This window comes from Bradyrhizobium sp. 154 (assembly GCF_023073875.1).
Lineage (GTDB): Bacteria > Pseudomonadota > Alphaproteobacteria > Rhizobiales > Xanthobacteraceae > Bradyrhizobium.
In genome coordinates this window covers 1-55,646 of record NZ_JADPKG010000045.1, presented here as the reverse complement: position 1 = coordinate 55,646, position 55,646 = coordinate 1, and the positions used below count along the sequence as shown (strand labels likewise).

Below are 55,646 nucleotides of genomic sequence, written 5' to 3'. Positions count from 1 at the left end.
ACGCGATCAGCGCGCTCTAGCAGGTCTTGGGTTTCAAAGGCGAAAGGATCGTCGTCCATAGCATGCTCCCGATCAATGCAGGCGGGAGCACGCGATCTCTCAGCCACCGGCGCCTACGGGCAAAGCCTTGGCCGGTGATGCAGGCACAATACTCCAGATTGCTTCCACTTCATAGTGAGATAGATCGCAGCGAATCCAACGGTAGCACACGGCCCAAGCTGGCCCTCGGCAGAGAAACGACTCTGGAACTGGCTCAGCGGCTCGCCGGCCTCATCCGAAATTTCAGCCGCGCCGATAGAGCTGCAGATAGCTCGGCGAGAACAGGGCAGCGTTCTTGAGCGCGCCGAGATCGTTGATGGTCAGCGTGCGCTCGCGCAGCACGATGAGGCCGGAGGCGCGCAGCTCCTGGAGCGTGCGATTGAGATGGACCACCGAGAGCCCGGTGGCGTCCGCAAGGTCCGTCTGCGTGATCGGCATGACACAAGAATTGCCGTCGACCATGCCGACGGGACGAAGCCGCTCGATGATCTCGCAGAACAGATGCGCGACGCGCTCCAGGGCGACGCGACGGCCGAGATTGATGGCCCATTCGCGCTGAATCGCGGCGTTGACGAGGGTCTCGCACAGGAACGCTTCGGCGAGCGAGCGGTGGTTGGCCACCAGGCTCTCGAAGTGTGCACGCTTGATCTCGGCGTATACGACGGGCGTCATCGTCGCGATGGAATGGTCGATGGCCGGCATCAGGAATGCGTGCGCGTCGCAGCTCTCGCCCGGAAAAATGAAGTTGACGATCTGGCGCCGGCCATCCTCAAGGGTTTTGTAGCGGCAGAGCCAGCCCGACAGCACGAGACGGACGCTATCGACGGCATCGCCCTCGGAGATCAGGTCCTCGCCCGATCTGGTGCGCTGCAATGCCTCAAGCAACGCGTATTCGAGTGATTGCCGCGCCTCAGCCGACATCGGCCTGAGCACGTTCAATCGGCGAATGACCGGTTCAGCGAGGCTGCGGTCGGATGTTGAAAGCGGCATCAGTCAGCCACCGCCGGCGTATGGAAAGTGCGTCTGCTCAGGGGGACCGTGATCGTGCATTGCAGGCCGGCAGGATCGAATGCCATCGTGGTCTGCCCCTTGAAGTCAAACGCAAGTGTGCGCTCCAGGAGCTCGGTGCCGAAACCTTTGCGCGGCGGCGGTGCGACCACCGGCCCGCCCCGTTCCCGCCATTGGAACATCATCACTGCCGGCTCGGTGCTCTCCTCGATTCGCCATGAGATCTCGATGCGCCCGGTCGGCTGGCTCAGGGCGCCGTATTTCAGCGCGTTGGTCGCGAGTTCGTGAAGAGCCAGCGCAAAGGTTTCCGCGGCTTTGGACTGCAAACGCACCTTCGGACCGGTCAAACGCACCTGCTCGCCTTCCCGGGCATTATAGGCCAGCAGCTCCTCGACGGCGAGGTATTCGAGATCGACACCGCTTTCGGGATCGCGGGTCACCATTGCCTGGGTGCGGGCGAATGCGCTCAGCCGGCCATCGAGATGGGAAGCAAACTCCTCGACGCTCTGGCTTGTGTCGGCCGTGCGACGAGCGATCGAGCGCACGACGCCCAGCGTGTTGCGGACGCGGTGCTGGAGCTCGGCCAGCAGCAGGCGTTGCCGCTCCTCGGCGCGGGTGATGGCGGTGACGTCGATGAAGGTGATGACGACACCGGCGATGAAATTGTCGATGCTGCGGTAGGGCAGGACGCGCGCAATGTAGCGCGTACCGTTGTCGGGCGCGCTCAGCTCGCGCTCCGCGCTGGCCAGCGTGCGCAGCACGCGGCGGACGTCGTCATAGAGCTCCTCGATCGGGACGCGCGCCTTAATATGACTGATGGGACGACCTGTGTCGGTTTCGACCAGATGCAAAACCTGCGTAATCGCGGGCGTGAAGGTCATCACCCGCAAATCATTGTCGAGAAATACGGTTGCGATCTGCGTGCTTTCGAGGAAATTCTTGAGGTCGCTGGTGGCGCGGGTCAATTCCTGAACGCGATGAGCCAGCTCGCCGTTGACGGTGGTCAGCTCCTCGTTGACCGACTGCAATTCCTCACGCGAGGTTTCGAGCTCCTCATTGGCCGATTGCAGCTCTTCGTTGAGCGACTGGTACTCCTCGTTGGAGGACTTCAGCTCCTCGTTCGTACTTTCGAGCTCCTCGATGGTGGCCTGGAGGCGCTCGCGCGTGGCACGCAGCTCGTTTTCGAGCCGCTCGACATGCTCGGTCCTGACCAGCGCATTTGGATTGGCCTGGCCGGCCTCGATCGTGCGGAGTGGACCATCCTTGAACAGCACGACGAAGCTGCGATGGCCACCGGCGCCGTCCTGGATGGGCTCGACCGTGACGTCAACGAGGATACGATGGCCATGCACCCCGAGTTGCACCTGCTCGGCATGGGCCGGCTCGTTAGTCTCTGCCGCGCGGCCCAGCGCTGTGCGTACTTCCAGGCGCAGATCGCGGTGTACGAGCTGGAGCAGGTCGAGCGTGGCGGCGCCCGCCGTCGGCTCGATGTAGCGGCCGGTGCGCCCGGAGAAGTGCAGGACCTGAAAATTGTCGTCAGTGATAACGTAAGCGGGCGCATAGCGCTCCGCGATGCGCTGTGCGCGGCGCTCGAGGCCGACGTCGGGGCCGAACGAACGCACCGGCGGCAGCTCGACGGGGACCCTTCCCGCCACGGTCGTGATCGGAAACTCCGGCGGCAGCCGCGTTCCTGTCTCGAGCCGCTTGAAGATGCGGGCGCGGCGGTCCACCGGCGCGAACAATTTTGGATGCCGCGTCACGTTCTCGGAATTGCCAAGAAACAGGAAGCGATCGGGGAGCAGCGCGAAGTGGAACAGCGGGATCACCCGGCTCTGCAACTCGGCATTGAGATAGATGAGCAGGTTGCGGCAGGAGACCAGGTCGAGCTTGGAGAACGGCGCATCCTTGATGACGTTGTGCTGGGAGAAGATGCACATCTCGCGCAGTTCCTTCACCACGCAATAGGTGTCGCCCTCCCGGACGAACCAGCGCGCCAGGCGCTCGCTGCTCATATCGGCCTCGATATTGGTGCGATAGCGGCCGACGCGCGCCGTTGCGAGCGCCCGGCCATCGATGTCGGTCGCGAAGATCTGCACCTGCGGCGGGGAATCCATCCGCGCCATCTGCTCGCGGAGAAGGATGGCGATGGAATAAGCTTCTTCGCCAGTTGCGCAACCGAGCACCCAGACGCGCACCTGCTGCCCCGCGCCCTTGCCTTCGAATATCTTCGGGACGATTTGGGTCTCCAGGACCTCAAATTCGCGCTTGTCCCGGAAGAATTCGGTGACGCCGATCAGAAGGTCGTTGAAGAGGTGCTGGACTTCGTCCTTATCGTTGCGCAGGAAATCGACATAGGCGGCGATTTCGTCGATCTGGACCACCTGCATGCGCCGCTGCACGCGGCGCAAGAAGGTGTTCTGCTTGTAGCCGTGGAAATCGTTTCCGGTCTTGTTGCGCAGAATGTCGGCGATGCGTGATAGCGAGGCCGCGGCCGCGGCCAGCACCTCATCAAACCCCTGCTTCTCGTCCAACCGTCGCAGATGGCGGGCATAAACCCGGATGTGCTCCGGAATGTCTTGCGGCGGCAGCACGTAGTCCGCGATGGCCGCTGGCGTGTTGGCGTCCTCGAGATGATCCAGCTCCTCGCTCGCGACTTTTTCGGCGATGGCAAGACCGCCATGATCCTTCAGCGTCGCTGCGCCGAGCGTGCCGTTGCCGCCGGTGCCGGCCAGTATGACACCGATCGATTGCTCGGCGCGTTCTTCCGCCAGCGACACCAGGAAGCTGTCGATCGTGGCCCGCTCACCGGGCGCCTGCTCGGCCTCGCGGATCGCAAAACGGCCGCCATGGATCGTGGTGATCATCGCCGGTGGACAAAGATAGATCGTACCGCCCTCGATGGTTTGGCCGTCGCCGATGCCGGAGACCACGGCAGCGCTCGCATTTTGCAGGATTTCGCGCAGCCGCGGCTCGTCCAACGCCTCATGATGCTGAAGCGCCAGTACGACAGCCTGATCAGGCTCAACGGTGAGCTTGGCAAAGAAGCGCTCGATACTGTCCAGGGCAGTCGGCGAGGCACCCACCCCCACGATCAGCGGGGACCTGATCTGGCGCTCTCTTTCGACCGGCTGGTCGCCGACTTCGTGCATGTCCTTGCTAGCTTTCATTGGCTGGCGGGGCGAACCGCTCCCCCCAAGCACATAGCAGAAATGGATGTTATCCCAATAGATGGAAGGCAGAAATGCTTAGAGCCAATAGTGGCCCGAGGGCGGCTCAGCCCGCATGCCGACCTTCCCATTTTGAACCCGCGGAAAAATAGAGGCTGCGCAGCTCGGGCCGGCAGCGCGACCGTCCGGGGTTGAGATCGTGTGGAATTGAGCGTCCAACGTCAGCCTTATCTCGGCAGCGCAGGATCAATCTCGTGCTGGAGATAGGCGACACGCTCCTCGATCAGGACGCGGTGGCGCTCCCACTCGGTCAGCGTCTGTTTGAGAAGGGCGACGAGCCGCTCGGCCTCACCCGCGTCATGGCCACCAGCCATGAGCTCTCGAACCCGATCCTCCTGGTCACGGATACGTTTCGAGCCCTCTTCGATGTCCTCATTGGCCTTGGTTAGATGGCGGCGCTCGGAATCGAGTTGCTCGGAGCATTCGGTAACGGAGATGGCCATGACAGCGCCCTCAACCTTCCCGCTTGCGCAACGGAGCATCCAGCGACCTTAGCACGACGCGCCTGATCATGTCGGCATATTCGCGATATTCGGCTGCCCTCGCCTCATACATCTCGGCAACGGCGGACCGGCCACTGCGACGCCCATCCGCGGCCATGCGCTGCACCAGTTCCGCGCGTTCCTCGATGATGCGCAAAGCAACACGCAGGGCTTCGTCGACCCGCCCTTCCTGCTCCTTGGCAAGGACATCGGCACCGAAAGCATGACCGACCTGACAGCGGAAACGTATCGGGCGCGATTCCTTGACCTCGGACAGCACGCCCCCGCACGCCGGACAGGTCAGCGCGACGGGATCGGCCATCGAGACAAGCTTGTCACTGCCGATCCGGTCGCCGGCTGCGATCTCCACCTCAAGCCTGATCTCGGGCGGGATCGGCAGAATGGCTCCGGCCTGCTCTCTGACGAGTTCGGAGAGAACGTCGCCCATACCGGCGCTGGGAACACAGACATCAACAGTGGTCGCCTCCATCGCGCGTTGCGGCATCTCGTCGGCAATGGCGTCGGAGGGGTCTTGGACTACGGTCATCCCGCCGCAGCGCTTGATGGCATTGAGGCCAGCCGCCCCGTCCGACAACAGGCCGCTCAAGAGCACTCCGATCACGCGCGGCCCGTGATAGAGGGCTGTTGAGCGGAACAAGGGGTCGATCGCCGGCCGGACCATGTTCTCGCGCGGGCCGCGCCCGAGCAACACGTGATCCTCCGCCAGCAGGAGATGGTGGTCAGGTGCAGCCAGATAGATCCGGCTAGGCTCGATCTTCATGCCGCTTTCCGCCTGCCGGACTGGCAGGGCGGCGACGCTGCTGGCGACGGTCGAGAGAATGCCGATCCCTTGCGCCGGGATGTGCAGGACGATGAAGACGGCTGCCGGCAGATCGGGCGGCAAGCGGCCGAGGATCTGCTTCAGGGGCTGGGTCGCTCCCGCCGAGCCCCCGATGACGATGATGTCGCGGTTAGCCATTTGGGTCGCATCGTTTTTTACCAAGGCGGGTCCCCCTTGTATGTTCCAAGGGGCTGGAAGCGGAGGCTTGAGGCACCATGGCAACATCGCCCAACCCGTCGCATCAGCGCGGGCCGCTCGCCGGGCGTCGCATTTTCGTTGTTGAGGACGAGTATTTTCTCGCCGATGACATCGGCAACACGTTTCGCGCGCTGGGCGCGGAGATTGCGGGTCCGGCCGGTCATTTCGAGGATGCCGTCAAAATCCTGCACGACGGCAGCATCCTGCATGGCGCGGTGCTGGACGTGAACATCCGCAGCGAGATGATTTTTCCGATTGCGCGCGAACTGAAGGCGCGCAACATCCCGTTCGTGTTCACCACAGGCTATGACAAGATCACCGTCGGTCCGGAATTCGAGGACGTGCCGCTTCCGGAAAAGCCAATCGATCTCGGCGCGATGGCGCGGAAGCTGGCCGCACTCATCGCCGATCCGCGCGGTTGACGATCAGAACAGATGCGCGACAGCGAGCCAGGGGTGACATAGGGCAGCGCGGCGCGCAAGACAGGAAACCTCGCGCGGTCACTCCATCATCATCCAAACGATGGCCGCCATCATCACGAGAAAGCCCGTGATTGCAGTGGCGATAAAAGCCTGTTCGATGCGGTCCATCGCCATCGCAGCCCCCTTTCCAGCCCGCACACTTTGACCACCTTGGGGGACCCGCGCACTAGGTTATGTGAATCGGGCGCCGCGCTTCATCGGCCATCTACTCCCGCCAGAACTCCTCCAGTTCCTCCGCGGTCACGAGGTCGACCTGGCCGTGAAAGCGGGTGCGGTACATCGTCATGAGCGCATCGTGCCCGACGTCGGACGAACTGCACAGCGCGTCCTCGACGATGACGACCCTGAAGCCGAGGTCGACGGCGCTCAACACCGTCGACAGCACGCAGACGTCGGTCTCTGCGCCCGTGACCACGACCGCACCGACATTCTTTTCGATCAGCAGACTCGCGAGTCCGGGATTGCTGAATGCGGAATAGGCCGGCTTATCGATAATGACGGCCGGAGGAACGAACTCGCTCAGGGCCGGCACGAGTTCGAGACCGGATGGCGGAAGATACCTGCGAGTGGCCTGGCGCCAGCGATGGAAATAGCTCTGCCATTGGCCGGGACGGTCTTCCGGATCCTGCGGCGTGATGAAGCGCGTGAAGATCGTTCTGGTCGGATGGCGGGAAACGATTGAGGCGATCGTCGGCAGCACCCGCTCCATCCAGGGCGTCGCCCAGAGCCCGCTCGGCGCAAAGATGTTCTGCATGTCGATGCAGAGGTGAACGGCATCCCTGATCTCGGCAATCTCCGAGCTACTATCCCTCATCGTTCTCCACCGTCAGGCGCTCGGCCGCACGCCGTCAGCTGGCATTCCCCGCCGAGTTCAGCGACGGCAATGCGAACGCAAAGGCTTTGGTTCCTGGGAACTGCCCTTGGGCTGCCCTTGAGCTGACCTTGGGCCCGCTTGCGCTTCCCGTCCGGTCACATGAAGCCCGGGTTGCGCGGCAGATACTGGGCCCAGTCTCCGAACTCACGCGAGGACATCAGCAACATCGGACACTTGATCCGCATTCCGTGCTCGATCGCGGTGTTGAGAGCCGGCCCGCTTGCGCCGGGCAGGAAGGCCGATATCCGCGACGAGCCACTCTCAAGCGCCAAATGCAGCGCCGTCCTGAACGCGGGAGCGACGGCATTCGCCTGCAGGACCGCGAGCGGTCCGATGTGTCCGCCGGCGTCCACGTAAGCGTAGCCCGCCCAGTCGCTGCCGTCGTAGAGATTGACCCCTCTCGTCGCGCGGTCGCTCATGAGATAGCGATGATGCTTTTCGCGGGACACGCCAAGCACCCGCTCGTCCGCCTGAACCAGGCGACGCAGCGTCGAAGCCGCATCATCGAGCGGCGTGAATTGAAACCGCGCACCGTGCAGACGACCCATCAGATGCTCTCGCGATACGCCGACGCTGTAGATGGGAAATCGCGGCAGCAATCCATGGCGGATATAGAGACCTTGCGAGACCGTGTTGAAGCTGAAGGTAATGAGCACCCGGTTGGAGGCGGCCGATGTCTCGGCGTGCTCCAGGGTCCGCTTGATCAGTTCGTGGCCGATGCTGCGTCCCTGCTGATCGGGAGACACGAAGAGCTGGGCCAGAAACCACATGTCACCGCAGACCCAGCTCCAGGCGAAGCCGAGAATCCGCTCGCCCTCCTCCGCCACCCACAGACCGTCGGGGTCGTCCTGCATGGAATACAACTGAAACCGGGGAGGAGAAGAAGCGGCCATCGGCCCAAAGCCATGCCGTTGCGTGAGATCGTTGATGCTGGACACGACGAGAGCATCGGCGACTTCCAGATCCTGGGCGCGCGCCAGCCGGTAAATCACAGACATCGGGCAACTCCGCTGGTGATCAGGTGACGTTCAAAATCTCGCGGTGCCGGAATCGAGCCCAAGCGCCAGCCGGCCGGCGATGATGTAGTTGTTCGGACTCATCGCGATATGCGTCGCGACGGCGCGCACGTCGCGGACGGCGCGCTCCAGGACGCAGGTCTCGAAGATGGCGGCCGCGCCCACACTGGTGGCCAGCTCATCGGTAATGGACATCGCAGTCTCTGCCGCGTGTGCGTTGGCGATCCGAATGTCCGCCCGCGCCTCCACCAGTCGCTTGCCGCCCGTAGCGGTAGCGGCCATCAGGTCCGTCATGGCATGACTCAGGAAGGCGCGGGCGGCGCGAAGCGTTGCTCTCGCCCGACCCAGCGTTGCCTGGACTGTCTCACGATCGCGCAGCAGGACCCGGCTGCCAACGTTGCTTTTCCGGCAGGCGAGCTCCGCGAACGAGGTCATGGCGCCGGACGCTATGCCGAGCGGCACGCCGCAGATGCTCCACGCGAATACCGATAATGGCGGCATGCGATAGAGCAGTCCGGGCTGGGTCGGTCGCGGCGCGAAAAACGGATGGACGTGAGCGGCCGGCACGAACACATCGCGCGCTTCGAAATCGCAACTTCCGGTGCCGCGCAGTCCGGACACATGCCAGTTGTCGTGGATGGTCACGTCTGCCCGATCGAGATAGCAGCAGAGAAGTGGCGACGCCGGGTCCTCAGGCTTGATGCTAGCCAGCACCATGAAACGGGTCGCATGATCCGCGCCGCTGCCGAACGGCCAGCGTCCCCAGAGGCGGTATCCCCCTGCAACCGCCGTTGCCATGCCGACTACGCCAGTCGCGCTGACGACGAAGGCGCGCGGGTCGGCAAACCACTCGCGTGCAACGGCCTCGCCGAGATAGCCGCCGAGCCGGCTCATGCCGCCGCCGTTGCCGACCAGCCAGCCGACTGAACCATCGAGCGCCGAGGCGGGCTCGACAACGCGCATGAACGCGAAGGGAGACAACTCGGGTCCACCGAGCGCACGCGGCAGCCACAGGCGGAATAGACCGGCGTCAGCGAGTGCCGCGAACACCGCGTCGGGCAAGCGCCGCGCATCGTCGAACTTGCTGCGCTGCGCAGCGATCAGCGGGGCAAGTCCCTGGATGGTCTCGAGCAGGTGGCGAGCCGGCTCCGGGGTGCCGGCAATCACGTCCGGATCAGGGCGAGGCAGCAGGTCGTCCGCCTCGAGCACATCGCAATGGTCGCGCATTGGGCAAACCTCCAAATTGGCAGCGCCGCCGCAGCATGATCCCGCGCTTCCCGGAGGTCCTAAATCAGTTCCGAAAAAGTCGCGAAAAATGTAGTCTCCAGGCGATGACCACCCACGAATTTGGTCCCTACCGGCTCGATGCAGAGGCCGAGATGCTGTTTCGCGAGGCCGAACCGGTCGCGCTCGGTCGGCGCGCCGTGGTGCTGCTGCGGCTCCTGATCGAACGGGCCGGAACACCGGTTTCCAAGGACGCATTGATGCAGGCGGCGTGGCCGGGGCTTGCGATCGAGGAGAGCAATCTGACGGTTCAGATCGCCGCCCTGCGGCGAATATTTGCCGACGGCGACAGGGGCGCGGCTTGGATCGAGACGCTGCCGCGCCGCGGCTACCGTTATGTCGGGCCGCCGGTCGCCATCGACTTTGGAGCCGGCCAGCCTGCCTCATCGGCGCCTGCAGGGTCCGATAGGCTGTCACTTGCAGTGCTTCCGTTCTCGAATCTGAGCGGCGACCCCCGGCAGGATTACTTTTCCGACGGCATCACAGGCGACATCATCGCCGAACTATCGCGGTTCAGGTCGCTGTTCGTCGTCGCCCGCCACTCCAGCTTCGCCTACAAGGAAAAGCCTCCCGAGATCAAGCGCGTCGGCCGCGAGCTTGGCGTCAGGTATGTCGCTGAGGGCAGCGTGCGCAAGATCGGCAGCCGGGTGCGGGCGACCGTTCAACTGCTCGACGCCACGAGCGGCTATAATCTCTGGACCGAGCGCTACGACCGTGAGCTCGATGTCATCTTCGCGCTCCAGGACGAGATCGTCAGGGCCATCGTCGCGGCTCTGCCGGGCCGGCTTGAGGACGCCGGCCGCGAGATCGCCCGACGCAAGCCGACCGCCAGCGTGACCGCCTACGATCTGGTTCTACTGGGGAACGAGCGGTGGCGTCAGCTGACCGTGAAGGGCATGGCCGAAGCCAGGGAGTATTTCCGGAACGCCGTCGCGCTCGACCCGCAATATGCCCGCGCCCACGTCAACATCGCCTGGACCATGGTCTGCGACGCGTTTCTCGAATCGCCGACCATCGCGACTTTGGACGAGGCGCTTCGCGAGATCGAGACCGCGCTCGACATCGACGGCGGCGACGCCTGGACTCATGGCGTCTTCGCACAGCTATTGTTCCTGCTGAATGAAGACGCCAAGGCCGAAATCCATTTCAGTCGAGCTCTCGCACTCAATCCAAACGATGCCGACGTCGTCGCCGTCTTCGCCAACATTCTGGTCTACTGGGGACGCTGGCGCGAGGCGCTCCTATGGATCGGGTCAGCCAAACGGCTGAATCCCTTTCCGCCCAACCTGTACCATTGGTATCACGCGCTCGCCCTCTATTCGGGCCGCGAGTATACGCAGGCGGTCAATGCGTTGATGGAGGCGCGATCGCTCGATAGGTGGTCACACGCTCTCCTCGCGGCCTGCTATGCGCAGATCGGACGGCTCAACGAGGCCCGATCCGAAGCAGAGGCATTCGTCAGCGAGCGGCGTCGAGAACTTAACGCGCGTGGCGAGGCCGCACCCGCGAAGACACTCGACTTGGCCCGGGCCCGAGCCGACCGCTATCGCGATCCCGCCGACCGCGAGCACTTTCTCGATGGTTTGCGCAAAGCGGGCCTCACCAGCTGACAGCACGCGGCGCTCCTGTTGCGACGCTCGCGCCGAGCAAGGCCATGAAGTTCGGCCGCCAAACGAGACCGCGGCGAGCTATCCGCCACGCTTCCTTCATATGCGATAGCCCTGCCGTGAATGGGGCCGCACCGTGCTGTGATCAGCGCCATGCCTTCTCGTTCTTTTGTTCGTAGTCTTTGAAAGCCTTCTCGAGGCCGCCCAAAACCTCGGCGGACGTTTCGAACATCGCCTTCAACTGCGGTTCGTCGACCTTCTCGATGTCCTCGCGCAAATGGCTCCGGATATCGCGGAGAGCCTTCTGCATCTTCTGTGTATGGTGTCGGGGATCACGATCTGCCGCACTTGCCATCGCCACTCTCCTCGCTGCGAATATTGCCGGCCGAAGTGCAGGAGCGTCCGGCAAGATGGGCCTTTAACGGCCCGAGGGAAGCCTGGTTCCAATTACGAAATCCCATAAAACCGGCATGAAATACAGGGAATTGCTCACGGAGTTCAGCTGCACATTCAGCATCTACGAGTGAACCTCCATTCGCTCAAGCGCGGCGATCAGCTGATCCACGTCGAAGGGCTTGGTCAGAATTTCAAGTCGCGCCGCAGGCGCGAAGCGTTGCCGAATCTCGTCATCGGCGTAGCCAGTTGTCAGGACGATGGGCAGGTCTGACCGCAGGGCCCGAAGCTCCTCAACCAGTCCATCTCCGGGTCGGTCGGGAAGCCCGAGATCGACCACGGCGGCCGCCAGCTCGTGGTGCGTGCTTCTCGCCTTCAGGACTGCCTCCTCGAAGCTTGTCGCGGCCTCGGTGACGAAGCCCCTCTCCGAGAGCATGTCCGTGAGCAGCAGGCTCAAGAGGAATTCGTCTTCGACGACAAGGACGCGCCGCGTGGGGGCGTTTCCCTGGTTCAAGAGTTCGCGCACCCTGCCACCAAGCTCCGCCGAGGAGAACGGTTTGCTGAGCAGTCTGGTGCCGGCCTCGAGGCGGCCTTCGCGAATGAGGACGTCACCGGCGTAGCCGGTGGTGATGAGAACCTTCAACCCGGGGCGATGCGCACGAGCACACTCGGCGAGGTCCTTGCCGGTGAGCTGGCCGGGAAGGCCAAGATCCGTGAACAGAAGGTCGACCCTTGCGCCGCGCTCGAGTATCTTCAGCGCCGAATGCGCGTCGCTCGCTTCGATCACCACATATCCGAACTCGCGGAGGCTGTTGCTCGTGAAAGCCCGCACATCCTCGTTGTCTTCAACGACAAGGATGGTTTCGCCCTCTCGGGAGTGGAGGACAAACGGGCTGTCTTGCTTTGAGGCTTGCGGCGGCGGCAGAGCGTCGGATTGCGCCGCCGCCTTCGGAAGCAGGATCTCGATCCTTGTTCCGCCATTTGGCTTGCTTGACAACGTGATGTGGCCCCCACTCTGCCTCACAAAGCCGTAGACCTGACTGAGGCCCAGCCCCGTTCCTCTTCCATCCGGCTTTGTCGTGAAGAAAGGCTCGAACACGCGACTGAGCACGTCAGGAGTCATTCCACAGCCTGAATCGGTCACGGCGATGAGGACGTGAGGGCCTAGCCGCCCTTCATCCTCGCGGGTTTCATCGGCGAGCTTTCGATCGATATTCGTCACTTCAATTGCGATACTTCCGCCCTCCGGCATCGCGTCTCGCGCGTTCACGGCCAAGTTCAGAATCGCCGATTCCAGCTCCGTCGGATCCACTTCGACCGGCCAAAGATCCTCTGCGACCGTCGTTCTGACGACGATCGTCTCTCCGAGCGTCCGTTGCAGCAGATCGGACAAGCTCGAGATCAGCTCCTTGAGATCGACGAGTCGGGCCTCCAGCGGCTTCTGGCGGGCAAAACTCAGCAGCTTCGCCGTCAGCTGCGCGGCCTGCCGGGCACCCCGCGCGGCATTTTCGAGCGCATTGGCAATCCGGCTGTCGGCTCCTGCAGTCACGCGCATGGCGCTTTCCAGATTTCCGAGCACGACCGTTAGCAGATTGTTGAAATCGTGTGCGATGCCGGCGGTCAGCCGACCCACTGCCTCCATCTTGGCGGCATGGCGCAGACGCTCCTCGGTGGCTCTGCGGCTCGAAATGTCGCGAATGCTCGCAAGGCGCGCAGGCCGGCCATCCCAAGTCGTCTCAACCGTGCGGATTTCCGCATCGATGACGCGTGCGCCCGGCTGATGAACCGAGATCTCGGTCATATCGTCCACGACAAAGGGAATGCCGATGGGTGATCCGATCAACGATCCGATCGGGCGGCCAAAGATCGTTTCCGAGGCCGGATTGGCAAACAGCACGACGCCGGATTCATCGACGACAATGATGCCGTCGGCATTCTTTTCGATCAGAAACCGGACCTCGGACTGATCGATCGCCGGCTTTGTGGACGGACCCGCTATGCTCATGATTCACCTGAAGCGGCCATGTGAAATGCGTCGGCGAGCTCATTCCCTGAATACGTTCGGAGCCCGACTGAACGGCTCACCCAAATGCATGCCGGCGCCGTCTATCGTGAAACGCCGGATCTCCTTGGCATGCTCGCTGCCGCGCATCTTCAACACCATCAGCCCGCGATGCATGATCTCCTGCTCCTGGATGTATCGCAGCAGAATTATGGAGTCGGTCATGGTGGAAATGTGCTGCTCGCTTGCGCTTTCGCCGCCCACCAGAGACTTGCTGGTCGCCGTGCACAAACCGGCGATCTCCCGCTTCTTGATGAAGGATGTCAGGCTGATCAGGAACTCGCGGAAGCCGGTCTCGGGGGCAATTCGCTCCAGGGCCGAAAGGCTGTCGACGGCAATTCGGTTGGGCTTGAATTCGTCAACCAGCGCCTGGATCGTCAACAGGTGATCGGGCAGCCCCTGGGCTTCGGGGTACAGGCAAACGATCTTCAATTTTCCTTCCGCCTCCATCCGCGCGAAATCGGCGCCCCAGCCCGTGGCATTTCGGAAGAGCTGGCCCTTGCTCTCCTCGTATCCGAACAGAATGGCTCTTTCCCCGGCCTCGACGCCGCCTGCGAGAAAATTCGTGACCAGCAGCGTCTTTCCGGTGCCTGTGGCTCCGCTCACGAGCGTCACGCTGTCTCGGAAGAAGCCTCCGCCGCACATCTCGTCGATTGCAGAATTTCCGCTGGTGACCCGCACGGTGCTGGACTGTTGCTCGAGCCGGAGAGACGACAGCGGAATGGCGACGACCCCGCGTCCTGTCAACAGCGTGAATGGCGCCTCGCCCTCCGCGTGATGGCTGCCTCGCATCTTGAGCACCTCGATCGTCCGCCGGCGCTTCTCTCGGTAGAGGAGATTACGCAGGATGACGACATTGTCGGCGACGAATTCCTCGAGCCGATGCCGCGTGATCTCTCCATATTCGCTGTTTCGCTCCGCCGTCATCAGCACGGTCAGGCCCGCCTTCTTCAAGGCCGTGCTGATGCGAAACAGCTCGCGCCTCAGTATCTTGGGATCGCTGATGAAATGATCGAAAAGCTGAGTGAGTGAGTCCAGCACCACGCGCTTGGCGTTGACGCTCCTGGCTGCATGCATGATTCGGGACAGCAGCCCCTCCAGGTCGAAGTCGCCGATGACCAGTTCGTCCGTGCTCGGTGGGCTCGCGTCGACGAACGCGAGGCGACCGGCCTTCCGCCACTTTGCCAGTTCCCAGCCGAACCCGCTCATATTGGCCTCGATATCGGCGGGCGGCTCCTCGAACGTGACCAGCACGCCGTTCTCGTTGAACGTCTCGATGCCGTGCGCGAGAAACTGGGTGGCGAACACCGTCTTGCCGCTTCCAGGCGTGCCGCCGACGACCGTCGTTCGGGCGCGCGGGAGCCCACCCATCACCAATTCATCGAACGCATCGACGCCGGTCCTGACCCGCTCCAGTACGCTGGAGATCTCGGTCTCCTGGTCGCCGTCTTGGCCGCTATCCTGGGCGGTCATGCGTGATCTCCTTCGATTCCCATGAATTCAAGGATGCGTTTGGTATCGCTGAGGTCTCCGACGATGCGACGGGAGCGAGGGCCGTCCTCGTACGAAAGGGTCGGCGTGGCAATGATGCCGGCGCGGTCGGCGAGATCAGGACGCGTGAGCACGTCGATGATCTCGACGTCCCAGCCTTTGCTGCTCACCGAGGCGCGAAGGCGCTCAAGATTCTGCTGGGCGCGGCGGGAGCTCGCCGAGTTACCCGCAATGTAGAGTCGTAGCACGAGCGGAGCAGCCACCGGACATAGCCTTACTTTTTTGATCGTCGGGCCAATGCCGAACCAAAGCTGCCACTGCTCGCCCCTCCGGCGGTCTTCGGTCGCTCAACAAGCCTGCGCTCCGAAGGAACAACATGGTTCCCCGGAGCGCAAGAGAGAGAGAAATACTAGGCGACTAGTAGCGGCTAACGTTCCGCTCGATCCGCACGCGGTCGCCGCCGTCTTGCCTCCGCCAAAGCCTCGTTGGTGATCCCGCGCTCACGCGCCCAAAGGATTGCCGCGCTTCGCCGATTGACGCCGATCTTGCGATAGAGCGATGCAACGTGGTTGCGGATCGTGTTCTGGGACAGGTGCAGCTGCTCGCTCATGTGCAGGTCGCTCTTGCCCTGACAGATCAGTCCAAGAATCTCCCGCTCGCGATCGGTGAGCAGTTCGATATCCGCCACAGAAGGATTCGGTTGAGCGATACGGACACCCTTCAGCTTCTCGATAATGGTTCGGGCAAAAGACGTTGTATCTGCCAGGACCGACTCGATCGCCGACATCGTGTCCTGGTTTGCCTCTTCCGTTTCCTGAATGATGCAGATGGCGGTCGGCGCATCCGACAGCGTCAGCGTTCGAACCGAAACGAAGCAATCGATGCTTTGACCTGCCGGCCTCCGAAGGGGCAGCTCAAGGCTCTTGAGACTTCCATCCAGCCGACTTCGGGTCTTCTCATCGACCCAAACGAGGTTTCCCTTCCTATCGACCACGATGGCGCCGTTCTCGAGAGCAGACAAAATCGCGGTCCAAGGTTCGTTTTCGCGCGCATCATCGCTCGCCATTCGGCCCATGGCCTGGCTCCCCTCTGGTTGCGGAATTCGACTTGCTTGGATTTGCCTGGATAACGCCCGCCCCCGGAACTAGTTCCTTCGTACCAAATGACTGGTAATTCTGCGCTAACGTGGCCTGATGCGAGCGGGTTCGCTCGCGGACCCGCGTGAATGGCGCTTTTGGTGGGGCGTCCGGCCTGAATTCGTGGACCGGACAAAGGGGATGAATATTCGACCAGCCGTCCGCAGACGAAGCGACCGCTCCGGACGCTCCGAATATGTGGGTGTGGTGCGCTCGGAGGGACTCGAACCCCCACGGTGTTACCCACTGCCACCTCAAGGCAGCGCGTCTACCAGTTCCGCCACGAGCGCTAGGAGATGCCGGCCTGAGGTCTTAGGCTGGCCGGATCAGCGGCCGCCGATCTAACAAATCCATCAGGGGGATACAAGCCTGCAAAGGCCCCGAATTCCACAAGGCAGGAAAGTTCATGCCCCTTCCCTTGGGATCTGGCTTCAGCCCGTGCCCAGGCCTTTACCTCGTCCCCGGGGCGCTACCGCGTCCCCGGCGTGCGCGGCAGCATCTGCTTGACCTCGACCGCGATCCGGTTGCGATCGACCAGCACGACGCCGGAGGCGACCGGCAAATTATTGGCCAAAACCTTGACCTCGTCGGCCTCGGTTGCGTCCAGTTCGATGATGGCGCCGCGGGAAAGACGTAATACCTGATGGATCGGCATGGTGGTCGTCCCGAGGACGACCATGAGATCCACGGTGACTTTATCGAGAGTGGGCACTGTCAGGACCGCCGCAACTTGGGACTGTGAACCAAAGGACTTTGAACCAAAGAACTTGGCATTTGCTCCGGTCATGATCACCACGTTATGGTTAGCCAATGGTTAATTCGCCTGAAAACCCCCGCCAAAACCCGCGTCACGGGCTCGATTTGGCGTCGTTTTCCGCCGCCGGCGGCGAGCCCGTCACGTGGCTTATTTCGCACGCTCCGGTGCCCTATCCGGACGCGGTAGCCGCCATGGAGGCCCGAGTCGCGGCGATCGCCGCGGGCGAGGCTGCCGAGCTGGTCTGGCTGCTCGAACATCCCCCGCTCTACACCTCCGGCACTTCGGGCAAAGAATCCGACCTGCTCGATCCACGATTCCCGACATTTGCGACCGGACGCGGCGGCCAGCTCACCTATCACGGCCCCGGCCAGCGGGTGGCCTATGTCATGCTTGACCTCAAGCGCCGCCGGCCGGACGTCCGGGCCTATGTGGCGAGCCTGGAGGAGTTGATTCTACGCACGCTGGCGGCCTTCAACGTGCGCGGCGAGCGGCGCGAGGACCGGGTCGGGGTCTGGGTCAGGCGGCCGGACAAGGGGCCAGAGCATGAGGACAAGATCGCGGCGATCGGCGTCCGGCTGAGACGCTGGGTGTCATTCCATGGCATTGCGATCAACGTCGAGCCGGAGCTGTCGCATTTCGCCGGCATCATCCCTTGCGGCGTCGCCGATCCCCGCTATGGCGTCACCTCGCTGGTCGATCTCGGCCAGCTCGTGGCCATGGCCGATGTCGACATCGCGCTGCGCCAGGCGTTCGAGCAATTGTTCGGGCCGACACGCGCGCTGGTGCCGGAAGCGGCGGTCTGACGCTTCCGTGGTCTTCGCGGAATCAGCTATGCTTGTTTCGGTGTCGCCCACACCTCCCCCCCTCCGCCGGGAAAGTAGACTTCATACCGGGCGAATTGATCTTCGACCGACTGTTCGAGCGCCAGGCATAAGGAGGGGTTGCGATCATGCTCGCAATGGGAGGTTCTCGCGATGAAATTATCTGCGCCCATCTATCATCTGAAGCGCAAGGCGAAACGCATGTCCCGCGAGCGAGGCATTCCGCTTCACGAGGCGCTTGACCGCATCGCGACGATTGAGGGGTTTTCGGCCTGGAGCATGCTCGCGGCGAAGGCGGCGGCGGTCACGCCGGCCAGCAGGCTATTCTCGCAATTCCGGCCGGGCGACCTGGTGCTGGTCGGCGCGCGTCCTGGTCACGGCAAAACCCTGATGAGCCTCGAGCTTGCGGTGGAGGCAATGCGGTCGGGCCATCGCGCTGCGTTCTTCTCGCTCGAATATACCGAGAAAGAGGTTCTGGACCGCCTCCGCGCGATCGGCGTGGACCCCGCACAATTCGACAGGCTGTTCGAGATCGATTGCTCCGACGCCATCAGCGCCGACTACGTCGTCAAGCAAATGGCCGCAGCTCCCTGCGGCACGGTCGTGGTGATAGACTATCTGCAATTGCTCGATCAGAGGCGGGACAAGCCGGACCTCTCCGTTCAGGTGCGCGCACTGAAATCGTTCGCACACGACAGGGGATTGGTCGTCGTCTTCATTTCGCAGATCAATCGATCCTACGACCCCTCCGTCAAGCCATGCCCCGATCTCGGCGATGTCAGGCTGCCAAATCCGCTGGACCTGAAGCTGTTCGACAAGATGTGCTTTCTGAACAACTCCGAAGTTCAGCTCCGGCTCGCGAGCTGACCATCCTCCATGTCCGGTCCGTGCCGCGGGTGAGATCGTCACCCGCGACCTCCGGCATCACGCCGCCTTGAGCGGGACCTCGAGCTTGCCGGCGATGTAGCGGCGCTCCTGAGTGAGGCCGCCGAAGCCATAGGCATCGCCCTTGACCTCGTCGACGTGCAGATAGGTCTCGGGATGCAGCGGGCCCAAAAGCTCGGCCATGCGCCTGAACATGGCAGCGAGATAGGCCGCCTTCTCGTCCTTGGTGTTGGTGCCTTCGCTGACGTGGATGTCGATCCAGTAGCTCGCAAGCTTCTGCTCGGCGAGCGACTTGCCGCCGGCGAACCAGTCGCTTGCATCGACCGATTTCACGATGATGGCAGTCACCTTGGGGTCCTTGTGCAGGATCGTTGCGGTGAGCTTGGACACGGCGTTCGCAATGTCGGCCTTCAGCGAGGGCGACTGGCGGGATGTGGTGTAGGACACGGTGATCAGGGGCATGGATGTTCTCCTCCGGAGCCGCGCAGGTCGCGCGGCGTTGATGAGAAGCTAGATCTCCCTTCGCCATTTTGGTATGTTATCGTTGATGATATCAATGATAACGACTTGTGATGACAGCCGTCCTCGACATCGCCACCGTCCAGGCCTTCCTGCTGGTCGCCGAGCTCCAGAGCTTCACCCGCGCCGCGGAGGCGCTCGGCACAACACAGGCGGCCGTCAGCCTGAAGCTGCAGCGGCTGGAGACGCTGCTCGGAAAGCGTCTCGTCGAACGCTCGCCGCGCGCGGTCCGGCTCACCGCCGAGGGCGCCGCGTTCCGCGATCGTGCCAGCGCGCTGATGGAGGCGCATGACCGGGCGCTGTCAGGTGAGGCTTCAGTCGCGCAGACGCTCTCGCTCGGCATCTCCGACCATGCGGCGGGGCCCGAACTCGTCCCACTGCTCGAACGCCTGCACGCGATGTCTACGAATCTCACCCTCGCCGTCACCATCGGCTTCTCGCGCGAGATGCAGGATGCCTATGACGCGGGGCGGCTCGATGCGGTGATCGTGCGCCAGGAGGGCAGCCGTCGCGGCGGCGAAAAATTGGCCGAGGACGAGTTCGGCTGGTTCGCCGCAAGACGCTTCACGCTACGGAAGGGTGAGCCGTTGCCGCTTGCGACGCTCGCCCCACCTTGCGGCGTCCGCGCCGTTGCCGTCCGCGCACTCGACAAGGCCGGCATCGCCTGGCGCGAGCGCTTCGTCGGCGGTGGCGTCACGGCAGCCGTCGCGGCCGCGCTTGCCGGCCTCGCGGTCGCGCCATTGGCGCGGCGGATTGCGCCTCCCGGGCTGGTCGACATCGGGCCGGCACACAAATTGCCGAAACTCGGCAGCTCGAAAGTGATGCTGCATTCCAAGGTTAGCGATCCCGCTAAGCTTACGGCGCTGCGTGCAGTGACGGCGACGTTCCGGAGCGGCACGGCGGCTTGAGGCCGAACGCTCACAAGATGGCCTCGAACGCGCTGCGCAGCGTCTCGTGAGCGGCGGCCGATTTGCATACGCCCCCCGATGTTTGCCTAAAAATGTCCCAGATTGGGGGAACCATCCGGCGCCTCGGGCGTTTGCCCCCGTCGAGGCGGGGTCCGGAATGGTTAAAAAGTCTAGTCAGCAGAGAGACTTGTTCGAGAGCGAACGCAGTTTCCGGCTGTTGGTTGAAGGCGTTGCCGACTACGCCCTTTACATGCTCGACCCCAGCGGGATCATCACGAGCTGGAACATCGGTGGCGAGCGCATAAAGGGCTACTCGCCCGGGGAAATCCTCGGCCAACATTTTTCGCGCTTCTACACCGAGACCGACCGCGCCAACGGCAAACCGGCGCGGGCGCTGGGCATCGCGCGGGAAAAGGGCCGCTACGAGGAGGAAGGCTGGCGTGTCCGCAAGGACGGCACGTTCTTCTGGGCCAGCGTCGTGATCGATCCGATCTATGAGGACGGCGAGCTGGTCGGCTTCGCCAAGATCACGCGCGACATCACCGAACGCCGCAATACGCAGCTCAAGCTCGAGGTGATGCAGAAGCAGCTCGCCGAATCCCAGAAGTTCGATGCGCTCGGCCAGCTCACCGGAGGGGTGGCTCACGATTTCAACAATCTCCTGATGATCATCAGCGGCAGCCTCCACATGTTGAAGAGGGGCACTGACGACGAGGCCAAGGTTCAGCGCGCGATCTCGGCCATCGAGACCGCCACCAAGCGCGGCGCGGCGCTGACCAACCAGCTCCTCACCTTCGCACGGCGACAGAGCGTCAATCCGCAGGCGGTCGATTTCGCCGAGCGTATCGCGGCGATCCGCGAGGTGCTCGATGCCGGCGTCGGCAGCTCCGTGCGTCTGGTCTTCGACATCAGCGGCGAAGTGTGGCCGATCAAGACCGACGTCTCCGAACTCGAGACCGCGCTGCTCAACCTCGTCATCAATGCCCGCGATGCGATGCCCGACGGGGGCACGGTGACGATCGGTGCGCACAACGTCGTACTCCATGAGCCCACGCTCGCCGGCAACTTCGTCGCGATCGACGTCAGCGATACCGGGTTCGGCATTCCCGATGACGTCCTCGACAAGATCTTCGAGCCGTTCTTCACGACCAAGCCGATCGGAAAAGGCACCGGACTCGGCCTCTCCCAGGTGCACGGCTTTGCCCACCAGGCGGGCGGCACGATCAAGGTCGCCAGCGAGCTTGGCAAGGGGACCACGTTCACCATCCTGCTGCCGCGCGCGGACGACGCGCCATCGCGCGAGCCGGCGGGAGCATCATCGTTCCGCGGCAGCGGCACGGTGCTGCTGGTCGAGGACAATCCGGACGTCGCCTCCGTCAGCGTCGGCCTGCTGGAACAGCTCGGCTACAGCGTGCGCAGGGTCGCCGATGCCGAAGCTGCGCTGCTCGAGATCGAGAAGAACGGCGTCGACTTCGTATTCTCGGACATCGTCATGCCCGGCAAGATGGACGGGCTCGGCCTCGCCCAGCACCTGCGCCAGATCCGGCCCGGCCTGCCGATCCTGCTCGCCACCGGCTATAGCGAGGTCGCCGCCGGCGTGCGCGGCGATTTCCCGATCCTGCGCAAGCCCTACGAGATCCACGAGCTCAGCGAGGCGATCGCCAAGCTGCCGCGGTGATTGCTCACCTCTCCCCGCTTGCGGCAGGGCAATCGCATGGCGGCGTTCTGATTGCGCGCCTCGTCCCTTCGAGACGACCCTCTGCGCAGTCTTCTCCAGGATGAGGCTAATCGGCTTCGGTGCTCGTTGAAACTGCTGCCGCGCATTCCATCCTCATCCTTGAGGAGCCCGCCTAAGCTGGCGTCTCGAAGGATGGCCGCAGGGAAACGCTCTCAAGATGCGATAGCTTGCCGCAACCGGGGAGCGGGAGCACACCTACGCCGTCGGTAACACCGAAAACGCCTCCCCTGCCCGGCGCAGGTTCAGCTCCTCGGCACCCGCAGTCTCGCTGGTGACGCTGTCGACGCGCGAGGACGGCGGGCCGTGGCGGCACAGCGCGACCATGTCGGCGACGTGCTTGGGCGTCCCCGCGAACAGCGCTTCGACGCTGCCGTCACGGCGGTTGCGGACCCAGCCTTCGAGACCGCATGCAGCCGCCTGGGATTCGACCCAGGCGCGGTAGCCGACGCCCTGGACGCGGCCGCGGATCACGACCTGGAGGATCGCCCGCGTCATTTTCTCGGTCCAAGATAATCGGCGCTGCGCGCCTTCACATCGGCCTCGCGCATGACGCGGCTGGTCAGTTCCGATGTGGGCAATCCCTTCAGCGCTTTCGGTGCCGTGCCCTCACGCAATGCCTTCTGAGTCTCGTACACTGCCTGCGTTGCAGCCGCGATCGGCGCATGGCCCTGCAGCGCGATGCGCACGCGTTGGCTCTCGAGATAGTCGGTAGCGTTCAATTCCTCCGGCGCGCCGCCGAGCACGAGCGGCAGGTGCGTGGCGGATGCGATGGCCGCGAGTTCCGCGTGCGACCTGATGCCGGTGAAGAACAGCGCGTCCACGCCGGTGGCTTCATAGGCCATGGCGCGCCGGATCGCATCTTCGATGGACGTGATCGAGGCAGCTCCCGTGCGCCCCATGATGACGAGCGAGGGATCGCTGCGGCCGTCGAGCGCCGCCTTCATCTTGCCGACGCCTTCCTCGAGCGGGATCAGTTGCGTCTTCGCCTCGCCGAACGCCGCCGGCAGCAGCGTGTCCTCGATGGTGAGGCCGGCAGCCCCCGCCGTCTCCAGCTCCTGCACCGTACGGCGCACGTTCAGCGCGTTGCCATAGCCGTGATCGGCATCGACGAGGACGGGAAGCGCGGAGGCGCGCGACATCCGCCGCATCTGCTCGGCAAGCTCGCTCAGCGTGATCAGCGTGACGTCGGGATCGCCGAGCACGGCGAGCGAGGCCACCGAACCGCCGAACATGCCGAGCGGAAAACCGAGGTCCTCGGCAATGCGGATCGAGATAGCGTCGTAGACCGAGCCGGGATGGACGCAAGCCGAGCCCGACAGGATCGATCGCAGTTTCTCGCGGCGGGAACGAAAGGCCATGGTTGCCTCACTCTCCATTCCTCATCCTGAGGAGCGTCTGGCGTTGCGCTCCGGCGCGCTTCACGCAAACTCCAAAATCAGCGCGTCCACCGCGAGGGTCGCGCCGGCGCTGGCGTGGATCTTCTTCACAGTGCCGTCCTGCTCGGCGCGCAGCACGTTCTGCATCTTCATGGCTTCGACGACGGCGAGCGTCTCGCCGGCCTTGACCTCCTGCCCCTCGTTCACGGCGATCGAGACCACGAGGCCCGGCATCGGACAGAGCAGCTTCTTGCCGGTGTCGGAAGCCGTTGTCACTGGCATCAGCCGGGCCGAGGCCGCTTCCGCCTCGGTCCAGACATAGACGGGCACCTCCACGCCCTGATGCGCGAGACGAATGCCGTTGGCAATCGGGCGGGCCTGCAGCGCGACGAACTGTCCATCGATGGTGCCCTGCCAGACCGGATCGCCGGGCTTCCACGGCGATTGCAGCAGATGCGCATTGCCGGCCTTGCCGTCCGCATCGACGAAACGCACCGTGATTGCTTCGCCCTCGCGCGCAACCTCCAGCAGGATCTCCTGGCGATCGAGCCAGACTGCGCGGCGGCGCTCGCGCTGCACGATGCGGCCGCCCATCTGGCCCGAGATCTGCCGCTTGCGCTCGCCGAGCACATGATCGATGGCGGCGCCGACCGCAGCGATCCGCCGCGCGACCTCGCCTTCGGGCACGCGCACCGCAAAGCCCTTGGGAAACTCCTCGGCGATGAAGCCGGTGGAGAGCCGTCCCTCGCGCCAGCGCGGATGGTGCATCAGCGCGGACAGGAACGGAATGTTGTGCCTGATACCGTCGACATAGAAGGAATCCAGCGCTGTCGCCTGCGCCTCGATCGCGGCCGCGCGCGAGGGGGCATGGGTCACCAGCTTGGCGATCATCGGATCGTAATGGATCGAGATCTCGCCGCCCTCCTGGACGCCGGTGTCGTTACGCACGGTGATACCATCCTGGCTGGCTTCCGCCGGCGGGCGATATTTCACCAGGCGCCCGATCGAAGGCAGGAAGTTGCGGAACGGATCTTCGGCATAGAGGCGCGATTCAACCGCCCAGCCGGTCAGCGTGACGTCCTTCTGCGCAATGGCGAGCTTCTCGCCGGCGGCAACGCGGACCATCTGCTCGACGAGATCGATTCCGGTCACGAGTTCGGTGACGGGATGCTCGACCTGGAGGCGCGTGTTCATCTCCAGGAAGTAGAAGCTCTTGTCCTGCCCTGCGACGAACTCGACGGTGCCGGCGGAATCGTAGTTCACGGCTTTCGCCAGCGCGACCGCCTGCTCGCCCATCTTGCGGCGGGTTTCCTCGTCCAGCAGCGGCGACGGTGCCTCCTCGATGACCTTCTGGTTGCGGCGCTGGATCGAGCATTCACGCTCGCCGAGATAGATCACGTTGCCGTGCTTGTCGCCCAGCACCTGGATCTCGATATGGCGGGGATCAACGATGAATTTTTCGACGAAGACGCGGTCGTCGCCGAATGAGGCCTTGGCCTCGGCCTTGGCGAGATTGAAGCCCTCGGCGACCTCGGCCTTGGAGTGCGCGATGCGCATGCCCTTGCCGCCGCCGCCAGCGGAGGCCTTGATCATGACGGGATAGCCGATCTCGTCGGCAATGCGGACCGCGTGCTTGTCGTCCTCGATGACGCCGAGATGGCCCGGCACGGTCGAGACCTTGGCCTTGGCAGCCGCCTTCTTGGATTCGATCTTGTCACCCATCGCCGCGATCGCGCCGGGGTTCGGGCCGATGAAGACGATGCCGGCCGCCGCCAGCGCACGCGGAAACGCCTCGCGCTCGGACAGGAAGCCGTAGCCGGGATGCACCGCTTCCGAGCCGGTCTTGCGGCAGGCGTCCACGACCTTTTCGATCACCAAATAGCTCTCGGCCGCAGCGGGTGGGCCGATCAGCACGGCCTCGTCGGCCATCTCGACATGGAGGGCATCGCGGTCGGCCTCGGAATAGACCGCAACGGTCTGAATTCCCATCCGGCGGGCAGTCTTGATGACCCGGCAGGCGATTTCGCCGCGATTGGCGATCAGAATGCGTTTGAACATGCTTTTCTTGAGTCTCGACCTTGGGCGGGGACCCCTTACCTGGCCGCTGGGGCCTATGGGAAACGGGCCGTGTGGCTCCCGTGGTACATCAAAATGGGCCGGAGGCAACGGTCTAAATCCCTCCCCTCTGGCGTACCAGCGCAAGACCGGAATGGGCTTGCGCAACGGAGCCGGCTGGCCCTGGCACCACCTACAGCTTCCCGGCCTTGGCCGCGTCCCGCACGAGGCCGTGAACAAAGCCAAGCTTGGCGACCACCGCTGGCGACAGGATGAAGGGATAGAGGTCGCGCAGGCCCATGGCGCGGTTGACGCTGTTCATGGCGAAGGTGAAGGGCAACCATGCGTTGACCAGCGCTTCCACATCCCGGGCCTCGTAGGGGTCGAAACGGATGCGCGCCGTCAGCTCCCCGTCGCGGTCGACCTTGGGGCGTACCTCCATGCCGAACTCGGCGGCCATCTCCAGCGTGTCGACGATGTGGAGATAGTGCGCCCAGGTCTCGGCAAAGTCCTCCCACGGATGCATCGTCGCATAGGCCGCGACGTAGTTCTGCTGCCAGTTCGGCGGCGCGCCTTCGGCATAATGACGCTGCAGGGCCTGGCCGTAATCGGCCGAATCGTCGCCGAACATCGCGCGGAATTGGTCTAGCTTGTCCCCGTCGCGCACCAGCACGTCCCAGAAATAATGCCCGACCTCGTGGCGGAAATGCCCGAGCAGCGTCCGGTAGGGCTCGCCCATCTCGAGCCTGCGCCGCTCGCGCGCGAGGTCGTCGGCCTCGGTGAGCGCGATCGTGATCAGGCCGTTGTCATGGCCGGTCATGATCTTCTCTCCGCTGTGCGGATCGTCGGCGAGGAAATTGAAGATCAGCCCATGCGCGGGATTGTCCTGCCGGGTCTGGAGCGGCAGCTTCCAGCGGATCAGGGAATAGAACAGCCGGTGCTTCGCCACCTCCAGCTCGCGCCAGCCGGCGAGCTGCGCCGGATCCGACAGATCCGGCACGATGCCGTTGTGACGGCAGGCGCGGCAATAACCCGTGCCGTTACCTGTATCCGTCAGCCAGTTGCAGGAATCGTATTCGGCATTACGGCACAGCATGCGGCTTTCGGCCTTGTCGACCAGCGTCCTCCAGGCCCCGCCGTCGGGCTCGATCGCCGACATCGTCTCCTTCTCCGGCAGGAAGGCGACGCGGTGGCCGCAGCGCTCGCAAGCGCGGTTCTCGAAATACAGGACGTTGCCGCAGGCTTGGCAGACAAAGAGCTTCAAGATTTAGCCTCTTCGGAAAGGAAGGCTTGTGAATGAGTTGTGGCGCCTCGCAGATAGGCGCGCAGAGGGCCCATCGTTCCAACGTCAGGAACAAATAGCCAGCGGAGGCGTTCGTTCATATCCTCCGTCATCCTGCGCCTTACCTGCATATTCCCCTCTAAGCGATGGCCATCACGCTCCGTCTGTGTGAATATCGGTCCGGCACGTGCGCACCTGCATGACAACGGCCGACGCCTTGACCGATCCTTTGCCCGAGACCCTCGCTGCCGAAAGGCTGCGCCAGCACCTCGAAGACGTCGCGCGCGAGCGCGACAACGCCTATCGCGCGCTTCAGGAGCGCGAGGCCGAGCTCGCACGCATCCAGCGCATCGGCAAGGTCGGCGGCGTCGAGGTCGACTTCCGCGAAGGGTTCAAGAACCGCCGTTCGCCCGAATATCTGATGATCCACGGGCTGCCTCCGGAGGCCACGGACGAGACGCACGAGGACTGGGTCAACCGCATCCATCCCGAGGACCGCGACGCGACCGTCAGCCATTTCTTCGAGGCTCTCGCCGGAACGAGCCAAGACTACACTGCCGAATACCGCATCATCCGTCCCAGCGACGGCGAGACCCGCTGGATCCGGGTCGTCGCCAAGATCGAGCGCGACAGGGACGGCCGCGCCATTCGGCTCGTCGGCGCCCATATCGATATCACCGACCAGATGCTCGCGCGCGAGACGCTGCGCGAGAGCGAGGAGCGCTTTCGGCTGATTGCCGACAGCGCGCCGGTGCCGATCTGGGTGACCAAGCTCGACCGCAAGCGGTCCTTCGCCAACCAGGCCTATGTCGATTTCGTCGGCCTGCCCTACGATCAGGCCATCGATTTCGACTGGCGCAAGGTGCTGCATCCGGACGACCTGCCGCACGTGCTTCAGCAATCCGTCCAGGGCGAAGCTTCGCTAAAGCCGTTCGTGCTGGAAGCGCGCTACAAGAATGCCAAGGGCGAATGGCGCTGGCTGCGCTCGGAATCGCAGCCGCGCTGGGATCCGACTGGCAAGCATATCGGCTTCATCGGCGTCGCCCACGACATCACCGCGGCCAAGCAGGCCGAGATCGAGCTCCGGCAGCTCAACGAGACTCTGGAAGAGCGCATCGCCCAGCGTACCGCCGAGCTCGAAGCCAACGAGGCGCGTCTGCGTGCGATCCTGGAGACCAGTAACCAATATCAAGGCCTCGTCAATCTCACGGGCGAATTGCTTTACGCCAACAAGACCGCGCTCGCCGGCATCAAGGCGAATTCCTCGGACGTGATCGGAAAGCCGTTGTGGGAGACGCCCTGGTTCACCGGCACGAGCGGCATGAGTGCTGCCGTGCGAGAGGCCTTCGACAGGGTGCTCAAGGGCGAAGCCGTGCGGCTCGAGATGCGCCTGCACCTTCCCGTCGGCGAGCGCGATTTCGACTTCGGCATGCGTCCGGTGCTCGATCGCCACGGCAACATCACCGGTGCCGTGCCAGAGGCCGTCGACATCACCGAGCGCCGGCGCGGCGAGGAAGCGCTAAGGCAGTCGCAGAAGATGGAGGCGATCGGTCAGCTTACCGGCGGCGTCGCGCACGACTTCAACAATCTCCTCACCATCATCCGTTCGGCGACCGACTTCCTGCGCCGCCGCGAGCTGCCGGAGGAGCGCCGCCGCCGCTATGTCGACGCCATTTCCGAGACGGTCGAGCGCGCCTCCAAGCTGACGGCGCAGCTGCTGGCATTCGCGCGGCGGCAGCCGCTCAAGCCGCAGATCTTCGATGTCGGCAGCCAGGTCGAGAGCATCGCGCAACTGATCCGGCCGCTGGTCGGGGGCCGCATCGACATCGCGGTCGAGATTGACGATACCCGCTGCTTCACCCTGGCCGACATCGCCCAGTTCGAGACCGCGTTGATCAACCTCGCCGTCAACGCCCGCGACGCCATGGATGGCGAAGGCCGCCTCATCATCGCGGTGCGCAAGGTCGAGGGCATTCCGAGCCTGCGCGCACAATCGCCGCGCGGCGGCGACTACATCGCCATCTCGGTCAGCGACACGGGTCGCGGCATCGCGCCGGAACATCTCGACTCGATATTCGAGCCCTTCTTCACCACCAAGGAGGTTGGCAAGGGCACGGGACTCGGGCTCAGCCAAGCCTTCGGCTTCGCAAAACAATCCGGGGGCGACATCGCGGTGACGAGCGCGCAAGGCAAAGGCGCGACCTTCACCATCTATCTGCCGCGGGCGCAGAGCCCTGTAACGGACAAGGAAGCAGCGGCACTGACCTATGAGGCGGCGGCCACCGGGCGCGGCTATCGCGTCCTCGTGGTCGAAGACGACGACGAGGTCGGCCGCTTCTCCACCGAGTTGCTGGAGGATCTCGGCTACGTCGTCCGCCGCGTCGCCAATGCCAATGCGGCGCTGACCATCCTCGACGAGAACGAATTCGCCGTGGACCTCGTCTTCTCCGACGTCATCATGCCCGGCATGAACGGCGTCGAGCTCGCCGGCGTCATCCGCGAGCAGTATCCGGGTCTGCCGGTCGTGCTCACCTCTGGCTACAGCAACGTGCTCGCCGAGAACGCCCATCGCGGCTTCGAGCTGATCCAGAAGCCGTATTCGGTGGAATCGCTCTCGCGCATCCTGCGCAAGGCGATCACGGAGAAGCTGTCGATGGCACGGTGAACCTCTTTCGGCGTCCGGGCGAAAGCCGGGATCCATACCGCGTGATTTCCCTTGTGGCACACGCATCGTCGCTCTTCGCCAAACACCTTTTCGTGCTTGTGGGTCGCGGCCTTCGCCGAGACGACATTTGAGTGTTAGGCTGCAATTGCCCGCACAACGATGATCAGCCGCCACACGTAAAGACCCTGATGAAACCCGCGCTCCTCTCCGCCTGGCAGACCTGGGCGATCCTCTCCGCCTGCTTTGCCGCGCTGACCGCGATCTTTGCCAAGGTCGGCGTCGAGAATATCAATCCGGACCTCGCCACTTGTATCCGCACCATCGTGGTCCTGCTCGCATTATCGGTGCTGCTGCTCTGCACCGGCCAGTTCGCCATGCCCTCAGCGGTCTCGTCGAGAACCTGGTTATTCCTGGTGCTCTCGGGGCTTGCGACCGGCGCGTCCTGGCTGTGCTATTTCCGAGCGCTGAAGCTCGGGCCCGCAACGCTGGTCGCGCCGATCGATAAGCTCAGCGTCGTCTTGATCGCGCTGTTCGCCTTCGCTTTTCTCGGCGAGCGCCCGACGGCTCAGGGCTGGCTTGGCATTGCCATGATCGGCGGCGGCGCGGTGCTGCTCGCGGTCAAGTTTTGAGGAGCCCGGCGTGATCCGCGGAACCAGGCCGGCAACACGAAGGTTGCTGCCGGGGCCACCTTGAGCCTCGGCCGAGAGATCCGATGTCGAGCGCAAACTCCGATCAAGCGAGGCACGCCGGCCGCGCGCTCGATGCGGCCAATTTCTTCCTCGCCGACGTGCGCGACGGGCTCGGGCCCTACCTCGCCGTCTATCTCCTCACCGAGCAGCGCTGGGACGAGGCGCGCATCGGGCTCGTGATGTCGATTGCAACGATCGCCGGCATCGTAGCGCAGACGCCGGCAGGTGCGCTGGTCGATGCAACGCCGAGGAAGCGGCTCGCGATGGTGATAGCCGCCATTATGGTGACCCTTGCCTCGCTATCGCTGCCGTTGTTTCCGAACTTCGGGCCAGTCGCGATCTCGCAGGGGATTGCCCAGGCCGCCGCTGTCATCTTTCCGCCTGCAATCGCCGCCGTCTCGCTCGGCATCTTCGGCCATGCCGCTTTTACCCGGCGGATCGGCCGTAACGAGACCTTCAACCATGCCGGCAACGCTGTCGCTGCGGGTCTGGCAGGCGTCCTCGCCTATTGGTTCGGCCCGACCGTCGTGTTTTACCTGCTCGGCGCCATGGCGATTGCGAGCCTCGCCAGCATTGTCGCGATCCCCGAACGAGCCATTGACCACGATCTTGCTCGCGGCCTGCACCACGCTCACGCGAACAATCTGCCCGACCACCCCTCGGGCCTCGGCGTGCTCCTGACCTGCCGCCCCCTGCTCGTCTTCGCGCTCTGCGTCGTGCTGTTTCACCTCTCGAACGCGGCCATGCTGCCTCTGGTCGGCCAGAAGCTCGCGCTGCAGGACAAGAACATGGGCACCAGTCTGATGTCGGCCTGCATCGTCGCCGCGCAAGTCGTGATGGTACCGTTCGCGATGCTGGTCGGCGCCAAAGCCGACCGCTGGGGCCACAAGCGCTTCTTCCTCGCCGCGCTGCTGATCCTGCCGATCCGCGGCATCCTCTATACGCTCTCGGACAATCCGTTCTGGCTGGTCGGTGTGCAGCTTCTGGACGGTGTTGGTGCCGGCATTTTCGGCGCGATCTTTCCGGTTATCGTCGCCGACCTCATGCGCAACACCGGCCGCTTCAACGTCGCGCAGGGCGCGGTCATCACCGCTCAGAGCATTGGAGCTGCACTATCGACGACACTGGCAGGCCTGGTCGTGGTCCGCGCGGGTTACCATGCAGCGTTCATCTCGCTTGGCGCTGTGGCGGCGATCGGCGCCGTGATCTGCTTCTTCGCGCTACCGCAGACGCGGCAAATCGCAGACGGCGATCTGTGCGCGCGGGGGAAGACAGCTGCGCCGCATCGGCTATCGCTGCCGAATAGATCTGGTTCACCTTGAGGACTGAAACGTGCCGTCTGACGCCATCTGGGCCTGGAGCATCATCGTCGCTGCGACCGCAGGCGTGATCATCCGCCCTTTTCGCCTGCCCGAGGCGATCTGGGCAGCGATCGGTGCCGCCGCTCTCGTGCTCCTCGGCTTCCTGCCGTGGCGGGATGCGCTCACCGGCATCGAGAAGGGTGTCGACGTCTATCTGTTTCTGATCGGCATGATGCTGATCGCCGAGCTGGCACGGCTCGAAGGCCTGTTCGACTATCTGGCCGCCTTTGCCGTCGAGCATGCACGCGGCTCTCCGCAGCGGCTGTTCCTGCTGATCTATCTCGTCGGCACGCTGGTGACGGTGCTGCTCTCGAACGACGCCACCGCGATCGTGCTGACGCCGGCCGTTTACGCCGCCACTCGCGCGGCCGGCGCCAAGCCGCTGCCCTATCTGTTCGTCTGCGCCTTCATTGCCAATGCCGCGAGCTTCGTGCTGCCGATTTCCAATCCGGCCAATCTCGTGGTCTTCGGCAAGCACATGCCGCATCTTGGAGCATGGCTGCGTCAGTTCACGCTGCCGTCACTCGCCTCGATCGGCTTCACCTATGTCGCATTGCGCCTTGCGCTGCACCGCGAGTTGAAGGAGGAAACGATCGAAACGAGTGTCCCTCAACCGAAACTCGGACGCGGCGGCCGATTGACCGCCTATGGCATCGGCGCCATCGGCATCGTGCTGATCTGGGCCTCTGCGCTCGATCTGCAATTGGGCTTGCCGACGTTCGTCTGCGGGACCGCGACGGCGGCCGCCGTGCTGTTGATCAACCGTCAATCGCCTATGCCCGTGCTGCGCGGCGTCTCCTGGAGCGTGCTGCCGCTGGTCGGCGGGCTCTTTGTCATGGTGGAGGCGCTGGTGAAGACCGGCGTGATCGCGCAGCTCAGCGCGCTGCTGCACCAAGCGGTGGCGCAATCCGTCCCGCAGGCCGCCTGGAGCGTCGGCATTGCCACCGCGCTCGCCGACAACATCGCCAACAATCTTCCGGTCGGCCTTGTCGCCGGCTCCGTCGCCGCCAGCGATCATCTGCCCGCGCCCGTTGTCAGCGCCATCCTGATCGGCGTCGACCTCGGCCCCAATCTGTCGGTGACCGGCTCGCTCGCCACCATCCTCTGGCTGGTTGCGCTCCGGCGCGAGAAGATCGAGGTCGGCGCCTGGCCATTCCTCAAGCTCGGCCTGCTGGTGACCCCGCCCGCACTGATCGCGGCGTTGGCGGCGGCAATCTGGTAAGGAAGCCAGACGCAGCTTTCGAAATCAGGTGCGAGCTATTTGCGGTAGATCAATGCGGCCGGCGACGCTGCGGCAGACGATCGGCCTGCTCGGCCGTGAGGTGGGATCGATCCGGTCTTCTGAGCCCGTGACCGTCCGGCCCGATCGCGGCGATGACGCCGCGACCAGGTCGTGCTTCGTCAGTCGTTCTCGTAGCCGTAGACCTCCGGCAGGATGAAGATCGCAGCCAGCAATCCGATCACCGGGAAGATTGCGACGAACAGGGTGGCATTGGCTTGCCCGATCGCCGCGAACAGCGATGGGAACAGGAAGATCGCCAGGAACGACGGCAGCTTCACGAACATATAGGCGAAGCCGCTGGCGGTGCCGCGGTATCGCGGCCGGGCGACCATGGTCGGGATGGTCATGCAGTTCGACGCGTCCCAATAGTGGCCCCAGAGCATGCCGGCCGCGGCGAACGGCAGCAGCATCTTGTTGTCCGTGAAGAGCGCAAACGCAGCGACTAGCAGTGACACCAGCACGATGGAGAAGCCTGCGATCGCAATGCCGCGATGGCCGATCTTCGGCGTCAGCAGCGGCCCGACCCACCCCGACAGAGCGGCGAAGCTGAATAGCCCCATCGTCACCAGATTATTGCCGAGCACGCTCGACACGCCGACCATGACGAATAGCACCGGCAGGTAGAACGCGAAGGTCGAGAACTCGCTCGCCTGCGCGAAACAGGCGATCCAGCCATATAGGGTGGCACGCCAGCGGATCGGATCCTTCTTGAGATCGGCGAGGAACGCGCGGGTCGAGACCTTCGGCACCTCGACGTCCCGGTCCGGCAGCATGTCGAGATTGTCGTTGAACATCTCGCGCGCGACCTGCTTGGCCTCGCGGTAGCGCCCCTTCTGCACCAGCCACACCGCCGTCTCCGGTACGTCGTGGCGCATGATCAGGATGATCAGCGCCGGCACCGCGCCGAGGCCGAGCGTGACGCGCCACAGCATCTCGTGGTTCATGTCGATCAGCAGGAAGATCACGATGACGCCGATGGTCAGGACCTCGCCGACCGCGAACATGAACTGCCACCTGTTGCCCATCACCTCGCGCTCACCCTTGGCCATGGATTCCATGATGTAGGTGTAGCCGGTCGAAATGTCCGAGCCGAGCGGGATGCCGAGCAGGAAGCGGATCACGACGAGCCAGGCAACGTTGGGCACGAACGCCTGCGCCAATGCCAGCACGATGAACATCACCATCGTCACCAGGAACATGACGCGGCGGCCGATCTTGTCGGATAGCCAGCCGCCGAGCAGCGCGCCGATCAGGGCGCCGCCTTGGGTGCCGGCTGCGGCGAGGCCCAGCATCAGCGGATCGGGATTGTACTGCTCCTTGATGAAGATCAGCACGAAGGCGATCGAATACAGATCCCAGGCCTCGACCAGGATCGAGGCCATCATCAGCCAGCCGACCTTGTTGCCTTTGGGACTGTAGTTCGTGATGAGGTAGCGGACCGCGGCCTCGCTCGCGCTCGGTTGTGGCATCGCCATCGTCGACATGTGTGTTCCTTCCTTCAAACTTTCTCACGCGCCGAGCAGCGGCTCGATGCTGCAATCGAGCAGGCGCGGATCGATCCCCGCCTCCATGCCGGTGAATATCGCATCCATGTAATCGATCAGGGCATCGCTCGCTTTCACCGCATCCTCGACGCGGCGATTGGCGACCGCAGCGAGAACGGCGAGATGGCAATCGATCGTGCCCGACAGCTCGGTCTGTCCCGGCATGAAGCGGTGGTGGATGTAGCCGATGCGCCGGTACAGCGTGTGCAGCGGCCGCAGCGTGTGCACCAGGAACGGCTCGCCCGCGGCCTCCAGCACCAGCGCGTCGATCCGACGGTCGATGCTGTTGAATTCGTCGAGGGTCAGGCTGGCGCGGCGCTCGCGCAGCAGGCGCTCGATGTGCAGCGCCTGATTGCGATGCGACAGGCTGGCGCGATCGGCCGCGAGACGGATCACGAAGCGCTCCATGTCGCGGCGTAAGCCCAGCAGCATGCGCTCACGCGCCAGATCGATCGGGGCGATGTGCAGGCCGTGCCGTGGACGAATGATGATGAGCGTGTCGGCTGAGAGACGATTGACGGCGTGGTGCACCGGCGTGCGGCCGAAGCCGGTGATCTGCTGTAATTCCAGCATGGTCATGAACTGGCCCGGCTTGAGCTCGCAGTGGACGAGGAGCTCCTCGATCCTCTGATAGGCCAGCTCGAAGAAGTTGAGGCGGTTGCGCCGGGAGGGCCTGCCCTCGCCGCTATCGTCGTTTCTCACCACCTCGAGCGCGCGCTTGCGCCGTGCCATGTCGTCCTCCGTCAACCTGCGCTCTCGTTGCGAGCTGGCGCCTTGCTTGTGACATCCCTAAAACATATTGTGAAATATTACAAGCAGGCGTAGGACTGCCCATCGGCCCGCCGGCAAATGGTGGCGCAGAAATGACAAACAAGGCGGGCGCTATGGGCCCGACGGGAGGATTATTGCCGTGAAGATCACGTCGATCGAGACCCTGCGCACTGAAGAATTCTCCAACGTCATCTGGGTGCGCGTCCACACCGATGCGGGCATGATCGGGCTCGGTGAGACCTTTTACGGCGCGGGCGCGGTCGAGGCGCAGATTCACGACACCTTTGCCGGCCGGCTGCTCGGCCGCAACCCCCTGCACATCGAAGCCATCCACCGCGACATGCTGAACCTGCCGATGGCGCAGTCATCGACCGGCGTCGAATACCGCGCGGCGTCGGCGATCGACATCGCGCTGTGGGACCTGTTCGGCAAGGTCTGCGGCCAGCCGGTGCACCAGATGCTCGGCGGCCTCTGCCGCGACAAGCAGCGCATCTACAACACCTGCGCCGGCACCCAATATGTCCGCTCGACCAATATCAGCCCGGTCGCGAACTGGAATCTCGGCGCCTCCAAGGGACCTTACGAAGATCTCGACGGCTTCATGCATCGCGCCGACGCGCTCGCCGAAAATCTCCTGGAAAGCGGCATCTCCGCGATGAAGATCTGGCCGTTCGATCCCGCCGCCCAGGAAAACAAAGGTCTCTACATCACCGCCGCTCAGATGAAGCAGGCGATCGAGCCGTTCGAGAAGATCCGCAAAGCTGTCGGCGACAAGATGGAGATCATGGTCGAGCTCCATTCGCTATGGAATCTGCCGACTGCCAAGCAGATCGCGCGCGCGCTCGAGCCCTACAAGCCGACGTGGTACGAGGACCCGATCCGGATGAACTCGCCGCAGGCCCTGGCCGAATATGCGCGCTCGACCGACGTCTGGGTCTGCGCCAGCGAGACGCTGGGCTCGCGCTTCCCCTACAAGGACATGCTCGACCGCGACGCCATGCACGTGGTGATGGCCGATCTGTGCTGGACCGGCGGCCTTACCGAGGGGCGCAAGATCGCAGCGATGGCCGAAACCTATCATCGGCCTTTCGCACCGCATGACTGCATTGGCCCGATCGGCTTCATAGCCGCCATCCACATGTCGTTCAGCCAGCCCAACACGCTGATCCAGGAATCGGTGCGCGCCTTCTACAAGGGCTGGTACAATGAGCTCGTCACCACCATGCCCATGATCAAGGATGGTTTTGTCTATCCGATGGAGGGCCCCGGCCTCGGCGTCGACCTCCTGCCGGCCGTCTTCGACCGCTCCGATCTGATCGTGCGCCGCTCTAACGTCTAAGGATTCTTGAGATGAGCACCGCCCTCTTCGACCTTTCCGGCCGTACCGCGCTCGTGACCGGCTCCTCTCGCGGCCTCGGCCGCGCCATTGCCGAAGGCATGGCCAGGGCCGGCGCCAAGCTGATCATCAACGGCGTCGATCCCAAGCGCGTCGAGCAGGCCGTCGCCGAGTTTCGCAGCGCCGGACATCAGGCCGAAGGCGCCGCGTTCAACGTCACCGACGAGCCCGCGATCGTCGCTGCCTTCAACGACTTCGACAGACAAGGCCTCGCCGTCGACGTCGTCATCAACAATGCCGGTATCCAGCACCGCAAGCCGCTGGTCGAGTTCACTACCGACGAATGGCGCAAGGTGATCGAGACCAATCTCACCAGCGCCTTCGTGATCGGCCGCGAGGCGGCCAAGCGCATGATCCCACGCAAGCGCGGCAAGATCATCAACATCGGCTCGCTCGGCAGCGAGCTCGCGCGCCCGACCATCGCGCCCTACACCGCGGCCAAGGGCGGCATCAAAAATCTCACCCGCTCGATGGCGGTGGAATGGGCCCAGCACGGTATCCAGGCCAATGCAATCGGCCCCGGCTACATGCTGACCGACATGAACGAGGCGCTGGTCAACAACACCGATTTCAACACCTGGCTGATGAGCCGCATCCCGTCGAAACGTTGGGGCAAGCCGGATGAGCTGGTCGGCGCGGCGATCTTCCTGGCCTCCGACGCCTCCACCTACGTCAACGGCCAGATCATCTATGTCGACGGCGGCATGATTGCCGCGATGTGACCCGCGAACCGCTGAAGGAACAAACCATGCGCGCCGTCGTCATTCACGCCCCGAAAGACTTGCGGATCGACCTCTATCCGGATGTGGAGCCCGGACCGGGCGAAGTCCGCGTCAAGATTGCCAATGGCGGCATCTGCGGCTCCGATCTGCACTACTACCATCACGGCGGCTTCGGCGTGGTCCGCATCCAGCAGCCGATGGCGCTGGGGCATGAGATCGCCGGCGTGGTCGCTTCCGTCGGTGACGGCGTCACGCAGGTGAGGCCGGGCACGCGCGTTGCAGTCAATCCGAGCAATCCGTGCGGCCAGTGCCTGCATTGCCGGGAAGGCATGCACAACCAGTGCCTCGACATGCGCTTCCTCGGCAGCGCGATGCGCGTCCCCCATGTGCAAGGCGGCTTTCGCGAATTCATTACGGTCGGCGCCACGCGGGCCGTACCGATCGCCGACAGACTGTCGCTCGCCGAAGCTGCGGTCGCCGAACCGCTCGCCGTGTGTCTGCATGCCGGCAATCAGGCCGGTTCTCTCCTCGGCAAACGCGTGCTGATCACCGGCTGCGGCCCGATCGGCGCGCTGATGATCTTGGTTTCGCGCTTCGGCGGCGCCGCCGAGATCGTGGTGACCGATGTCGCGGACGCCCCGCTCGCGGTCGCGAAGAAGCTCGGCGCCACGCACGCGATCAATGTCGCGACCAATGCCACTGCGCTCGATTCCTGGCGTGCCGGCAAGGGCGTGTTCGATACGCTGTTCGAAGCCTCGGGCAACCAGGCCGCACTCCGTACCGCGCTGGACGTATTGCGGCCCGGTGCCACGCTCGTTCAGCTCGGCCTCGGTGGCGAGATGACGCTGCCGATCAACTCCATCGTCGCCAAGGAATTGCAGCTCCGCGGCACCTTCCGCTTCGATTCCGAGTTCGAGCTCGCGGTGCGGCTGATGGGCGAAGGCCTGATCGACGTCAAGCCGCTGATCACGGCCACCATGCCGTTCGAGAGCGCGGTCGCCGCCTTCGAACTCGCCAGCGACCGCTCACAATCGATGAAGGTGCAGCTTACTTTCTAGGAGCGTCGGTGGCCTGCTGACTCTCGATCAGCCGGTCGCTGACCAGCCGCACGGCGCCGCGCTTCCAGGAATAGTCCGCGCCGAGGCGCAGGCCGCTGTCGCCGCGCGCCACCACGGCGCCGGTCTTGGCATCGCGCACCTGGAAGCCGAGCGTGTATTCGGTGCGGCTGACACGCCGCACCACCCCGATCAGCGACAGGTCCGCGCCGAGCTTCTGCGCAATCGCGGCCTCGCAGCCGCCGCAATCCCGCAAGGCGCCCGTCCTCGCCGTCCCTCCGCCGACATCGACGATCCGATAACGGCCGGAATGGCCGAGCGCCTCGCGCACGGCGGCGCTGACCTCGGCCAGATACGAGGCGTCCGAAGCCGAGACGATCGCGGAAGCGGCCGTCATGTCCTCGAGCTCGAAGTCGAACACGGCAAGCGCGACCGGAGCTGGCGTGGCGAGCGCAGCCATGACCTCGCGGGACACGAAGATCTCGGCGCGCTCCCACGATTCATCATTGTCGCCGCGGAAGGTGTAGAGCTTGTCCATCACGAGCCTTTTGGCGCCGACGTCGATCACGGCGACCTTGGCCCATTGCACCAGCGTGCTGGTCTTCTGGATGCCGCCGACGACCTTGAACGCCGCACCGTCCTCGGCAGACCGCAGCAGCCGATAGCGCCGGTCCGTGCCGATATCCCGCCTCAGCGCGGCCATGAACGCCGATAGCCGCCGCTCGTGGGCGGCGGTCTGGTTGGCCGGCTCGCCCGACGTATCGGTATAGCTGAAGTCGTCCATGGCAACGCCAATCGCAGCCTCGGCATCGGCTCGCGACGAAGAGAGGCCGAAGAGGAAAAAAGCAGAGAGAATCAGCCGGAAGCAGTGCATGAAGGAGCCTCGTGGGATGGAGCGGCCCTGCAAATCTGGACGGGTCGCCTGAGGCCACGCAGCCGTAATTGTCCCGACGAGCGCCGGGAAAATTTCACGACATTGCACTGCGGAAGGACGCGAACGCTTCCCGCGGGTTGCGTTCTGCCGTTTAATGGACGAGCGACAAAACCCGTTCGCACCAGGTGCCCGCCGATGTGGAATCGCCCGAGGTTCGATCTCAAGGTCCGTCTGACGCTCCGCGTGGCCGCAATATCGGCCGCCTGCTTCGCCGCGATCTCCGCCTATTTCCTTGTTACGGCCGAACGCGCAGCGCATGCGCGCATCGACGGTATCGCCGCCATCGTGGCGAAGACACTGGAGCTGCAACAGGGCAAGGTCCAGTGGGTAGCTAGCCCCCGCTCCGACTTCCCGAACCTTGATCCGGTTTCGGCCCATGTGATGACCGCCGGTCTGTGTCTTGGATTCCGGAGCGCTAGCGGCGAGATGCTTCAGCGCTTCTGTAGTGGCGCGCCTGCCCCGGCGAGCCCGCCGCCGCAAGCCTTCGCCGCCTTCTATCGCAGCCTGTTCGACCCCGGCCGCGAGGCGGCACGCCCGGTGATCGTGCGCGGAACGACGCTCGGCGAGACCGTGGTCTCGGTCGACCCCACCGTGCAGACGGCCGAGGCCTGGCATGAGGCTGGCCGCCTGATGATCGCGCTAGCGATCGCGTTGCCGCTGCTCTGCGCGCTGGTCTATGCCGCACTCGCTCGCGCCCTGCGCCCCACCCGCATGATCGGCAGCGGCCTTGAGCGAATCGCGGGTGGCGACCTCACGACCCGGTTGCCGCCGTTCGATCTCGCCGAGCTCTCTGCCATCCGCGACGTCTTCAACCACCTCGCCGAAAGCCTCGACATCGCGCTTGCGGAACGCAACGAGCTGACGCGGAAACTGATCGCGCTACAGGACGAGGAGCGCCGCCATCTCGCGCGCGAGCTGCATGATGAGTTCGGCCAGTCGCTCGCCGCAATCCGCGCGCTTGCCGCGTCCGCCCGCCAGACGGCGGCGCAGGACTGCCCGGGGCTGCTGGGAGAGTGCGACAGCATTGCCCGGACCGCGACCGGCATGATGGAGACGCTGCGCGGCGCGCTGTTCCGGTTGCGGCCCCCCGACGTCGACGAGCTCGGCCTTGTCGCGAGCCTCGAAGGCCTGGTGGCGGGGTGGAACGGCCGCAGCCGCGGCCAGACCCGCGTCGATATCCGGTTCGACGGCGCCTTCGAGAACGTGCCCGCCTCCGTCAGCGCCAATCTCTACCGGATCGTGCAGGAAGCGCTCACCAACGCGGCCAAGCACGCCGGGGCCACGAAGGTCAGCCTTCATCTGACGATGGCCGAAAATGAGATCGCGCTCGCGATCGAGGACGACGGCCGGCCGAACGAGGCGGCCGTCAAATCCGGCATGGGCCTGCTCGGCATGCGCGAGCGCGTCGCCGCGCTTCGCGGCCGGCTGAGCTTCGAGACCGGCCCTAATGGCTCCGCGCTGCGCGTGTTCATTCCGCTCGCGGCCACCGATCGGCAGGCACTGGAGCACGCCGCATGAGCACGACTGAAGCGACCATCTTGCTGGTCGACGACCATTCCGTCGTCCGCGAGGGGTATCGCTCCGTGCTCCAGAAACAGCCGGGTTTGCGCGTCGTCGCCGAGGCGGCCGACGGCGCGGAAGCCTACCGGCTGTACAAATCCGAGGCACCCGACCTCGTCATCATGGACCTCAGCATGCCCGGCATCGGCGGCATCGAGGCCGTCAGGCGGATCCGGCAATGGGACAAGGCGGCAAGGATCCTGGTCTTCACCATGCACGAGAATGCCGGCTTTGCCGTGCAGGCGATCCGCGCCGGTGCCAGGGGTTACGTCACCAAGACCAGTCCACCCGAGACCTTGGTGCGCGCGGTGAAGGACGTGCTCGCCGGCAAGATCGCCATCAGCCCCGACATCGACCATGAGCTTGCTCTCAGCCGCATCGGCGGCGAGAGCTCGGCCGCCGACGTGCTCACGCCGCGCGAATTCGAGGTGCTCCGCCTGCTGCTCGCCGAGAACACGACTGAGCAGATCGCCGCGACGCTGCATGTCAGCCCGAAGACAGTGGCGAACCTGCACTCGCTGATCAAGGACAAGCTCGGCGTCGGCTCCGACATCGAGCTGGTGCGGCTGGCGCTGCGCCAGGGAATCTTGACCGAGGTCGATCTCGGCGAGGCCTGAGCTGCGCCGCCGAGCATCATTCGCGCGCGACCACCGAGTCCAGCCACGCGCAGTTGAGCGGCGGCACACGCGGATCGGCGACGCGCACGCCGCGGGCAGCCGCGTCGAGCCGCATGTCGCGTAGCCGCTTGCGCTGCTCTTCGGGCATATGCAGCCGCTCGTGACCCCATAGGGAGGGCCCATCAGAGGTCTCGTGCGGCTGCCAGGCCTCGGGATCGATGACGCGTCCGCCCCAGCCGTATTCAATGAAGAAGCCGGACGGCGTATTCACGTAGAACGAGGTCATGTGGTCATTGGTGTGCCGGCCCAGCGTGTAGGCGGTGCGTCCCTCGTCCATCTGCGCGAGGTCGTAGCCCTGCCCGACATCATCGAGGCAGCCGAGCTCGACCATGAAGTGATGCATCGCCTTCCGCCCCGATCCGACCATCGCAAAGGAATGGTGACGGCCGTTGACGTGGAAGAAATAAAGCCCGTAAGGCTTCAGCCCGAAATCGGAAACGTGAAAACCGAGCACGTCGCGATAGAACGGCAACAGCACCTCGACATTCTCCACATTGAGCACGACATGCCCCATGCCAAGCGGCCCGGTGCGGAAGCCCGAGATCGGGCGGCCCGGCTCGAACGGCTCGCTCGCAAGCTCCGGCTTGCAGAAAGCCTCCAGCCGGTTGCCGGCGGGATCGGCGAACGCGATCAGCTCGCCGACATGCCGCTCGTCAGCGAGTGCGCGCGAGCCCCTCGTCACCTTGGTGCCATGTCTTTCGAGCCGTCCTGCCAACTTGTCCAGTTCGGCGGTCGAAGGAACTTCCCATCCCATCACCGCAAGGCCCGCATCGCTGCCGCCGTCGACGATCAGCCGCTGCTTGCGGTCGTCCATGCGGAAGGCCCGCACCTTGCCGCCACGATCGACCTGCTGCATCCCGAGCAGCCCGGTCGCCATCAGGCTCCATTGGTCGAGCTGGGATGAACTGATTCCGATATACCCGAGCGCTGCGATTTCCATCGAATTCCTTCCCGAAGGCATCGCGATCGCCGTACTGCGGCGAGCTTGATACCGGCCGCGCGCGATCCTACGGTGGCGTTCCGCAATCGCCTCGCGTTCGCAACGACAATAAGCGCGCCGGGATGTGCCACAAGGGAGGAAATACAAAGTGTCCAAGGAGCGGACGCGGAACGGCCAGCCTCGGCAGTCTGACGGCGTCCGCGCCTTCAAGCGCGGGCTGGACGTGCTGCAGGAAGTCAACCGCTCCGGCGGCATCCGCGCCGGCGACGTTGCCCGCGCGCTCGACCTGCCCCGTCCCACCGTCTATCGCCTGCTCGAAACGCTGGAGGAACTCGGCTATGTCGCGCGCAGCGCCAGCGACGACCGATTTCGTGTGACCCGGCGGGCGCTGAGCCTCGGTGACGGCTATGACCCCGGCGTGGTGATCTGTCAGGCGGCAGCGCCTTATCTCGCCGAACTCAGCAAGACCCTGATCTGGCCAGTCGATCTCTCCACCTACGAGAACGCCGCGATGGTGGTGCAGGAAACCACCCATTCGCGCAGTCCCCTCTCGATCGACCGCGGCATGATCGGCAAGCGCCTGCCGATGCTGCGAACGTCCGCGGGGCGCGCTTATCTCGCCGCCTGCCCCGCGCGCGAGCGCGATCTGATCGTCAGTCATTTGCGCCGCATCGACGAGGCCGACGACCGCCCCTTCCTCGACCAAGGCCGGCTCGACCGCATGATCGCGGAGACTGCCGCGCGCGGTTACGCGATCCGCAGCGAGGGCGAATACAATCCCAAGACCTCCTCGATCGCCGTGCCCATCGTTCGCAACGGCACCGTATTCGGCTGCATCTCAATTATTTGGATCCGCTCCGCGCTGGGCATCGAGGAAGCGGTGGCGCAGTTCGCGGGCCAGCTTCAGGAGACCGCGTCAGCCATTCCCGTCGAGGTCTAGTCGCCGTCCGCTGGGCGGACACTTGGCGCGGCAGTGTTGAAGGGATCGCACCGCTTGGGGAAAAGATAGCCCCATGCAAGATAAATCCGCCCCAGAAGAGTTTGACATCGTGATCGTCGGCCGCGGTCCGGTCGGCGCCACGCTCGCCAATTTGCTCGGCCTGTGCGGCGCGCGAACGCTCGTGCTCGAGCGCGAGGCCCGGACTTATCATTTGCCGCGCGCGGTGCATTTCGACGACGAATGCATGCGCGTGTTCCAGACCATCGGCCTTGCTGACGCGATCCTGCCGCACGTCATCCTCAGCCCCGGCATGCTCTTTCTCGATACCAACGGCCGCATGCTGCTGGACTGGTCGCGCCCGCAGACGCCGACACCGATGGGCTGGAATCTCAGCTACCGCTTCCACCAGCCTGATCTGGAGACCGTGCTGATCGGCGGCCTCGCCCGCTGGCCACATGTCGCCTTGCGCAGTCGCTGCGACGTGTTCGCGCTGGATCAGGATGAGGCCGGCGTGCGCGTCCGCTATGAGGACCTCTCCAACGGAGGACTCAGGGAAGTTCGCGCCGGCTACGTGATCGGCTGCGACGGCGCCCGCTCCCTGGTGCGCCGCTTCATCGGCTCGGGCATGGACGACCTCGGCTTCCACGAGCGCTGGCTTGTGATCGACGTGCTGCTCAAGCGCGCGCGCGACGACCTCGGCGACTACAGCCTCCAGCATTGCGATCCGAGGCGGCCCGCAACTTACGTGCGCGGCACCGGCACGCGGCGGCGCTGGGAAATTACGGTCCTGCCCGACGAGGACACCCAGGAGGTCACGCAGCCGGCAAAAGTCTGGGAGCTGTTGTCGCGCTGGATCACGCCGGACGATGCCGAGATCGAGCGCGCCGCGGTTTACACGTTTCATTCCGTGATCGCGCAACGATGGCGCAGCGGACGTCTGCTGCTCGCGGGAGACTCCGCCCACCAGACTCCGCCCTTCCTCGGCCAGGGCATGTGCGCCGGCATCCGCGATGCCGCCAACCTCGCCTGGAAGCTGGCGAGCGTGATCCGCGAGAGCGCCGCGCCCGATCTGCTCGACACTTATCAGAGCGAACGCCTGCCGCATGTGCGCGAGTTCATCGAGCTCGCCATTCGCCTCGGCGGGATCATCAACACCAAGGCGATCGAGGCCGGCCTTGCCGCCGGCGAAGCGCGCGAGAACGCGCCGGTCAAGTTGGAAGTGAAGAAGCCCCTGCTCGGCCCCGGCCTCGCGTTCGGCGACCTGCCGCTCGCCGGACACCTCGCACCGCAATTCATGCTGAGCGACGGACGCCGCAGCGACGACCGGACCGGCTATCATCATCTCCTGCTCGTCGAGAGGGCGGCCGCACTGCCGCGCCTGGCGCTGTCGCAGACGGGGCTCAAGATCCTGACCAGCGAGGATGCCAACGGCATCAGCCCCTGGCTGCGCGAGCACGGCATCATCGCCGCACTCGTTCGCCCGGACCGCTATGTGCGCGGGTCCGCCCGCAACGAGGCCGAGCTCGACCGCCTCATCGCCCCCATTGCGCCTCCAACCCACGTGCCGTCAGCGGCCTGAGCGGACACTTTCTCGAGGATATCTCATGAAACTGCTTTCTTTCATCGTCGACGGCCGTCCCTCGTTCGGCACCGTCAAGGACAACGGTGTCGTCGATCTCGGCGCGCGCATAGCCGGGTGCACCACGCTGCGGCAGCTGCTCGAGGCCGATCGCCTCGCCGAGGCGGCAAGGCTGGCCGACTCCGCGGCCCCCGATCACGCGCTCGACAAGATCAGCTTCGCGCCCGTGATCCCCGATCCCGGCAAGATTATCTGCGTCGGTCTCAACTATCGCGATCACGTGGCCGAGACCGGTCGCACCGTCACCGAAAAGCCGGCGCTGTTTGCGCGCTTCGCCTGCAGCCAGGTCGGCCATCTCCAGCCGATCGTGAAGCCGAAGGTCAGCGACGATTTCGACTACGAAGGCGAGCTCGCACTCGTCATCGGCAAGGAAGGCCGGCACATTCCCGCACACCGCGCGCTCGACCATGTCGCGGGCTATTCCTGCTACAACGAAGGCAGCATCCGCGACTGGCAGCGCCACACCAGCCAGTTCCTCTCCGGCAAGACCTTTGCCGAAAGCGGCAGCTTTGGCCCATGGCTGGTGACGGCGGACGAAATTCCAGATCCGTCAAGGCTCACCTTGCAGACGCGCCTGAACGGCACCATCGTGCAGGATACCACCACCGACCTCCTGATCACCGCCATCCCCAAGCTGATCTCCTACATCTCGACGATCTGCCCGCTCGTCCCCGGCGACGTCGTCGTCACGGGTACGCCCGGCGGCGTCGGCGCCAAGCGCTCGCCGCCGCTGTGGATGCGCCCCGGCGACACCGTCGAGGTCGAAATCTCCGGCATCGGCACGTTGCGCAACACGGTCATCGCCGAACCGGCCTGATCACCGATGCCAATCAATCAAACATAACGACATCAGGAAACGCCATGGCCACCCTCCGCACGACATCCGTTGCCACTGTGCTAATCGCGCTGGCACTTGCAGGCACCAGCGCGCACGCCGAGATCAAGGCTGACGCCATCCGAATCGGCGTTCTCACGGACATGAACGGCGTGTTCGCGACCGCCATGGGCCCGGGCTCGGTCGAGGCGGCGCGCATGGCCGCGGAGGAGTTCGGCGGCAAGATCAACGGCAAGCCGATCGAGATCTTGCAGGCCGATCACCAGAACAAGCCGGATCTCGCCGCATCGCTGGCGCGAAAATGGTTCAGCGACGGGGTCCAGGCCATCGCCGATGGCGGCAGCTCCGGCGCCGCACTCGCGGTGCAGGAGCTGGTGCGCGGGAACGGCAAAATCTTCCTCGTCTCCGGTGCCGGCGCCAACCAGCTCACCGATGAAGCCTGCGCGCCGACCAGCGTGCAATGGACCCAGGACGCCTATTCCACCGCGACGGCGGTTGTGTCCGGCATCATGCAGACCAGCAAGGAGCCATGGTTCTTCATCACCGGGGACTACGCTTTCGGCCATTCGATCGAGGCAACCGCGCGCGAGCGCATCGCTGCGCTCGGCGGCAAGGTCGCCGGCAGTGTGAAAGCCCAGCTCGGCACGCCCGACTACAGCTCGTTCCTGCTGCAGGCGCAGTCCTCGGGCGCCAGGATCCTGGCCATCAACGTCGCCGGCGACAACGCCACCGCGATCAAGCAGGCTGAGGAATTCGGCCTCGCCGCCCAGGGCATGAAGATCGTGCCGATGTCGTTCCAGAACGTCGACATCGAGGCGGTCGGGCTCAAGGCGACGCGCGGCGATCTCATCGTCACCTCCTTCTTCGAGGACGTCTCGCCCGCCGCGCGGAAGTTCTCCGATGCGTTCTATGCGCGCAGAAAAGCGATGCCCTCGCAGATCCAGGCGGGCGTCTATTCCGCCGTGCGCCACTATCTGCAAGCCGTGAAGGACACCGACTCCGACGACAGCGCGTCCGTGATGGCCAAGATGAAGGCGACGCCGGTGTCGGATGCCTATACGCCCAACGGCCGCATTCGCGAGGACCAGCGCATGGTGCACGATCTCTACCTGGTGCAGGTCAAGACGCCCGAGGAATCCAGAGGTCGCTGGGATTTCGTCAAGCTGGTCGCGACGATCCCGCCCGACCAGGCCTTTCGTCCGCTCGACCGCAGCAAATGCAGCCTGGTCGGCAAGTAAAGCCCCTTGAAGCGAAGCTGGATGCCGCTTCGCTTCAAGAGTACGCGTCAACCGAAAATCTGACCGTCAGGCGAGATAGCGCACCAGATAGCCTTCCATCGCGTAGAGTGCGCAGAGCGCCAAGCTCGACCACACCGCGGCGCTGAAATACAGGAACATCCAGGTCAGCTCGCCCTTCCAATGCGCGATGTCGTGAGTCACGACCCAGCGCGTCGCGACATCGTGCAGGCCTTCGAGGAAGCCCAGGAACCTGCCGCCCTCGGCGTGCCCTGCCCGCCAGCGGCTGAGATACATCGGCACGTCGACGGTCACGAGGAAGGCGAGGAAGCAGGCGATGCCGACGATTCCCGCGATCAGCGCCCAGCGCACCACGCCCTGGAATTCCGGCATTAGGCGGCACAGTGCGATGCCGGCGAGGAAGAAGGTCACCGCCCACAGCGAATTCTCGATTGCGTTGTAGAGGAAGTTGGTGGTCACCACCGCGTACCAGGAGAAGCACTCCGCGATGATGACGATCGGCACGATCACGAGCGCGATGTTCACCGCGGTCTGCGCGCCGGTCATGGTCCCGAGCTGATGCAGAATGATCGCCCATTGCGCCGCGAAGCAGACTTCGGCGACGGTTGCGACCGTACGGCCGACGAACACGCTCGACAGCCAGGTATCGAACAGGCAGATGCGCTGCACATCGGCGCGCGGCAGCACTGAGCGAAACGCGCAACCGAACACATAGGCCGCGCACAGCAGGAACATCAGGCCGATATCCGAGCCGCCACTGAGGCTGCCCGCAACGGTCGGGTAGAACTCGCGGTACAGCATGAACCAGACGAGGATATTGGCAGCGCTGACCAGCGTCAGGGACCCCCACCACCACGCGAGGGGATTTGACCGTGCCTGCCACTGCAACATGAATCGCTCCGCTGTAATCGATGTGACATGTGTTCGTAATAATCCTGTCACAAGACGCCGTGGAATCACGACAAAAATGTGTGTGTAGCGGCACCTTCCGTGCGGCTCCTGACCAGGCTGGAGGGATTTATCTTTGTCCGCATACTGGACAGAAACGGCGTATTTTCTGAATTTATTGGACAACCGTCCCCGCGCGGTTCATTAAAGCCCGGATGGCCCGATCCCGCTCCAAACCGCTCCTCGCCTCTTCGTCGGCCGCCGCGGTGCTCGCCGACAGCGCAGACGACGCTGCGTTTGCGACGACATTGGCAAAGGGCCTCGTGGTGCTCGAAGCCTTCAGGGCCGGAGCAACGGAGCTCGGCAACATGGAGCTGTCGACACTGACCGGGATTCCGCGACCGACAGTGGCGCGGCTGACTCACACGCTGGCCGAGCTCGGCTATCTCCGCTCCGTCCCCGAGCGCGCCAAATATCGCGTCGGCGCACGGGCCTTGCGCATGGCGCATCCGCTGCTCGCCGACATGCAATTTCGCCAGATTGCACGGCCCATGATGCAGGAGCTCGCGCAGAGTGTCCGCGGCACCGTCTCGATCGGGCTGCTGGATGCGACCTCCATGATCTATGTCGAGACTGCGCGCTCCGGCGACGTCGGCCCGCACGTCCCTGACATCGGCATGCCGATTCCGGTTGTAATGACCGCCATGGGCCGCGCCGCGGCAGCGATCTTGCCGCCGGCCGAAGCGGCCCAACTGGAACGGCGCATCGCTGCCGAAGATTCCGAGTTGTGGGCCGCCTTCCAGGACAAATACCGAGCGGGCCTCGCTCAATGCGTCAGCCGCGGCTTCTGCACCTGCTGGGGCGAGTATATGGCTTCGATCCACGCCGTCGCCGCGCCGCTGTTTCACGCGAGCGAAGCGAAGCAGTCGTTCTCGATCAATTGCGGCATCCCGGCATTCCGACTCCAGCCGGGGCAGCTGGAGGGCGAGATCGGCCCGCGCATCGCGGCGCTCGCCGACAGCATCCGTGCGACCGTCAAGGCGGCGGAGCCGGCAGCCGAGACACGCAAGCAAGACAAGAAGGGCGCCAGGACATGAACAAACAAGCTGGCGCCCCACGTCGGGGAGGCCATCATGATCATCACACGCCGAACATTGCTGGGCGCCCTCGCCGCCTGCCTGGCGAACCCGCCATTTTCCGCTCGCGCTGAGGACGCCTGGCCGTCACGTCTGGTGCGGCTAATCTCACCCTACGGGCCCGGCGGCTCCAACGATATCTCGCTGCGTCTCCTGGCGGAGGAGCTCGGCCGCAGCCTGCGCCAGCAGTTCATCGTCGAGAACAAGCCGGGCGCCGGCACGCGCATCGCCAACGTTTTGGTCGCGCATGCGCCGGGCGACGGTTACACCATTCTCTATGTCGCAGCTCCCTATGCCACCGCCGAAGCGCTGTTCGGCAAGCTGACCTACGAGCGAAAGGATCTGCAACCCGTGGCAATGGCGGTGATCGCGCCGCTGTTCTTGATTATCAGCGCGGACGCGTCGTTCAAGACGCTGCCGGAGATGATCGCCTACGGCAAATCGAAGCCCGACGGCCTCACCTTCGCTTCGCCCGGCGCGGGCTCGCAGCCGCATCTTGCCGGCGAGCTCCTGTTCCGGGACGCCGGCGTCAAGGGCCTCAACATCCCGTTCCGCGGTGATGCCGCCTCCTACACCGAGCTGCTCGCCGGCCGCGTCGACGCCACGCTGACGGCGCTGCCGACCGCGCTGCCCTACATCCAGAGCGGCAAGTTCATCGTGCTCGGCGTCGCTTCGCCCGAGCGCAGCGCGCTCTACCCGCAGGCGCCGACCTTGCGCGAACAGGGCTTTCCCAACGTGGCCGCCGCCGGCTGGTACGGCTTCATGGCGCCATCGACGACACCACGCACGATCGTCAACAAGCTCCAGGCCGAGGTGCTGCGCGCGCTCGCCGAACCCGCAATCAAGGACAAGCTGACCGCCCAGGGCCTCGAAGTGCGCCCCGGCACCGCGACCGAGTTCGGCCAATTCATCGACAACGAGACGCGGAAATGGACCAAGCTGATCCGCGACGCCGGCCTCAAAGGCGAATGACGGTCAGGAACGTCCCTCGGCACGGCGGCCGCCGCTGCGGATGAGGCTATCGGCTTCGTCGACTTGATGCTGATATTCGGAGATCGCGCGATTGGCCATGCGGATCCGGTTCGTCTGACCCTCGTCTACCATCACGGCGATACGTTGGGCCAGGAACGCGCAGGCCTCGAATTCGTCGCGAATGGCGCCAGTTCGCGCGAGAAAATCCCAGGCAATCTCGAAGGCCTGCTCGGCGGCGGGGTTGCGATAGTCACTGAAGATGATGTGCGTCATCACTGCCAAAGCCGGAGTGCAGCGATCGTTCCTCGGGGCCGAACGCTCGCTCCCGTTGGCAATCGTGAGAAACCACCGGCCGCCCTGGCGCGCCGGTGGTTCGATATCCTGGGAACGCGGAGAACTACGCGGCCTGGCGCTGATGCGTCAGGTACTCCATGGTCACCTTCTCGACATTTGAGTCGATCCAGGCGGCCATGCGCTGCTCTTCCTTCAACGAGACTTCGAGCAGCGGCTTGGCTTCGGGCGCTCCGGCGGCGCCGCAGAGCGTCAGGAGCGACTTGTAGGCGGCGATCTCGAAATTCTCGAACGCGTTGTTGGCGAAGGTATTCTTGAGGATCTCGTCGCCGGCGACCGAATGCGCCATCGCCATCATATTGGCCATGACCGACTGCGTCGTGTCCTTCAGGCTGGACGTGCTCTCGCCGCAGGCCTCGAGGCACTTCTCCAGCCGATTCAGTTGCTCATTGGTTTCTTGAAGGTGCGCGGTGACCTTTGCCTTGACTTCGGGATATTCGTCCAGCCGCTCCGACTGGCGCTCCATCAGTTCTCTCGCTTGAATTTCCATCGCGTGCGCGTTGCGTAGTCCGACCACGAACGTATCGCGGGCTGCGTCAGCCATTTTCCTGTCCTCCGTTTGAGTGGCTTCGTGCCGCAACCAGGAAGAAGGGGCGATTGTTCCTAAGGGTACCGGGCTGATTGCCGCAGGCGACCTGCATCGGAGCCGGGCGTTCCGGTCCACCGCCGGAAGGTCCTCCAACATCAATGAACGTAGGAACGGTTGGCGACGCGCGTGATTGGTCCGTGGTAAAACTTCAAGGAGCAAGATCATGCGTAAGACATTTCTGACGATCTTCACGGCCGCGATGCTGGCCGGCGCTTCAGTCGGCGCAGCGTTCGCACAAGCGGGCGGCGGCGGCGCCGGTGGTGGTGCTGGGGGCGCCGGCGGCGGAGCTGGTGCCGGCGCCGGCGCGGGTGCCGGCGCGGGAGCCGGCGCAGGTTCGGGCGATGGAGGCGGTGCGGGCGCAGGCGGTTCCGGAGCCGGCGGCGGTGGCGACATCACGCATGTGGAGCGCGGCGGACAAGGTGCCTCCAGTCCCAAAGGCATGCGCAACGAGACTACCCCACCGTCAGACGGCACCACACCGCGACGCTAGCGGGACAATCGGTCAGGTCCTCCGAAAGCCGAGCACGACCGAGCCACGCGTTAATGCGACCCCGCCGAATTCTCTCCGCCGGGGCCGCACCGGTCTTGCCGAGCTACCGAACTTAGAACCTTCCGAGCTGCTGAACCTAGAACGCGTTCAGCTAGCTCAATGCGAAGCATCGACCTCGGAATGAGTGCGGCCCTTCTCAGCCCTTCATCCCGGCCACATACCCCGCCAGCTTGTCCAGTGTCTGGTAGCCGTATTCGACGGCGCCGAATCCGATCATGGCGTCGCGCTGCTCGGTGCTCGAGGCCAATTGGCGCAGCGTCAGCACGGTCTTGCCGTTGCTTTGCTCGGCAAAGGTGACGGTGAAGCGGAACAGGCCGGGATCGTCGTCCTGGTCGGCGCCGTGATCCATCTCCATCAGAGACGGCCGCTCGATGCGGCGGAAGCGCATGCGGTTCGGATAGACGGTGCCGTCGGGGCCGACCATGTTGAAGCGCCAGACTCCGCCGACGCGCACGTCGATCTCGAAGGTCTCGACCTTGAACCCCTTCGGTCCGAACCATTGCGGCAGGTGTTTCGGATCGGACCAGGCCTCGAACACGAGATCGCGCGGCGCGTCGATCACGCGCGACATCACGATCTCGCGGTCGAGCGACCATTGCGACAGGGCGGCATTGGCAGAACTCGTCATCACTCAGAACCTTTCCGTTTGGTTGTCCGGGACGGACGCTTGGCGGCCGCCCTTTCCTTCTCTTTCTTGAGCTTCATCACATAGACTGCGAACCGGTCGAGCCGCATCTCCCAGACGGCACGCTGCTGCTGGAACCAGTCTTCCGCGCTGATCAGCGCATCCGGGCTGAGGCGGCAGGTACGGACGCGGCCGGATTTCTCCGACAGCACGAGCCCGCTCGTCTCCAGCACATGGATGTGTTTCATGAAACTCGGCAGCGCCATGTCGAAGGGATCGGCGAGCTCGCCGACGGAGGCCTCGCCCGCGCAGAGCCGCATCACGATCGCCCGCCGCGTGGGGTCGGCGAGCGCGGCAAAGATCTGATCGAGCCGGGACAATTGGTTAGCCATGAAGCTAACTATAGCGCCAGCACCGTTTCGCGTCAATCATTGTTAGCCCACAGGCTAAGTGATTCGGTCTCGGGCCCCGCCAGGCGGAACCCTCAACGCGCAATCGTGAATTGGGGCGTGCGCGCCGTCACGTTAAGAAGGGCCCGGAGGGCGCTCTCCCGGGCAGCGCTCGTTCCACTCGCACTGGCCTTGCCCGGCCGCGCCTCGGCGGATTCCGACATGATTGCGCAGATGCGCGACATCGTCGCGAACGGGCTTACGGCGACCGCGACGCCGGATCATGCGGGCGGCCTTGCCGCCGCGCTCTATGCCGGCCGCCATGTCGAGTTCTTCACCTACGGCTTTGCCGATGATGCGGCAAAACGGCCGGTGACGCCGGACACGCTGTTCAATGTCGCCTCCTTGCGAAAACCCTTCGAGGCGACTCTCGTGGCGCTCGGTGCGCTGCGCGGCGAGCTGGGGCTCGACGACCATTTGCCGAAATACCTTCCCGAGCTGAACGGCGACTACGTCCGCCGCGTCACCATCGGCGAGCTGGTCACGCACACCTCGGGGCTGTTGCTGCCGACCGATCATCCGCCCTGGCCGGACGAGCAGTTTACGCGCGACCAGTTCATCGCCATGCTGAACGCCTTCGCACCGCCGCCCGGCGTCGCACCCGGACGGCAGCGCATCTACACCCACGCCGGCTACGTCCTGCTTCAGCTCGTGCTCGAGCGCCGCTACGGCGCTCCGATCGCGACCCTGTTCGAACAGCGCATCCTTGGACCGCTCGGCATGACCGCGACCTGTGTCCCCGAGCGCGGCGAAGACAACCGCGCTGTCATGGACGAGGCCTGGATGCGGCGCGTGGTCCAGGGCTATTCGGACCAGGGCATGGCAATCGGCTCGATCGGCAACCAGCAGAGCTATTTTGACTTTTCCGGCACGGGCCAGATGTTCTCTTCGGCGCGGGATCTCGCGAGCTTCGTTGCCGCCTGCGTCGATGGCCGCTCGCTCGATCCGCATCTGCGCGAGGCGTTGCGGATGACGCAGCATGAGGCCTTCCGCATCGACGAAAAATTCGGACAAGGCATGGCCTGGGAGAGCGTGCATCTGCCCGGCGTCGCCCTCGTGGACAAGCCGGGCGGTCTCAACAACGCTTCCGGCTATATCGGTCTCGTGCCGGCGCGACGGCTCGGCCTGATCCTGCTCGCCAATCGCGGCGAATATCCGCACGAGATTGCGCGCTACAAGATCCTGCCGGAACTGGCGCGGCTCGTCGCCTCACATTGAGGGTCCGCTCAAACCGAGCGCGTCAGTCCGCCGTCGACGCGAATGTTCTGGCCGGTGATGTAGGCCGCGCCGTCGGAGGCCAGGAACGAGACCGTCGCCGCGATCTCCTCGACCTTGCCGTAGCGCTTCATCGGCACGCTGTCGCGCCGCGCCTCGGTCTGCGGCAGGCTGTCGATCCAGCCCGGCAGCACGTTGTTCATGCGGATGTTGTCGGCCGCATGCGCGTCGGTGAAGATTTTCGTGAAGGCAGCAAGCCCTGCCCGGAATACGGCCGAAGTCGGAAACATCGCGCTCGGCTCGAACGCCCAGGCGGTCGAGATGTTGATGATGGCGCCGCTCTTCTGCGCCTGCATCACTGGCGTGACCAGCCGGGTGGGACGGATCACGTTGAGAAGGTACGTATCGAGCCCGGCATGCCATTGCTCGTCGGTGATCTCCGTGATTGGCGCGCGCGGCCCGTGGCCGGCGCTGTTGACGAGCACGTCGATCCGTCCCCACCTGGTCATCGCGCCCTCGACGAGGTGCTTCAGATCGTCGTTGGACTTGTTCGAACCGGTGACGCCGAAGCCGCCGAGCTCGGCGGCGAGCGCCTCGCCTTTGCCGGAGGACGACAGGATCGCGACGCGACACCCATCTGCTGCCAGCCGCCGTGCCGCCCCAGCCCCCATGCCGCTGCCGCCCGCGGTGACGAGTGCAACCTTCTCCGCCATGACCGATCATCCCTTGCGAATATCGTTGAGGCGAGCCGCATGCCCGACCTATCATGAGGCCTTCTACCGCCAGACCCGCCGGCAGGTCCATCGTCGAGAGCATTCGTCATGAGCGATTTGCAGATCCGCATTTTGCGTCCGGAGGAGATCGCCGTCCCCATCGATTGGGCCGCGGCCGAGGGCTGGAATCCGGGCCTGGCCGATGCCGCCTGCTTTGCGATCCCCGATGCGCAAGGCTTCTTTCTCGGCGAGATCGACGGCGAGCCGGTCGCGACCGTCTCCTGCGTCAATTACGATGACCGCTTCGCCTTCCTCGGCTTCTATATCGTGCGCGAGAGTTTTCGCGGCAAAGGCCATGGCCTGCGCATCTGGAACGCGGCGATCGCGCACGCGGGCACTCGCGTGATCGGGCTCGATGGCGTGGTCGCGCAGCAAGACAATTACAGAAAATCGGGCTTCCAGCTCGCCTACGCCAATATCCGCTATGGCGGCACCGTAGCCGCGCCACCGAAACCGCCTGCCGATGTCGTCGCCCTCGATAACATCCCGTTTGCACGTGTTGAAGCCGATGATGCCACCGTCTTCCCTGCCGCGCGTAGCGCGTTCCTGCACGCCTGGATCAACACATCAGGCCATGTCGGCCGCGCGCTGCTGCGCGACGGCAAGCTGTCCGCATGGGGCGTGATCCGGCCGTGCCAAACGGGTCACAAGATCGGTCCGCTCGTTGCCGACGATCGCGCGGCGGCGGAAGCGATCGTTCAGGCCCTGCTTGCGGGTGTGGCCGGCGGCGAAGTGTTCCTCGATGTCCCCGCCGTCAATCGCGAGGCCATCGCGCTCGCGGGCGAGCTCGGGCTCAAACCAGTGTTCGAGACGGCGCGGATGTACACGGGACCGATCCGGTCGCTGCGGATCGACCGCGTCTTCGGCGTCACCAGCTTCGAGCTGGGCTAGGGCGTGTACTCATAAATTACGCGCTTAGTTTGGGTGCTCCAGATGTCCGCTCATCCCTCAAGAGCGGCACAAACAGCACGGCCAGCCAGCTGAGCCCCCGCATGCTTTTGCGAAGCGAGCAGCGCCGCAGTAGCCGCTATGAACTCCCCCGCTTCATTCGATCCTCATCGCACCTTGAGGAGGATGGAGACAGCTTATCACGTTCGATGGTTGCACGAACTGCGATGCTGGGCCGAAATGAGCCGTGTGGCGCAGGATGGCTCTGGGTCCTAAAGCAGCAGTTAACGCAGCCACCGTATGAGGTTCGGTCTCCGGCAGAGTGCCGACATAGCGGCCGCTGCTGCGGTGTTCGGCTCGGGGTCGATTCTGTTGAAAAAGGCAGCTGTTGCGACGCAGAGATATCAGTGATTCAGTCTGTCTAATTGGCAGGACTGAAGATCATGATGGGGCATCGGCAAGT

Annotated in this window: 53 protein-coding genes and 1 tRNA gene (1 of these 54 running past the window's edge); 24 read left to right on the top strand and 30 right to left on the bottom strand. The window is 64.4% G+C overall.

Annotated features, from left to right (window positions below):
* From IVA92_RS11185 to IVA92_RS11165, 5 genes are all read right to left on the bottom strand, one after another.
* Positions 1 to 59, bottom strand: the start of a protein-coding gene (locus IVA92_RS11185) for a hypothetical protein (protein WP_247275731.1). 112 nt of this gene lie to the left of the window's left edge; 59 of the gene's 171 nt are visible here — the first part of the coding sequence; it begins with the start codon at positions 57 to 59; its stop codon lies beyond the left edge, outside the window.
* A gap of 223 nt (positions 60 to 282) precedes the next feature.
* Positions 283 to 1,029 (bottom strand): Crp/Fnr family transcriptional regulator, encoded by a 747-nt coding sequence (locus IVA92_RS11180; protein WP_247275730.1) that lies wholly within the window; start codon positions 1,027 to 1,029, stop codon positions 283 to 285.
* Complete coding sequence (locus IVA92_RS11175; RefSeq protein WP_247275784.1) at positions 1,029 to 4,196, bottom strand: CheR family methyltransferase; 3,168 nt, start codon at positions 4,194 to 4,196, stop codon at positions 1,029 to 1,031. Before IVA92_RS11175 ends, IVA92_RS11180 begins: the two co-directional genes overlap by 1 nt.
* A gap of 245 nt (positions 4,197 to 4,441) precedes the next feature.
* Positions 4,442 to 4,717 carry a hypothetical protein gene (locus IVA92_RS11170; protein WP_247275729.1) on the bottom strand — a complete coding sequence of 92 codons (276 nt, stop codon included), beginning with the start codon at positions 4,715 to 4,717 and terminating at the stop codon, positions 4,442 to 4,444.
* Positions 4,718 to 4,727: 10 nt separating this feature from the next.
* Complete coding sequence (locus IVA92_RS11165; RefSeq protein ID WP_247275728.1) at positions 4,728 to 5,735, bottom strand: chemotaxis protein CheB; 1,008 nt, start codon at positions 5,733 to 5,735, stop codon at positions 4,728 to 4,730.
* 77 nt (positions 5,736 to 5,812) lie between these two features.
* Between IVA92_RS11165 and IVA92_RS11160 the strand changes: the two genes are divergently transcribed.
* On the top strand, positions 5,813 to 6,217 hold the full coding sequence (locus IVA92_RS11160) for a response regulator (RefSeq protein ID WP_247275727.1): 405 nt from the start codon (positions 5,813 to 5,815) through the stop codon (positions 6,215 to 6,217).
* A gap of 265 nt (positions 6,218 to 6,482) precedes the next feature.
* Here the strand turns inward: IVA92_RS11160 and IVA92_RS11155 are convergent, their stop codons facing one another.
* The 3 genes from IVA92_RS11155 to IVA92_RS11145 form a co-directional block, all read right to left on the bottom strand.
* On the bottom strand, positions 6,483 to 7,091 hold the full coding sequence (locus IVA92_RS11155; protein ID WP_247275726.1) for an isochorismatase family cysteine hydrolase: 609 nt from the start codon (positions 7,089 to 7,091) through the stop codon (positions 6,483 to 6,485).
* A 155-nt stretch (positions 7,092 to 7,246) separates the two neighbouring features.
* Positions 7,247 to 8,149 (bottom strand): GNAT family N-acetyltransferase, encoded by a 903-nt coding sequence (locus IVA92_RS11150; RefSeq protein ID WP_247275725.1) that lies wholly within the window; start codon positions 8,147 to 8,149, stop codon positions 7,247 to 7,249.
* A 30-nt stretch (positions 8,150 to 8,179) separates the two neighbouring features.
* Positions 8,180 to 9,394, bottom strand: coding sequence for an acyl-CoA dehydrogenase family protein (locus IVA92_RS11145; RefSeq protein WP_247275724.1), 1,215 nt, complete (start codon positions 9,392 to 9,394; stop codon positions 8,180 to 8,182).
* A 104-nt stretch (positions 9,395 to 9,498) separates the two neighbouring features.
* On the opposite strand from IVA92_RS11145, the gene IVA92_RS11140 reads away from it, so the two are divergent.
* Positions 9,499 to 11,061 (top strand): winged helix-turn-helix domain-containing protein, encoded by a 1,563-nt coding sequence (locus IVA92_RS11140; protein ID WP_247275723.1) that lies wholly within the window; start codon positions 9,499 to 9,501, stop codon positions 11,059 to 11,061.
* A gap of 142 nt (positions 11,062 to 11,203) precedes the next feature.
* On the opposite strand, the gene IVA92_RS11135 is transcribed toward IVA92_RS11140, so the two are convergent.
* The 7 genes from IVA92_RS11135 to IVA92_RS11105 all read right to left on the bottom strand — a co-directional run bounded on the left by IVA92_RS11135 (position 11,204) and on the right by IVA92_RS11105 (position 16,852).
* Complete coding sequence (locus IVA92_RS11135) at positions 11,204 to 11,413, bottom strand: hypothetical protein (protein WP_247275783.1); 210 nt, start codon at positions 11,411 to 11,413, stop codon at positions 11,204 to 11,206.
* 162 nt (positions 11,414 to 11,575) lie between these two features.
* Positions 11,576 to 13,456 carry a response regulator gene (locus IVA92_RS11130; RefSeq protein ID WP_247275722.1) on the bottom strand — a complete coding sequence of 627 codons (1,881 nt, stop codon included), beginning with the start codon at positions 13,454 to 13,456 and terminating at the stop codon, positions 11,576 to 11,578.
* A 39-nt stretch (positions 13,457 to 13,495) separates the two neighbouring features.
* Complete coding sequence (gene kaiC / locus IVA92_RS11125; protein ID WP_247275721.1) at positions 13,496 to 14,986, bottom strand: circadian clock protein KaiC; 1,491 nt, start codon at positions 14,984 to 14,986, stop codon at positions 13,496 to 13,498.
* The gene (locus IVA92_RS11120; protein ID WP_247275720.1) at positions 14,983 to 15,267 is read right to left on the bottom strand and encodes a circadian clock KaiB family protein; all 285 of its coding nucleotides are present in this window, start codon (positions 15,265 to 15,267) and stop codon (positions 14,983 to 14,985) included. The genes kaiC and IVA92_RS11120 overlap by 4 nt, the downstream gene beginning before the upstream one ends.
* Before the next feature lie 164 nt (positions 15,268 to 15,431).
* Complete coding sequence (locus IVA92_RS11115; RefSeq protein ID WP_247275719.1) at positions 15,432 to 16,079, bottom strand: response regulator transcription factor; 648 nt, start codon at positions 16,077 to 16,079, stop codon at positions 15,432 to 15,434.
* A 266-nt stretch (positions 16,080 to 16,345) separates the two neighbouring features.
* Positions 16,346 to 16,430 (bottom strand) — tRNA-Leu (locus tag IVA92_RS11110).
* A gap of 179 nt (positions 16,431 to 16,609) precedes the next feature.
* Entirely contained in the window at positions 16,610 to 16,852 is a 243-nt protein-coding gene (locus IVA92_RS11105; RefSeq protein WP_011088012.1) for a FliM/FliN family flagellar motor switch protein, read from the bottom strand.
* Between the two features lie 98 nt (positions 16,853 to 16,950).
* On the opposite strand from IVA92_RS11105, the gene lipB reads away from it, so the two are divergent.
* Together lipB and IVA92_RS11095 are read left to right on the top strand one after the other, a co-directional pair.
* Positions 16,951 to 17,700 (top strand): lipoyl(octanoyl) transferase LipB, encoded by a 750-nt coding sequence (gene lipB / locus IVA92_RS11100; protein ID WP_247275718.1) that lies wholly within the window; start codon positions 16,951 to 16,953, stop codon positions 17,698 to 17,700.
* 171 nt (positions 17,701 to 17,871) lie between these two features.
* Positions 17,872 to 18,585, top strand: coding sequence for a DNA helicase (locus tag IVA92_RS11095; RefSeq protein WP_247275717.1), 714 nt, complete (start codon positions 17,872 to 17,874; stop codon positions 18,583 to 18,585).
* 57 nt (positions 18,586 to 18,642) lie between these two features.
* On the opposite strand, the gene IVA92_RS11090 is transcribed toward IVA92_RS11095, so the two are convergent.
* Complete coding sequence (locus IVA92_RS11090) at positions 18,643 to 19,065, bottom strand: 4-oxalocrotonate tautomerase family protein (RefSeq protein ID WP_247275716.1); 423 nt, start codon at positions 19,063 to 19,065, stop codon at positions 18,643 to 18,645.
* A gap of 110 nt (positions 19,066 to 19,175) precedes the next feature.
* Here IVA92_RS11090 and IVA92_RS11085 point away from each other — a divergent pair, with 110 nt between their 5' ends.
* A complete protein-coding gene (locus IVA92_RS11085) occupies positions 19,176 to 20,030 on the top strand; it encodes a LysR substrate-binding domain-containing protein (protein ID WP_247275715.1) in 855 nt (284 codons plus the stop codon).
* 157 nt (positions 20,031 to 20,187) lie between these two features.
* On the top strand, positions 20,188 to 21,708 hold the full coding sequence (locus IVA92_RS11080; protein WP_247275714.1) for a PAS domain-containing sensor histidine kinase: 1,521 nt from the start codon (positions 20,188 to 20,190) through the stop codon (positions 21,706 to 21,708).
* 255 nt (positions 21,709 to 21,963) lie between these two features.
* Here the strand turns inward: IVA92_RS11080 and IVA92_RS11075 are convergent, their stop codons facing one another.
* From IVA92_RS11075 to IVA92_RS11060, 4 genes are all read right to left on the bottom strand, one after another.
* Complete coding sequence (locus IVA92_RS11075; RefSeq protein ID WP_247275713.1) at positions 21,964 to 22,263, bottom strand: acylphosphatase; 300 nt, start codon at positions 22,261 to 22,263, stop codon at positions 21,964 to 21,966.
* Positions 22,260 to 23,126, bottom strand: coding sequence for an isocitrate lyase/PEP mutase family protein (locus IVA92_RS11070; protein WP_247275712.1), 867 nt, complete (start codon positions 23,124 to 23,126; stop codon positions 22,260 to 22,262). Before IVA92_RS11070 ends, IVA92_RS11075 begins: the two co-directional genes overlap by 4 nt.
* Positions 23,127 to 23,186: 60 nt before the next feature.
* Positions 23,187 to 25,202 carry an acetyl/propionyl/methylcrotonyl-CoA carboxylase subunit alpha gene (locus IVA92_RS11065; protein WP_247275711.1) on the bottom strand — a complete coding sequence of 672 codons (2,016 nt, stop codon included), beginning with the start codon at positions 25,200 to 25,202 and terminating at the stop codon, positions 23,187 to 23,189.
* Positions 25,203 to 25,392: 190 nt separating this feature from the next.
* Positions 25,393 to 26,463 carry a putative zinc-binding peptidase gene (locus tag IVA92_RS11060; protein ID WP_247275710.1) on the bottom strand — a complete coding sequence of 357 codons (1,071 nt, stop codon included), beginning with the start codon at positions 26,461 to 26,463 and terminating at the stop codon, positions 25,393 to 25,395.
* A 205-nt stretch (positions 26,464 to 26,668) separates the two neighbouring features.
* On the opposite strand from IVA92_RS11060, the gene IVA92_RS11055 reads away from it, so the two are divergent.
* From IVA92_RS11055 to IVA92_RS11040, 4 genes are all read left to right on the top strand, one after another.
* Positions 26,669 to 29,146 (top strand): PAS domain S-box protein, encoded by a 2,478-nt coding sequence (locus IVA92_RS11055; RefSeq protein ID WP_247275709.1) that lies wholly within the window; start codon positions 26,669 to 26,671, stop codon positions 29,144 to 29,146.
* 188 nt (positions 29,147 to 29,334) lie between these two features.
* Entirely contained in the window at positions 29,335 to 29,775 is a 441-nt protein-coding gene (locus tag IVA92_RS11050; RefSeq protein WP_247275708.1) for an EamA family transporter, read from the top strand.
* A gap of 83 nt (positions 29,776 to 29,858) precedes the next feature.
* The gene (locus IVA92_RS11045) at positions 29,859 to 31,157 is read left to right on the top strand and encodes an MFS transporter (protein WP_247275707.1); all 1,299 of its coding nucleotides are present in this window, start codon (positions 29,859 to 29,861) and stop codon (positions 31,155 to 31,157) included.
* 10 nt (positions 31,158 to 31,167) lie between these two features.
* The gene (locus IVA92_RS11040; protein ID WP_247275706.1) at positions 31,168 to 32,418 is read left to right on the top strand and encodes an arsenic transporter; all 1,251 of its coding nucleotides are present in this window, start codon (positions 31,168 to 31,170) and stop codon (positions 32,416 to 32,418) included.
* 179 nt (positions 32,419 to 32,597) lie between these two features.
* Here the strand turns inward: IVA92_RS11040 and IVA92_RS11035 are convergent, their stop codons facing one another.
* On the bottom strand, positions 32,598 to 33,962 hold the full coding sequence (locus tag IVA92_RS11035; protein WP_247275705.1) for an MFS transporter: 1,365 nt from the start codon (positions 33,960 to 33,962) through the stop codon (positions 32,598 to 32,600).
* Positions 33,963 to 33,986: 24 nt separating this feature from the next.
* Positions 33,987 to 34,754, bottom strand: coding sequence for a GntR family transcriptional regulator (locus IVA92_RS11030; protein ID WP_247275704.1), 768 nt, complete (start codon positions 34,752 to 34,754; stop codon positions 33,987 to 33,989).
* Positions 34,755 to 34,932: 178 nt separating this feature from the next.
* On the opposite strand from IVA92_RS11030, the gene IVA92_RS11025 reads away from it, so the two are divergent.
* Genes IVA92_RS11025 through IVA92_RS11015 form a run of 3 tightly spaced genes read left to right on the top strand, consistent with a single transcriptional unit; the run spans position 34,933 to position 37,969 of the window.
* Positions 34,933 to 36,132: a mandelate racemase/muconate lactonizing enzyme family protein gene (locus IVA92_RS11025; protein WP_247275703.1), complete on the top strand. Its 1,200-nt coding sequence runs from the start codon at positions 34,933 to 34,935 to the stop codon at positions 36,130 to 36,132.
* 11 nt (positions 36,133 to 36,143) lie between these two features.
* On the top strand, positions 36,144 to 36,911 hold the full coding sequence (locus tag IVA92_RS11020) for an SDR family oxidoreductase (RefSeq protein ID WP_247275702.1): 768 nt from the start codon (positions 36,144 to 36,146) through the stop codon (positions 36,909 to 36,911).
* Positions 36,912 to 36,937: 26 nt separating this feature from the next.
* Positions 36,938 to 37,969: an L-idonate 5-dehydrogenase gene (locus IVA92_RS11015; protein WP_247275701.1), complete on the top strand. Its 1,032-nt coding sequence runs from the start codon at positions 36,938 to 36,940 to the stop codon at positions 37,967 to 37,969.
* Here IVA92_RS11015 and IVA92_RS11010 read toward each other — a convergent pair.
* The gene (locus tag IVA92_RS11010; RefSeq protein WP_247275700.1) at positions 37,959 to 38,840 is read right to left on the bottom strand and encodes a DUF3280 domain-containing protein; all 882 of its coding nucleotides are present in this window, start codon (positions 38,838 to 38,840) and stop codon (positions 37,959 to 37,961) included. The genes IVA92_RS11015 and IVA92_RS11010 overlap by 11 nt on opposite strands.
* 195 nt (positions 38,841 to 39,035) lie before the next feature.
* On the opposite strand from IVA92_RS11010, the gene IVA92_RS11005 reads away from it, so the two are divergent.
* Positions 39,036 to 40,418, top strand: coding sequence for a histidine kinase (locus tag IVA92_RS11005; RefSeq protein ID WP_247275699.1), 1,383 nt, complete (start codon positions 39,036 to 39,038; stop codon positions 40,416 to 40,418).
* Complete coding sequence (locus tag IVA92_RS11000) at positions 40,415 to 41,077, top strand: response regulator transcription factor (RefSeq protein WP_247275698.1); 663 nt, start codon at positions 40,415 to 40,417, stop codon at positions 41,075 to 41,077. Before IVA92_RS11005 ends, IVA92_RS11000 begins: the two co-directional genes overlap by 4 nt.
* A gap of 16 nt (positions 41,078 to 41,093) precedes the next feature.
* Here the strand turns inward: IVA92_RS11000 and IVA92_RS10995 are convergent, their stop codons facing one another.
* Complete coding sequence (locus IVA92_RS10995) at positions 41,094 to 42,077, bottom strand: VOC family protein (protein ID WP_247275697.1); 984 nt, start codon at positions 42,075 to 42,077, stop codon at positions 41,094 to 41,096.
* A gap of 148 nt (positions 42,078 to 42,225) precedes the next feature.
* Between IVA92_RS10995 and IVA92_RS10990 the strand changes: the two genes are divergently transcribed.
* From IVA92_RS10990 to IVA92_RS10975, 4 genes are all read left to right on the top strand, one after another.
* A complete protein-coding gene (locus tag IVA92_RS10990; RefSeq protein WP_247275696.1) occupies positions 42,226 to 43,017 on the top strand; it encodes a DNA-binding transcriptional regulator in 792 nt (263 codons plus the stop codon).
* A gap of 73 nt (positions 43,018 to 43,090) precedes the next feature.
* Positions 43,091 to 44,596, top strand: a complete 1,506-nt coding sequence (locus IVA92_RS10985; protein ID WP_247275695.1) for a bifunctional 3-(3-hydroxy-phenyl)propionate/3-hydroxycinnamic acid hydroxylase — start codon at positions 43,091 to 43,093, stop codon at positions 44,594 to 44,596.
* Positions 44,597 to 44,621: 25 nt separating this feature from the next.
* Complete coding sequence (locus tag IVA92_RS10980) at positions 44,622 to 45,473, top strand: fumarylacetoacetate hydrolase family protein (protein ID WP_247275694.1); 852 nt, start codon at positions 44,622 to 44,624, stop codon at positions 45,471 to 45,473.
* A 44-nt stretch (positions 45,474 to 45,517) separates the two neighbouring features.
* On the top strand, positions 45,518 to 46,729 hold the full coding sequence (locus IVA92_RS10975; RefSeq protein WP_247275693.1) for an ABC transporter substrate-binding protein: 1,212 nt from the start codon (positions 45,518 to 45,520) through the stop codon (positions 46,727 to 46,729).
* Positions 46,730 to 46,795: 66 nt separating this feature from the next.
* Here IVA92_RS10975 and IVA92_RS10970 read toward each other — a convergent pair whose 3' ends face one another.
* A complete protein-coding gene (locus IVA92_RS10970; protein WP_247275692.1) occupies positions 46,796 to 47,638 on the bottom strand; it encodes a hypothetical protein in 843 nt (280 codons plus the stop codon).
* A gap of 212 nt (positions 47,639 to 47,850) precedes the next feature.
* Here IVA92_RS10970 and IVA92_RS10965 point away from each other — a divergent pair, with 212 nt between their 5' ends.
* Both IVA92_RS10965 and IVA92_RS10960 read left to right on the top strand, forming a co-directional pair.
* Positions 47,851 to 48,732, top strand: a complete 882-nt coding sequence (locus IVA92_RS10965; protein ID WP_247275691.1) for an IclR family transcriptional regulator — start codon at positions 47,851 to 47,853, stop codon at positions 48,730 to 48,732.
* A gap of 36 nt (positions 48,733 to 48,768) precedes the next feature.
* Complete coding sequence (locus IVA92_RS10960; protein ID WP_247275690.1) at positions 48,769 to 49,743, top strand: tripartite tricarboxylate transporter substrate binding protein; 975 nt, start codon at positions 48,769 to 48,771, stop codon at positions 49,741 to 49,743.
* A 3-nt stretch (positions 49,744 to 49,746) separates the two neighbouring features.
* Here the strand turns inward: IVA92_RS10960 and IVA92_RS10955 are convergent, their stop codons facing one another.
* Both IVA92_RS10955 and IVA92_RS10950 read right to left on the bottom strand, forming a co-directional pair.
* Complete coding sequence (locus IVA92_RS10955) at positions 49,747 to 50,016, bottom strand: hypothetical protein (RefSeq protein ID WP_247275689.1); 270 nt, start codon at positions 50,014 to 50,016, stop codon at positions 49,747 to 49,749.
* A gap of 124 nt (positions 50,017 to 50,140) precedes the next feature.
* A complete protein-coding gene (locus IVA92_RS10950; protein WP_247275688.1) occupies positions 50,141 to 50,638 on the bottom strand; it encodes a ferritin-like domain-containing protein in 498 nt (165 codons plus the stop codon).
* A 208-nt stretch (positions 50,639 to 50,846) separates the two neighbouring features.
* Here IVA92_RS10950 and IVA92_RS10945 point away from each other — a divergent pair, with 208 nt between their 5' ends.
* On the top strand, positions 50,847 to 51,173 hold the full coding sequence (locus IVA92_RS10945; protein ID WP_247275687.1) for a hypothetical protein: 327 nt from the start codon (positions 50,847 to 50,849) through the stop codon (positions 51,171 to 51,173).
* 196 nt (positions 51,174 to 51,369) lie between these two features.
* Here the strand turns inward: IVA92_RS10945 and IVA92_RS10940 are convergent, their stop codons facing one another.
* Together IVA92_RS10940 and IVA92_RS10935 are read right to left on the bottom strand one after the other, a co-directional pair.
* Positions 51,370 to 51,861, bottom strand: a complete 492-nt coding sequence (locus IVA92_RS10940) for an SRPBCC family protein (RefSeq protein WP_247275686.1) — start codon at positions 51,859 to 51,861, stop codon at positions 51,370 to 51,372.
* Positions 51,861 to 52,250 carry a metalloregulator ArsR/SmtB family transcription factor gene (locus IVA92_RS10935; RefSeq protein WP_247275685.1) on the bottom strand — a complete coding sequence of 130 codons (390 nt, stop codon included), beginning with the start codon at positions 52,248 to 52,250 and terminating at the stop codon, positions 51,861 to 51,863. Before IVA92_RS10935 ends, IVA92_RS10940 begins: the two co-directional genes overlap by 1 nt.
* 219 nt (positions 52,251 to 52,469) lie before the next feature.
* Between IVA92_RS10935 and IVA92_RS10930 the strand changes: the two genes are divergently transcribed.
* A complete protein-coding gene (locus IVA92_RS10930; protein WP_247275684.1) occupies positions 52,470 to 53,525 on the top strand; it encodes a serine hydrolase in 1,056 nt (351 codons plus the stop codon).
* An 8-nt stretch (positions 53,526 to 53,533) separates the two neighbouring features.
* Here the strand turns inward: IVA92_RS10930 and IVA92_RS10925 are convergent, their stop codons facing one another.
* Positions 53,534 to 54,235: an SDR family oxidoreductase gene (locus IVA92_RS10925; protein WP_247275683.1), complete on the bottom strand. Its 702-nt coding sequence runs from the start codon at positions 54,233 to 54,235 to the stop codon at positions 53,534 to 53,536.
* A 108-nt stretch (positions 54,236 to 54,343) separates the two neighbouring features.
* On the opposite strand from IVA92_RS10925, the gene IVA92_RS10920 reads away from it, so the two are divergent.
* The gene (locus IVA92_RS10920) at positions 54,344 to 55,186 is read left to right on the top strand and encodes a GNAT family N-acetyltransferase (RefSeq protein ID WP_247275682.1); all 843 of its coding nucleotides are present in this window, start codon (positions 54,344 to 54,346) and stop codon (positions 55,184 to 55,186) included.
* Positions 55,187 to 55,646 lie beyond the last annotated feature (460 nt).

Excerpts from the sequence above, each read along its gene's own strand:
- IVA92_RS11180 (WP_247275730.1), bottom strand. The coding sequence starts at position 1,029 with ATGCCGCTTTCAACATCCGACCGCAGCCTCGCTGAACCGGTCATTCGC.
- IVA92_RS11175 (WP_247275784.1), bottom strand. The coding sequence starts at position 4,196 with ATGCACGAAGTCGGCGACCAGCCGGTCGAAAGAGAGCGCCAGATCAGG.
- IVA92_RS11170 (WP_247275729.1), bottom strand. The coding sequence starts at position 4,717 with ATGGCCATCTCCGTTACCGAATGCTCCGAGCAACTCGATTCCGAGCGC.
- IVA92_RS11165 (WP_247275728.1), bottom strand. The coding sequence starts at position 5,735 with ATGGCTAACCGCGACATCATCGTCATCGGGGGCTCGGCGGGAGCGACC.
- IVA92_RS11160 (WP_247275727.1), top strand. The coding sequence starts at position 5,813 with ATGGCAACATCGCCCAACCCGTCGCATCAGCGCGGGCCGCTCGCCGGG.
- IVA92_RS11155 (WP_247275726.1), bottom strand. The coding sequence starts at position 7,091 with ATGAGGGATAGTAGCTCGGAGATTGCCGAGATCAGGGATGCCGTTCAC.
- IVA92_RS11150 (WP_247275725.1), bottom strand. The coding sequence starts at position 8,149 with ATGTCTGTGATTTACCGGCTGGCGCGCGCCCAGGATCTGGAAGTCGCC.
- IVA92_RS11145 (WP_247275724.1), bottom strand. The coding sequence starts at position 9,394 with ATGCGCGACCATTGCGATGTGCTCGAGGCGGACGACCTGCTGCCTCGC.
- IVA92_RS11140 (WP_247275723.1), top strand. The coding sequence starts at position 9,499 with ATGACCACCCACGAATTTGGTCCCTACCGGCTCGATGCAGAGGCCGAG.
- IVA92_RS11135 (WP_247275783.1), bottom strand. The coding sequence starts at position 11,413 with ATGGCAAGTGCGGCAGATCGTGATCCCCGACACCATACACAGAAGATG.
- IVA92_RS11130 (WP_247275722.1), bottom strand. The coding sequence starts at position 13,456 with ATGAGCATAGCGGGTCCGTCCACAAAGCCGGCGATCGATCAGTCCGAG.
- kaiC (WP_247275721.1), bottom strand. The coding sequence starts at position 14,986 with ATGACCGCCCAGGATAGCGGCCAAGACGGCGACCAGGAGACCGAGATC.
- IVA92_RS11115 (WP_247275719.1), bottom strand. The coding sequence starts at position 16,079 with ATGGGCCGAATGGCGAGCGATGATGCGCGCGAAAACGAACCTTGGACC.
- lipB (WP_247275718.1), top strand. The coding sequence starts at position 16,951 with ATGGTTAATTCGCCTGAAAACCCCCGCCAAAACCCGCGTCACGGGCTC.
- IVA92_RS11095 (WP_247275717.1), top strand. The coding sequence starts at position 17,872 with ATGAAATTATCTGCGCCCATCTATCATCTGAAGCGCAAGGCGAAACGC.
- IVA92_RS11090 (WP_247275716.1), bottom strand. The coding sequence starts at position 19,065 with ATGCCCCTGATCACCGTGTCCTACACCACATCCCGCCAGTCGCCCTCG.
- IVA92_RS11085 (WP_247275715.1), top strand. The coding sequence starts at position 19,176 with ATGACAGCCGTCCTCGACATCGCCACCGTCCAGGCCTTCCTGCTGGTC.
- IVA92_RS11080 (WP_247275714.1), top strand. The coding sequence starts at position 20,188 with ATGGTTAAAAAGTCTAGTCAGCAGAGAGACTTGTTCGAGAGCGAACGC.
- IVA92_RS11075 (WP_247275713.1), bottom strand. The coding sequence starts at position 22,263 with ATGACGCGGGCGATCCTCCAGGTCGTGATCCGCGGCCGCGTCCAGGGC.
- IVA92_RS11070 (WP_247275712.1), bottom strand. The coding sequence starts at position 23,126 with ATGGCCTTTCGTTCCCGCCGCGAGAAACTGCGATCGATCCTGTCGGGC.
- IVA92_RS11065 (WP_247275711.1), bottom strand. The coding sequence starts at position 25,202 with ATGTTCAAACGCATTCTGATCGCCAATCGCGGCGAAATCGCCTGCCGG.
- IVA92_RS11050 (WP_247275708.1), top strand. The coding sequence starts at position 29,335 with ATGAAACCCGCGCTCCTCTCCGCCTGGCAGACCTGGGCGATCCTCTCC.
- IVA92_RS11045 (WP_247275707.1), top strand. The coding sequence starts at position 29,859 with ATGTCGAGCGCAAACTCCGATCAAGCGAGGCACGCCGGCCGCGCGCTC.
- IVA92_RS11035 (WP_247275705.1), bottom strand. The coding sequence starts at position 33,962 with ATGTCGACGATGGCGATGCCACAACCGAGCGCGAGCGAGGCCGCGGTC.
- IVA92_RS11030 (WP_247275704.1), bottom strand. The coding sequence starts at position 34,754 with ATGGCACGGCGCAAGCGCGCGCTCGAGGTGGTGAGAAACGACGATAGC.
- IVA92_RS11020 (WP_247275702.1), top strand. The coding sequence starts at position 36,144 with ATGAGCACCGCCCTCTTCGACCTTTCCGGCCGTACCGCGCTCGTGACC.
- IVA92_RS11015 (WP_247275701.1), top strand. The coding sequence starts at position 36,938 with ATGCGCGCCGTCGTCATTCACGCCCCGAAAGACTTGCGGATCGACCTC.
- IVA92_RS11010 (WP_247275700.1), bottom strand. The coding sequence starts at position 38,840 with ATGCACTGCTTCCGGCTGATTCTCTCTGCTTTTTTCCTCTTCGGCCTC.
- IVA92_RS11005 (WP_247275699.1), top strand. The coding sequence starts at position 39,036 with ATGTGGAATCGCCCGAGGTTCGATCTCAAGGTCCGTCTGACGCTCCGC.
- IVA92_RS11000 (WP_247275698.1), top strand. The coding sequence starts at position 40,415 with ATGAGCACGACTGAAGCGACCATCTTGCTGGTCGACGACCATTCCGTC.
- IVA92_RS10995 (WP_247275697.1), bottom strand. The coding sequence starts at position 42,077 with ATGGAAATCGCAGCGCTCGGGTATATCGGAATCAGTTCATCCCAGCTC.
- IVA92_RS10985 (WP_247275695.1), top strand. The coding sequence starts at position 43,091 with ATGCAAGATAAATCCGCCCCAGAAGAGTTTGACATCGTGATCGTCGGC.
- IVA92_RS10980 (WP_247275694.1), top strand. The coding sequence starts at position 44,622 with ATGAAACTGCTTTCTTTCATCGTCGACGGCCGTCCCTCGTTCGGCACC.
- IVA92_RS10975 (WP_247275693.1), top strand. The coding sequence starts at position 45,518 with ATGGCCACCCTCCGCACGACATCCGTTGCCACTGTGCTAATCGCGCTG.
- IVA92_RS10970 (WP_247275692.1), bottom strand. The coding sequence starts at position 47,638 with ATGTTGCAGTGGCAGGCACGGTCAAATCCCCTCGCGTGGTGGTGGGGG.
- IVA92_RS10965 (WP_247275691.1), top strand. The coding sequence starts at position 47,851 with ATGGCCCGATCCCGCTCCAAACCGCTCCTCGCCTCTTCGTCGGCCGCC.
- IVA92_RS10960 (WP_247275690.1), top strand. The coding sequence starts at position 48,769 with ATGATCATCACACGCCGAACATTGCTGGGCGCCCTCGCCGCCTGCCTG.
- IVA92_RS10955 (WP_247275689.1), bottom strand. The coding sequence starts at position 50,016 with ATGACGCACATCATCTTCAGTGACTATCGCAACCCCGCCGCCGAGCAG.
- IVA92_RS10950 (WP_247275688.1), bottom strand. The coding sequence starts at position 50,638 with ATGGCTGACGCAGCCCGCGATACGTTCGTGGTCGGACTACGCAACGCG.
- IVA92_RS10945 (WP_247275687.1), top strand. The coding sequence starts at position 50,847 with ATGCGTAAGACATTTCTGACGATCTTCACGGCCGCGATGCTGGCCGGC.
- IVA92_RS10940 (WP_247275686.1), bottom strand. The coding sequence starts at position 51,861 with ATGACGAGTTCTGCCAATGCCGCCCTGTCGCAATGGTCGCTCGACCGC.
- IVA92_RS10935 (WP_247275685.1), bottom strand. The coding sequence starts at position 52,250 with ATGGCTAACCAATTGTCCCGGCTCGATCAGATCTTTGCCGCGCTCGCC.
- IVA92_RS10930 (WP_247275684.1), top strand. The coding sequence starts at position 52,470 with ATGATTGCGCAGATGCGCGACATCGTCGCGAACGGGCTTACGGCGACC.
- IVA92_RS10925 (WP_247275683.1), bottom strand. The coding sequence starts at position 54,235 with ATGGCGGAGAAGGTTGCACTCGTCACCGCGGGCGGCAGCGGCATGGGG.
- IVA92_RS10920 (WP_247275682.1), top strand. The coding sequence starts at position 54,344 with ATGAGCGATTTGCAGATCCGCATTTTGCGTCCGGAGGAGATCGCCGTC.